The 44,872-nt window shown below is 68.9% G+C and carries 41 protein-coding genes and 2 tRNA genes; 24 read left to right on the forward strand and 19 right to left on the reverse strand.

Annotated features, from left to right (window positions below):
• The 7 genes from bioB to ABN401_RS15460 all read right to left on the reverse strand — a co-directional run.
• On the reverse strand, positions 1–964 hold a 964-nt coding region (gene bioB, locus ABN401_RS15430), incomplete at its 3' end, for a biotin synthase BioB (protein ID WP_432763574.1).
• Positions 965–1,096: 132 nt separating this feature from the next.
• Positions 1,097–2,422 carry an amidohydrolase family protein gene (locus ABN401_RS15435; protein WP_349685758.1) on the reverse strand — a complete coding sequence of 442 codons (1,326 nt, stop codon included), beginning with the start codon at positions 2,420–2,422 and terminating at the stop codon, positions 1,097–1,099.
• Positions 2,423–2,537: 115 nt separating this feature from the next.
• Positions 2,538–3,977 carry a dihydrolipoyl dehydrogenase gene (gene lpdA / locus ABN401_RS15440; RefSeq protein WP_349685759.1) on the reverse strand — a complete coding sequence of 480 codons (1,440 nt, stop codon included), beginning with the start codon at positions 3,975–3,977 and terminating at the stop codon, positions 2,538–2,540.
• Between the two features lie 9 nt (positions 3,978–3,986).
• Positions 3,987–4,493 (reverse strand): hypothetical protein, encoded by a 507-nt coding sequence (locus tag ABN401_RS15445; protein WP_349685760.1) that lies wholly within the window; start codon positions 4,491–4,493, stop codon positions 3,987–3,989.
• An 88-nt stretch (positions 4,494–4,581) separates the two neighbouring features.
• Entirely contained in the window at positions 4,582–6,294 is a 1,713-nt protein-coding gene (locus tag ABN401_RS15450; RefSeq protein ID WP_349685761.1) for a dihydrolipoyl dehydrogenase family protein, read from the reverse strand.
• A complete protein-coding gene (locus tag ABN401_RS15455; RefSeq protein WP_432763573.1) occupies positions 6,294–7,415 on the reverse strand; it encodes an alpha-ketoacid dehydrogenase subunit beta in 1,122 nt (373 codons plus the stop codon). Before ABN401_RS15455 ends, ABN401_RS15450 begins: the two co-directional genes overlap by 1 nt.
• Positions 7,416–7,563: 148 nt before the next feature.
• On the reverse strand, positions 7,564–8,796 hold the full coding sequence (locus tag ABN401_RS15460; RefSeq protein ID WP_349685762.1) for a 3-methyl-2-oxobutanoate dehydrogenase (2-methylpropanoyl-transferring) subunit alpha: 1,233 nt from the start codon (positions 8,794–8,796) through the stop codon (positions 7,564–7,566).
• 147 nt (positions 8,797–8,943) lie between these two features.
• Here ABN401_RS15460 and ABN401_RS15465 point away from each other — a divergent pair, with 147 nt between their 5' ends.
• From ABN401_RS15465 to ABN401_RS15475, 3 genes are read left to right on the forward strand one after another with little or no spacing between them, the layout of a single operon-like run.
• Entirely contained in the window at positions 8,944–9,435 is a 492-nt protein-coding gene (locus ABN401_RS15465) for an Lrp/AsnC family transcriptional regulator (protein ID WP_349685763.1), read from the forward strand.
• A 24-nt stretch (positions 9,436–9,459) separates the two neighbouring features.
• On the forward strand, positions 9,460–10,788 hold the full coding sequence (locus ABN401_RS15470) for a hypothetical protein (protein ID WP_349685764.1): 1,329 nt from the start codon (positions 9,460–9,462) through the stop codon (positions 10,786–10,788).
• Complete coding sequence (locus tag ABN401_RS15475; RefSeq protein ID WP_349685765.1) at positions 10,785–11,720, forward strand: pirin family protein; 936 nt, start codon at positions 10,785–10,787, stop codon at positions 11,718–11,720. Before ABN401_RS15470 ends, ABN401_RS15475 begins: the two co-directional genes overlap by 4 nt.
• Positions 11,721–11,793: 73 nt before the next feature.
• Here ABN401_RS15475 and ABN401_RS15480 read toward each other — a convergent pair.
• Positions 11,794–11,868: transfer RNA gene (locus tag ABN401_RS15480), tRNA-Val, on the reverse strand.
• Between the two features lie 157 nt (positions 11,869–12,025).
• Positions 12,026–12,385: a cell cycle two-component system response regulator CpdR gene (cpdR, locus tag ABN401_RS15485; protein ID WP_349685766.1), complete on the reverse strand. Its 360-nt coding sequence runs from the start codon at positions 12,383–12,385 to the stop codon at positions 12,026–12,028.
• Between the two features lie 123 nt (positions 12,386–12,508).
• On the opposite strand from cpdR, the gene ABN401_RS15490 reads away from it, so the two are divergent.
• Positions 12,509–13,372: an N-formylglutamate amidohydrolase gene (locus ABN401_RS15490; RefSeq protein WP_349685767.1), complete on the forward strand. Its 864-nt coding sequence runs from the start codon at positions 12,509–12,511 to the stop codon at positions 13,370–13,372.
• Positions 13,373–13,658: 286 nt separating this feature from the next.
• Here ABN401_RS15490 and ABN401_RS15495 read toward each other — a convergent pair whose 3' ends face one another.
• Entirely contained in the window at positions 13,659–14,357 is a 699-nt protein-coding gene (locus ABN401_RS15495; RefSeq protein WP_349685768.1) for a DUF599 domain-containing protein, read from the reverse strand.
• A gap of 108 nt (positions 14,358–14,465) precedes the next feature.
• Here ABN401_RS15495 and ppa point away from each other — a divergent pair, with 108 nt between their 5' ends.
• Positions 14,466–15,035 (forward strand): inorganic diphosphatase, encoded by a 570-nt coding sequence (gene ppa, locus ABN401_RS15500; protein ID WP_349685769.1) that lies wholly within the window; start codon positions 14,466–14,468, stop codon positions 15,033–15,035.
• 200 nt (positions 15,036–15,235) lie between these two features.
• On the opposite strand, the gene ABN401_RS15505 is transcribed toward ppa, so the two are convergent.
• Positions 15,236–17,359: a M13 family metallopeptidase gene (locus ABN401_RS15505; protein WP_349685770.1), complete on the reverse strand. Its 2,124-nt coding sequence runs from the start codon at positions 17,357–17,359 to the stop codon at positions 15,236–15,238.
• Positions 17,360–17,551: 192 nt separating this feature from the next.
• Between ABN401_RS15505 and ABN401_RS15510 the strand changes: the two genes are divergently transcribed.
• The 3 genes from ABN401_RS15510 to ABN401_RS15520 are packed head-to-tail and all read left to right on the forward strand — an operon-like array spanning position 17,552 to position 21,202.
• Positions 17,552–18,367, forward strand: a complete 816-nt coding sequence (locus tag ABN401_RS15510) for a response regulator transcription factor (RefSeq protein ID WP_349685771.1) — start codon at positions 17,552–17,554, stop codon at positions 18,365–18,367.
• Positions 18,368–18,370: 3 nt separating this feature from the next.
• Positions 18,371–19,819 (forward strand): sensor histidine kinase, encoded by a 1,449-nt coding sequence (locus ABN401_RS15515; RefSeq protein WP_349685772.1) that lies wholly within the window; start codon positions 18,371–18,373, stop codon positions 19,817–19,819.
• Between the two features lie 30 nt (positions 19,820–19,849).
• Positions 19,850–21,202, forward strand: a complete 1,353-nt coding sequence (locus ABN401_RS15520; protein ID WP_349685773.1) for a S1C family serine protease — start codon at positions 19,850–19,852, stop codon at positions 21,200–21,202.
• Between the two features lie 15 nt (positions 21,203–21,217).
• Here ABN401_RS15520 and ABN401_RS15525 read toward each other — a convergent pair whose 3' ends face one another.
• On the reverse strand, positions 21,218–23,032 hold the full coding sequence (locus ABN401_RS15525; RefSeq protein ID WP_349685774.1) for a heparinase II/III family protein: 1,815 nt from the start codon (positions 23,030–23,032) through the stop codon (positions 21,218–21,220).
• Entirely contained in the window at positions 23,029–23,697 is a 669-nt protein-coding gene (gene rpe / locus ABN401_RS15530) for a ribulose-phosphate 3-epimerase (RefSeq protein WP_349685775.1), read from the reverse strand. The genes ABN401_RS15525 and rpe overlap by 4 nt, the downstream gene beginning before the upstream one ends.
• A 156-nt stretch (positions 23,698–23,853) precedes the next feature.
• On the opposite strand from rpe, the gene hppD reads away from it, so the two are divergent.
• The 8 genes from hppD to ABN401_RS15570 all read left to right on the forward strand — a co-directional run bounded on the left by hppD (position 23,854) and on the right by ABN401_RS15570 (position 29,961).
• On the forward strand, positions 23,854–24,951 hold the full coding sequence (gene hppD, locus ABN401_RS15535; RefSeq protein ID WP_349685776.1) for a 4-hydroxyphenylpyruvate dioxygenase: 1,098 nt from the start codon (positions 23,854–23,856) through the stop codon (positions 24,949–24,951).
• Between the two features lie 19 nt (positions 24,952–24,970).
• Positions 24,971–25,138 carry a hypothetical protein gene (locus ABN401_RS15540; RefSeq protein ID WP_349685777.1) on the forward strand — a complete coding sequence of 56 codons (168 nt, stop codon included), beginning with the start codon at positions 24,971–24,973 and terminating at the stop codon, positions 25,136–25,138.
• 146 nt (positions 25,139–25,284) lie between these two features.
• A complete protein-coding gene (locus ABN401_RS15545; protein WP_349685778.1) occupies positions 25,285–26,337 on the forward strand; it encodes an isoaspartyl peptidase/L-asparaginase family protein in 1,053 nt (350 codons plus the stop codon).
• 285 nt (positions 26,338–26,622) lie between these two features.
• Positions 26,623–26,814 carry a methyltransferase family protein gene (locus tag ABN401_RS15550; RefSeq protein ID WP_349685797.1) on the forward strand — a complete coding sequence of 64 codons (192 nt, stop codon included), beginning with the start codon at positions 26,623–26,625 and terminating at the stop codon, positions 26,812–26,814.
• On the forward strand, positions 26,805–27,071 hold the full coding sequence (locus tag ABN401_RS15555) for a hypothetical protein (RefSeq protein WP_349685779.1): 267 nt from the start codon (positions 26,805–26,807) through the stop codon (positions 27,069–27,071). The genes ABN401_RS15550 and ABN401_RS15555 overlap by 10 nt, the downstream gene beginning before the upstream one ends.
• Positions 27,072–27,168: 97 nt before the next feature.
• Positions 27,169–27,942: a hypothetical protein gene (locus tag ABN401_RS15560; protein ID WP_349685780.1), complete on the forward strand. Its 774-nt coding sequence runs from the start codon at positions 27,169–27,171 to the stop codon at positions 27,940–27,942.
• 52 nt (positions 27,943–27,994) lie between these two features.
• Entirely contained in the window at positions 27,995–29,002 is a 1,008-nt protein-coding gene (locus ABN401_RS15565) for a fumarylacetoacetate hydrolase family protein (protein WP_349685781.1), read from the forward strand.
• Between the two features lie 143 nt (positions 29,003–29,145).
• The gene (locus ABN401_RS15570) at positions 29,146–29,961 is read left to right on the forward strand and encodes a hypothetical protein (protein WP_349685782.1); all 816 of its coding nucleotides are present in this window, start codon (positions 29,146–29,148) and stop codon (positions 29,959–29,961) included.
• A 6-nt stretch (positions 29,962–29,967) separates the two neighbouring features.
• Here the strand turns inward: ABN401_RS15570 and ABN401_RS15575 are convergent, their stop codons facing one another.
• Together ABN401_RS15575 and ABN401_RS15580 are read right to left on the reverse strand one after the other, a co-directional pair.
• Complete coding sequence (locus ABN401_RS15575) at positions 29,968–31,011, reverse strand: LLM class flavin-dependent oxidoreductase (RefSeq protein WP_349685783.1); 1,044 nt, start codon at positions 31,009–31,011, stop codon at positions 29,968–29,970.
• The gene (locus ABN401_RS15580; RefSeq protein WP_349685784.1) at positions 31,008–31,961 is read right to left on the reverse strand and encodes an ATP-grasp domain-containing protein; all 954 of its coding nucleotides are present in this window, start codon (positions 31,959–31,961) and stop codon (positions 31,008–31,010) included. Before ABN401_RS15580 ends, ABN401_RS15575 begins: the two co-directional genes overlap by 4 nt.
• A 120-nt stretch (positions 31,962–32,081) precedes the next feature.
• Here ABN401_RS15580 and ABN401_RS15585 point away from each other — a divergent pair.
• From ABN401_RS15585 to ABN401_RS15595, 3 genes are all read left to right on the forward strand, one after another.
• Positions 32,082–32,166, forward strand: a tRNA-Leu gene (locus tag ABN401_RS15585).
• 74 nt (positions 32,167–32,240) lie between these two features.
• Complete coding sequence (locus ABN401_RS15590) at positions 32,241–32,540, forward strand: hypothetical protein (protein ID WP_349685785.1); 300 nt, start codon at positions 32,241–32,243, stop codon at positions 32,538–32,540.
• Between the two features lie 81 nt (positions 32,541–32,621).
• Positions 32,622–33,878 (forward strand): multidrug effflux MFS transporter, encoded by a 1,257-nt coding sequence (locus ABN401_RS15595; RefSeq protein WP_349685786.1) that lies wholly within the window; start codon positions 32,622–32,624, stop codon positions 33,876–33,878.
• A 40-nt stretch (positions 33,879–33,918) separates the two neighbouring features.
• On the opposite strand, the gene ubiG is transcribed toward ABN401_RS15595, so the two are convergent.
• The 3 genes from ubiG to ABN401_RS15610 are packed head-to-tail and all read right to left on the reverse strand — an operon-like array spanning position 33,919 to position 35,477.
• Positions 33,919–34,665: a bifunctional 2-polyprenyl-6-hydroxyphenol methylase/3-demethylubiquinol 3-O-methyltransferase UbiG gene (gene ubiG, locus ABN401_RS15600; protein ID WP_349685787.1), complete on the reverse strand. Its 747-nt coding sequence runs from the start codon at positions 34,663–34,665 to the stop codon at positions 33,919–33,921.
• The gene (locus tag ABN401_RS15605; protein ID WP_349685788.1) at positions 34,652–35,035 is read right to left on the reverse strand and encodes a type II toxin-antitoxin system VapC family toxin; all 384 of its coding nucleotides are present in this window, start codon (positions 35,033–35,035) and stop codon (positions 34,652–34,654) included. Before ABN401_RS15605 ends, ubiG begins: the two co-directional genes overlap by 14 nt.
• On the reverse strand, positions 35,028–35,477 hold the full coding sequence (locus ABN401_RS15610; protein ID WP_349685789.1) for a hypothetical protein: 450 nt from the start codon (positions 35,475–35,477) through the stop codon (positions 35,028–35,030). The genes ABN401_RS15605 and ABN401_RS15610 overlap by 8 nt, the downstream gene beginning before the upstream one ends.
• A 112-nt stretch (positions 35,478–35,589) precedes the next feature.
• Between ABN401_RS15610 and ABN401_RS15615 the strand changes: the two genes are divergently transcribed.
• The 5 genes from ABN401_RS15615 (at position 35,590) to ABN401_RS15635 (ending at position 42,304) form a co-directional block, all read left to right on the forward strand.
• On the forward strand, positions 35,590–36,861 hold the full coding sequence (locus ABN401_RS15615; RefSeq protein WP_349685790.1) for an aspartate kinase: 1,272 nt from the start codon (positions 35,590–35,592) through the stop codon (positions 36,859–36,861).
• Between the two features lie 46 nt (positions 36,862–36,907).
• Positions 36,908–39,181: a phosphoenolpyruvate--protein phosphotransferase gene (ptsP, locus tag ABN401_RS15620; protein WP_349685791.1), complete on the forward strand. Its 2,274-nt coding sequence runs from the start codon at positions 36,908–36,910 to the stop codon at positions 39,179–39,181.
• A 255-nt stretch (positions 39,182–39,436) separates the two neighbouring features.
• Entirely contained in the window at positions 39,437–40,486 is a 1,050-nt protein-coding gene (locus ABN401_RS15625) for a helix-turn-helix domain-containing protein (RefSeq protein WP_349685792.1), read from the forward strand.
• A 54-nt stretch (positions 40,487–40,540) separates the two neighbouring features.
• Complete coding sequence (ispG, locus tag ABN401_RS15630) at positions 40,541–41,698, forward strand: flavodoxin-dependent (E)-4-hydroxy-3-methylbut-2-enyl-diphosphate synthase (protein WP_349685793.1); 1,158 nt, start codon at positions 40,541–40,543, stop codon at positions 41,696–41,698.
• A gap of 9 nt (positions 41,699–41,707) precedes the next feature.
• Complete coding sequence (locus tag ABN401_RS15635) at positions 41,708–42,304, forward strand: glutathione S-transferase N-terminal domain-containing protein (protein ID WP_349685794.1); 597 nt, start codon at positions 41,708–41,710, stop codon at positions 42,302–42,304.
• A gap of 2 nt (positions 42,305–42,306) precedes the next feature.
• Here ABN401_RS15635 and recQ read toward each other — a convergent pair whose 3' ends face one another.
• The gene (gene recQ / locus ABN401_RS15640) at positions 42,307–44,166 is read right to left on the reverse strand and encodes a DNA helicase RecQ (protein WP_349685795.1); all 1,860 of its coding nucleotides are present in this window, start codon (positions 44,164–44,166) and stop codon (positions 42,307–42,309) included.
• Positions 44,167–44,872 lie beyond the last annotated feature (706 nt).

Raw genomic sequence — 44,872 nt, forward strand, 5'->3', positions numbered from 1 at the left:
GAGGACTAGCCAATGCCATCGGCCGGAGGTCCAGCAGGGCGAACAGGGCCGCGTCGGCGTCCTCGCCCGGATTGGACGTGGTCAGAAGACGACCGCCGACGAAAATGGAGTTGGCCCCCGCCAGGAAGCACAGGGCCTGCATTTCCGCGCTCATGCCCTCGCGACCCGCCGACAACCGGACCATGGCCCGGGGGCAGACCAGCCGCGCGACGGCGACGGTGCGGACGAACTCGATGGGGTCGATCTCCCCTTCCCGCTTCACCCGATCGCCCAGCGGCGTGCCGGACACCGGCACGAGGGCGTTGACCGGCAGGCTGTCGGGATGTTCGGGCAGAGTGGCCAGCGCGTGCAGCAGGCCCGCGCGATCCCGGCGGCTCTCGCCCATGCCGACGATGCCGCCGCAGCAGGTCTTCATGCCGGCCGAGCGCACATGCTCCAGCGTATCGAGCCGGTCCTGATAGGTCCGGGTGGTGACGACGTCGGCGTAATAGTCCGGCCCGGTGTCGAGGTTGTGGTTGTAGTAGTCGAGCCCCGCGTCCTTGAGCTGGCGCGCCTGATCCGCCGTCAGCATGCCCAGCGTCGCGCAGGTCTCGAGCCCCAGGGCCTTCACGCCCGCGATCATCGTGGCCAGTTTCGGCGTGTCCCGGTCCTTCAGCTCCCTCCAGGCCGCGCCCATGCAGAAGCGGCTGGCCCCACCCGCCTTGGCTGCCATGGCCTCGGCGATCACGGCGGTGGCGTCCATCAGCTTTTCGGCCTTCAGCCCGGTGTCGAAGGCGGCCGATTGCGAGCAGTAGCCGCAGTTCTCCGCGCAGCCCCCGGTCTTGATCGACAGGAGCTGCGAGGTCTGGACCTCGGACGGATCGAACCAGCGCCGGTGCACGGTCGCCGCCTCGAACACCAGGTCCATGAAGGGGCGGGCGAACAGGGCCTCGACTTCGGTCAGGGTCCAGTCGTGGCGGGGGATGGAAAGGTCGAGGGTCGAGGGTCGAGGGTCGAGGGACAAGGGCAGGATCCAATCGGGCGGGCGACGGCTCTGCTTAGCGGCCCGTCGCCGTCGATGCCAATCTTCCGACCCTTGAATCTCGACCCTCGACCCTTAATCCGCCCGATAGACCCGCCCGTCGCGCATCACGAAGTCGACATCCTTGAGCACGGTGACATCTGCCAGCGGATCGCCGTCGACGGCGATGATGTCGGCGCGGCGGCCGGGTTCGAGCGACCCGATCTCCTCACCAAGGCCCAACAGGTCGGCGGCGTTGATCGTCGCCGCCTGGATGGCCGTCGCCGGGGTCATGCCGTACTGGACCATCAGCTCGAACTCGTCGGCGTTGCGGCCATGCATCGACACGCCGGCGTCGGTTCCGAAGGCGATGCGGACACCGGCGGGCACGGCGCGTTGCAGCGACTGACCGGTGATCTCGATGCGCCACAGGATCTTGGGCAGGACCTCGGCGGAATAGGCGTTCGGGTCCGCCGCCAGCCGTTCGCGATAGCCGTTCACGGTCGACAGCGTCGGGACGTAATAGGCGCCGGAAGAGCGGAACAGGCTGATGGTCTCGTCATCGAAGATTGTGCCGTGCTCGATGGAATCCGCGCCCAGGCGCAGCGCCAGCGCGATGCCGTCGGCCCCGTGGGCGTGGACGGCGACCTTCTTGCCATAGAGATGCGCCGTCTCGATCAGGGCGCGGGCCTCGTCCTCGAACATCTGGGCGCCCAGGCCCGCGCCGATGCGGCTGTTCACCCCGCCGGTCGTGGCGATCTTGATGACGTCGACGCCCCGGCTGATCTGGAGGCGGACGGCCTCGCGGCACGAGGCGGTGTCGTCGCAGACGTTGGTGTGGTCGGTGTGCTCGCGCAGCGCGTCGTTCAGGCCATTGCGCCCATCCATATGACCTGAGGTCGTCGAGATGCTGACGCCGGCATCGACGATGCGGGGGCCGACGATGGCGTGGCGGGCGGTGGCGTCGCGAAGGGCCAGGGTCACGCCGCCGTCGTCGCCCAGGTTCCGCACCGTGGTGAAGCCGGCCATCAGGGTGGCGCGAGCGTTCTCGGCCGCGCGATAGGCCGTGGTCGGAACACTCTCGGTGAACTGGGCGATCAGGCCCGCCTGCCCCGCCTGGCTGGTGCCGAGATGGACATGGCTGTCGATCAGGCCGGGCAGGACGAAACGATCGGACAGGTCCACCACCTCCGCGCCCGGAAAGGCGTCGGCACCCACGATCCCGTCGCGCACTTCGACCACGCGACCGTCCCGGATGACGACGGTGGAGGGGCCGCGGGGGGCCTGTCCTGGTCGGTCCAGCAGACGTCCAGCCTGAACGAGGGTCACCGACCCGGCGGGCGGCGCGGCCCCGTCCTGGCCGAGCGCGGCACCCGCCGGCAGCAGGAGCGCGAGAACGGCAGCGGCGATGATCGGCTTCATGGACTTCCCCCGGTTTCGAGGGAGTTAGGCATGGGCCGGAGGAACGCTCAAGCTGAGAACCCACGCGCCCTGTCGCTCAAGCAGCGAGCGACCGCGTAGCGAGCGTTAGCGACCCCTAGATATGAATGGCGTGGCCCAGCGCGCGCAGGCTCGCCTCGTGGAACGCCTCGCCCAGCGTCGGGTGGACGTGGATGACGCCCGCGACGTCCTCCAGCACCGCCCCCATCTCCAGCATCTGGGCGAAGCTGTTGGACAGTTCGGCGACGTGCTGGCCCACCGCCTGGACGCCCAGGATGCGGTGGTCGGATTTTGACGCCAGCACCCGGACGAAGCCCCCGTCCTCGCCCGCTTCGATGGCGAGCGCCCGGCCGATGGCGGCGAGCGGGAAGACCGAGGTGATGACGTCGTCGCGGCCCTCGACGTCGAGCGGGCCGAGGCCGGCGGAGACGATCTCCGGTTCGGTGAAGCAGACGGCGGCGATCGTGACGGGATCGAAGAGTCGTTCGTTTGCGCTATCGCTCGCGGCGCGGCCGCTCGCTGCTTGAGCGCGACCGGCGATGATCTCGGCGACCATCTCGCCCTGGGCCGAACCCTTATGGGCCAGCATGGGTTCGCCGGTCAGGTCGCCGACGGCCCAGACATTCTTCATCGAGGTGGCGCAGCGGTCGTCGATCTTCACGAACGGCCCGGCCATGGCGACGCCCATGTTTTCCAGACCCCAGCCGGAGGTGCGCGGACGTCGGCCCACGGTGACCAGCACCTTGCCGGCGTCCAGTTGCAGCGGTTCGCCGTCCTTCGTCGTGATCGACAGCTTGCCATCGCCGAAACCGCCGGCGCGGGCCCCGAGGTGCATATCGACGCCGTGATCGGTCAGCCACTTCATGACCGGGTCGGTCAGGGCCTTGTCGTAGAGCGGCAGGATGCGGTCGGCCATTTCGACGATGGCGACCTGGGCCCCCAGCTTGCGATAGGCGATGCCCAGTTCCAGCCCGATGTAGCCGCCGCCGACCACGACCAGCTTGCCCGGCACGGCGTCCAGCGACAGGGCCTCGGTCGAGGAGATGACGTCGCCGCCGAACGGCAGGAAGGGCAGTTCGACGGGTTCGGAGCCGGTCGCCAGGATGACGTGCTCGGCCGTGATGGTGACGGGGCCATCGTCGGTCTCGACGCGACAGGTCTTGGCGTCGTCGAAGGTCGCCCAGCCCTTGACGACCTTGACCTTGGCCTTCTTCAGCAAGGCCGCGACCCCGGCGTTCAGCTTACGGACGATCCCGTCCTTCCACTCGCGGGTCTGGGCCAGGTCGATGGCGGGAGCGGACGCGGTGATGCCCAGCGTCCCGCCGCCCGCGGCCTTGGCCACGGTCTCGAACTTGGATGCCGCGTGGATGATCGCCTTGGACGGAATGCAGCCGACGTTCAGGCAGGTCCCACCCAGCCCGTCGCCACCGTCGACCAGCACGGTCTCCAGCCCCAGCTGTCCGCAGCGGATGCCGGCGACATAGCCGCCGGTGCCGGCACCGATGATGAGGACTTTGGTTTTGAGGGTCTGGGTCATGCGCCGCCGTTACTGGGAAGGTCGGGGCTGGATCTCTTCGACCAGCTCCATGATGATCTGAAACAGAATTTCGCCCTGCTGGATGCCGTCCACGACGGCGGTCGTGCCCTCGCCCAGCCGGCGTGGATCCTCGGGGATCATGGCGACAGCCAGGTCGCCCATCCGGGGCTCCCACCCGACCGTGCAGAACCCGACCCGATTCCAGAAGACGCGGAAGGGGCCGGTCACGAGGTCCTCGCCCTTGATGATCCAGGCGGGCTCCAGCGTGGCGTAGCCGAAGGCCTCGCACGCAGCTTCGCCGGGATCGCCGGACATCCTGTCCTTGGCCCTGGCGCGGGCATCCTCCAGGCAGCCGGCCGGGTCCGACCGTTCGATCGACACCACCCGCCCGACGAAGGCCGCGCGGGCCATCTGGGTCTCGTAGGAGGCGTTGGGCGGCGGCGGCATGCAGGCCAACGCGGGCGACGCCGCCACCAGCGCGGCGGCGGTCACGGCGGCGGTCAGGACGCGGATCATGGCTTTCTTCCCTCGCGTATCAAAGGTCCATGAACGCCAAATGGCGCCGCTTCGCAAACGACGATCCCTGACGGACCGGGCATCGCCGTCACCCCATCCACAGCGTCGCGGGCTGTTCCAGCAGGCCCTTGATGCGCTGGACGAAGACCGCGGCGTCGTGGCCGTCGACGATACGGTGATCGAAGGACGACGACAGGTTCATCATCTTGCGCACGACCATCTGGCCGTTCCGCACCACCACCCGCTCCTCGATCTTGTTGGGGCCGACGATGGCGACCTCGGGGTGGTTGATGATCGGGGTGTGGACGACGCCGCCCAGCGTGCCCAGCGAGGTGATGGTGATGGTCGAGCCAGTCAGTTCCTCGCGCTTGGCCGAGCCGTCCTTGGCGGCGCCCGAGACGCGGGCGATTTCCAGGGCGGTGTCATACGGATCGCGCGCCTCGGCGTGACGGACGACCGGCACCATCAGGCCGTTCGGCGTCTGGGCGGCGATGCCCAGATGCACGGCCGCGTGCTGGGTCAGGACCCCGGCCTCGTCGTCATAGTGGCTGTTGATCTGCGGCTGGTCGCGCAGGGCCACGACGATGGCGCGGGCGATGAAGGGCAGGACGGTGAGCTTCGGACGATCGCTGCCCTTGTTCTGTGCGTTCAGATGGGCCCGCAGATCCTCCAGCGCCGTGACGTCGATCTCCTCGACATAGGTGATGTGGGGGATGCGCCGGACGCTCTCGGCCATCTTCTCCGCGATCTTGCGGCGCAGGCCGATGATGCGGACCTCGGTCGTGCCTTCGGCCGGGGCATAGGTCGAGCCGGTCGAGGCGGGCACGGCCGGGCGCGATCCGCCGGCCAGGAAGGCGTCCAGGTCGCCGTGCTCGATGCGGCCGGCCGGGCCGGAGCCGGGCACGAACGGGAGCTCGACGCCCAGTTCGCGGGCGCGCTTCCTGACCGCCGGAGAGGCGAGCGGCCGGACGCCGGGGGTCTGGGGGGCGCGGGAGACGGACTTGCCCGCCTCTGGCGGCTGCGCCGCCTGTCTCCGCCCAGGAGGCGGAGAGACGGTGCGCGTCGTCTGTCCCCCCTCTGGGAGGACCGAAGCCTGCGGAGCAGGGTTCGAGGGGGGCGAGGCCGTGACATTGCCCTTGCCCTCGACGTCGAAGCGCACCAGCGGGCCGCCGACGGGGACCTGGGTGCCTGCGTCGCCGTGCAGCGCCGTGACCACACCGGCGACGGGGCTGGTCAGTTCGACGGTGGCCTTGTCGGTCATGACCTCGGCGAGAAGCTGGTCCTCGGTCACGGTGTCGCCGACCGCGACGTGCCAGGCGACGAGCTCGGCCTCGGCGGTGCCCTCGCCCACGTCGGGAAGCTTGAAGACGTAGTTGCCGGGGGCGGCCAAGAGCCCCTCCGTCACTTCGCTATCGCTCCGTGCCACCTCCCCATTCTGCGAATGGGGAGGAGACGCCAACACGGTCTCCTCCCCGTCCGCGCTTGCGGATGGGGAGGTGGATCCGAGCTCTTGCGAGGAGACGGAGGGGTTCTGAGCCACGGACTCCGAATTCCCCGCCCCCTCGACCTCGAACTCCACCAGCGGCCCGCCGACGGGCGACATGACGCCGGGCTCGCCGTGCAGGGCCGTGACCGTCCCCGCGACGGGCGAGGTCAGTTCCACCGTCGCCTTGTCCGTCATGATGTCGGCCAGGATCTGATCCTCCGAGACCGTATCGCCGACGGCGACGTGCCAGGCGACCAGTTCGGCCTCGGCGGTGCCTTCGCCCACGTCAGGCAGTTTGAAGACGAATCGACCCATCAGCGTCCTCCCGCCATGACAGATTTCAGCGCCGTCGCCACCCGTTCCGGACCCGGGAAATACTCCCACTCGAAGGCGTGCGGATAGGGCGTGTCCCAGCCGCAGACGCGGGTCACGGGGGCTTCCAGATGATAGAAGCAGCGCTCCTGGACGAGGGCCGACAGCTCTCCTCCGTACCCGGAGGTTTTCGGGGCTTCATGGACGATGACGCAGCGGCCGGTCTTCTTCACGCTGGCCTCGATGGTCTCGATGTCGAGCGGGACGAGGGTGCGCAGGTCGATCACCTCGGCATCCACACCGGCATGTTCGGCACCCGCCAGCGAGACCCACACCATGGAGCCATAAGCGAGGATGGTGACGTCGGCGCCCTCGCGCATCACGCGCGCCTTTCCGATGGGTTCGACATACTTGCCGGTCGGCACCTGGGCGAGTTCCTGGGCCTTCCAGGGGGACACGGGCTTCTGGTGCCAGCCGTCGAAGGGGCCGTTGTACAGCCGCTTGGGCTCGAAGAAGATGACCGGGTCGTCGTCCTCGATCGCCGCGGTCAACAGGCCCTTGGCGTCATAGGGGTTGGACGGAATCACCACCTTAAGCCCGGCGATATGGGTGAACAGGCTTTCCGGCGACTGGCTGTGGGTCTGACCGCCGAAGATGCCGCCGCCATAGGGGGAACGCACCACGATGGGGGCGGTGAACTGGCCCGCCGAACGGTAGCGCAGCTTGGCGGCCTCCGAAACGATCTGGTCGTAGGCGGGATAGATGTAGTCGGCGAACTGGATCTCGACGACCGGGCGCAGGCCATAGGCGCCCATGCCGATGGCGGCGGCGACGATGCCGCACTCCGAGATCGGAGCGTCGAAGCTGCGGGTCAGGCCGTGCTTCTTCTGCAAGTGATCCGTGACCCGGAAGACGCCGCCGAAATAGCCCGCGTCCTCGCCGAACGAGAGCACGTTCGGGTCTTCGGCCATCTTGACGTCCAGCGCCGAATTCAGCGCCTGGATCATGTTCATGGGGGCGACGGCCGGCGCGTCCGGCGCGTCGGACGCCGGGGCGTTGGACTGGTCGGCCATGTCCGGCTCGATGCCGTCCGTGCGGTCGGTTTCGGTGAAGGTCTCGCTCATTGAAAACCACCGCTCATCCCCGCGAAAGCGGGGACCCAGTTCTGTTGTGAGGCAAGGCGTGTGGGATGGGGGTCAGCGCGATGAACGAGGGCAGCCATCGCCCAAAGCACTGGGTCCCCGCTTTCGCGGGGATGAGCGGAATAGGGGATCATACCCCGACCTCCCGGCGCTGTTCGATCAGGCGCCAGTCCTCGGTGGCATAGACCTCCTCGAACATCGTCTTCACCGACGGGCGCGACTGGCCCAGCGTGCCGATGGCCTCGGCCTCCTTGCCGGCGGCGCGAACCTGTTCGACGGCGTCCTTCTCGGCCTCGGCCTGCTGTTCGTCCGACCATTCGCCGAGCGCGATCAGATGCTGTTTCAGACGCGAGATCGGGTCGCCGAGCGGCCAGTGTTCGTGCTCATCGCCGGGGCGATAGCGGCCGGGATCGTCGGAGGTGGAATGGGGCGCGCCGCGATAGGTGAACAGCTCGATCACCGTCGCGCCCTGGTTGGTCCGCGCCCGTTCCTCGGCCCACTGGGTCGCGGCCCAGACGGCCAGGAAGTCGTTGCCATCGACGCGCAGCGCGGGCAGGCCATAGCCGATGGCCTTGGACGCGAAGGTCGTCTCCAATCCGCCGGCGATGCCCATGAAGGAACTGATGGCCCACTGGTTGTTGACGATGTTCAGGATCACAGGCGCCCGATAGACGGCCGCGAAGGTCAGGGCGTTGTGGAAGTCCCCTTCCGCCGTCGCCCCGTCGCCGATCCAGGTTATGGCGATCTTGTCGTCGCCCTTGTAGGCACTGGCCATGGCCCAGCCGACGGCCTGGGGCATCTGGGTGCCCAGATTGCCGCTGATGGTGAAGAAGCCATAGTCCTTGGCCGAATACATGATCGGCAGCTGGCGGCCTTTGATCGGGTCTTCGGCGTTGGAGTAGATCTGGTTCATCATGGTCGCGAGCGGATAGCCGCGCGCGATCAAGAGGCCCTGCTGGCGATAGGTGGGGAACCCCATGTCCTCGCGGCTCAGGATCATGCCCTGGGCGACCGCGATGGCCTCCTCGCCGGTGCACTTCATGTAGAAGCTGGTCTTGCCCTGGCGGTGGGCGCGGTGCATCCGGTCGTCGAAGGCGCGGGTCAGGATCATGGCCTTCAGACCCCGACGCATCGTCTCGGCATCGAGGCGCGGGTTCCACGGACCGACGGCCTGGCCCTCGTCGTCCAGAACGCGGACGAGGCGGAACGCCAGGTCCAGCATCTGGACGGGGCGCGCATCAACCGGCGGCCGGTCGACGGCGCCGGCGGCGTCGAGCTTGAGGTGGCTGAAATCCGGCGCGTCGCCGGGACGGCCCGAGGGCTCCGGCACCCGCAGCGAGAGCGGCCTGGTGTTCCTGGTCATTCCATCCTGCCGTCCGGTTGATCCGAGCGCGTCGTCGATTTCTGCGGCTGATAGCATGCCGCCCCCGTTAACGCTCGCCCAAATTCGCCTTGCACAAGGCCGATTTAGGGTATTTTATTGCGTCATAACGATAAACGGAGAAACGCTTTGGCTGACGAACTGGACCCGATCGACGCCCGCATCCTGGACATCCTGCAACAGGACGCCGGCCTGTCGGTCGCGGAGGTCGCCGAGCGGGTCGGCCTGTCGGCCTCGCCGTGCTGGCGCCGGATCAAGAGACTGGAGGATAGCGGCCTGATCCGCAAGCGCGTCACCCTGCTGGACGCCGCGCTCCTGGGTCTCGACTTCGAGGTCTATGCCATCGTCAAGCTGAGCTTGCCGTCCAAGGACAATCTGGACGCCTTCGAAGCCGCCGTGGCCAACTGGCCCGAGGTGGTCCAGTGCGCGACCATCACCGGCCGCGAGGACTATGTGCTGCGGATCATCACCTCCGACATGCATGCTTTCGACCAGTTCCTGAGGGAAAAGTTGCTGAGCCTCGGCATCGTCTCGGATTGCGAGAGCCATATCGTGACGCGGGGCGTGAAGAATGTGACGACCCTGCCGCTGGGGATCATCACCCCGCATGTGGGGCACTGAGCCATGGCCGGGGGGCGCGGGGCGATGATCGGGATCGGAGTTCTGGGCGCGGTGTTCGCCCTCGGCCTGGGGGTCGGTGCGGCCCCCGCGCAAACGACGACGGCCGTCGCTGGGGAGACCGACCTCGCGGCCTTCCGACGCCTGCGGACCGAGGGCATGGCGGCGCGGCAGGCCGGAGACCTGGCGCAGGCGGAACGCTCGCTGGCGGCCGCCGAACGACACCTGCCCAACCACCCCGGCGTCATCGTTCTGAGGGCCAGGATCGCCGCCGAGGACGACCGCCCCGACGACGCCATCCGCCAGCTTGAGCTCTACGCGGCCGCGGGACTGACCGCCGACCTTACCCAGGTCACTGCCCTTGCGCCGTTGCTGGCCTCGCCCGCCGGAGCGAGTATCTCCGAAGCCCAGCGTGCCAATGGCGAACCGGTCGGGGCCGCAGCCCTGGGCGAAATCGCGGCCATACCGGGATCCGGCTTGGTCGAGGCCATTGTCAGGGACCCGGCGAACGGCCGCTGGCTGGTGTCCCAGGTCCGGGGCCGGACCATTCTGGCGCTGTCGGACGACGGCACCGTCACGCCGTGGCTGGCCGACGATCCGGAACGCAGCGCCGTCGTCGGACTGGCGATCGACCCTGCGCGAGGCGTGCTGTGGGCGGCGACCATGGCCCTGCCGCCCGCGACCCACGGCCGCCTGGCAGACGCCGCGCCGGTTGAACCCGCCCTCCTCCGCATCGATCTCGATACGGCGGCGGTGGTCCAGCGCTACGCCCTTCCTGACGGAGCGACCGAACGCGGCGCGGGCGACGTGGCTCTGGGCCCCGACGGCACCGTCTATGTCGCAAATCCGGTGGGCGGCGACCTGTTCCGCCTTCGCCCGGCGGCCGAGGCGCTGGAGGTCATGCGGGCTCCCGGCGTCCTCGGCTCGCCCCAGGGCATGGTCGCCGGCGATGACGGCGCGCTGATCGTCGCCGACTATTCCTCGGGCATCTGGCGGGTCGGAGCGGACGGAAGCACGCAGCGCCTCGCGGCCCCTTCCGACGCCGTCCTGATCGGCGTCGACGGTCTGATCGACGGCGGCGACGCCCTCTATGCGATCCAGAACGGCACCGCGCCGCAGCGGGTCCTGCGGCTGACGCTGAGCGCCGGCCGGGACCGGATCGAGGCGACCGAGGTCCTCGCGGCCAATCTGCCGCGGATCGACGAACCGACGACGGGATTGATCCATGAGGGCGATCTGGTGTTCGTATCCCGATCACAGTGGAGCGCCTTCGACGGCGAAGGCGCCCTGCGCGAGCCCGAACCCGCCCCCGCCCTCATCTCTCGCCTGCGACTGCCCCCAAGGAGCGCCCCATGATCGAGATGGTGATCGACGCCCGAAAGAAGGACCTCGGCGGATTCGAGGTCGGGCGCATCCTGCCCTTCCATTCGCGCCGCATGATCGGGCCCTTCATCTTCCTGGATCACATGGGCCCGGCCGAGTTCGCGCCCGGCTCCGAGGCGATCAATGTGCGGCCCCATCCGCACATCGGCCTGTCGACCCTGACCTATCTGTTCGAGGGCGAGATCCTGCACCGCGACAGCCTGGGCTATACCCAGCACATCCGCCCCGGCGAGGTGAACTGGATGACGGCCGGCAAGGGCATCGTCCATTCCGAGCGCACCGATCCCCTGAAACGCGCCCAGGGCGGGCCGATGAACGGCATGCAGGCCTGGATCGCCCTGCCCGACGAGGCCGAAGACTCAGACCCCGGGTTTCAGCACATCGGCGAGGAGGGCCTGCCTCTCTACGAGAACGGCGGGCTGTTCGCGCGGTTGGTGGCGGGCGAGGCCTATGGCGCCAAGGCCGAGGTGCAGACGTCATCGCCGCTGTTCTATGTCCACTGGGAGCTGAAGGACGGCGTCCGCACCGCCCCGCCGCCGGGCCCCCGCGGCGGCGGAATGGCGGAGCGGGCGCTCTATGTCGCCAAGGGCTCGGTCGAGATCGGCGACCGAACCTTCCATGAGGGCCAGCTGATCGTGCTGGAGCCCCAGTCCGAGCCGACCGTGAGGGCTCTGGGACCCGCGACCGTCATGGCTCTGGGCGGCGAACCGGTCGGCGAACGCCACATCTGGTGGAACTTCGTCGCCTCGTCCAAGGCGCGGATCGAACAGGCCAAGGCCGACTGGCAGGCCGGCCGCATGACCCTGCCGACCGAGGACGATCAGGAATTCATTCCCCTGCCCGACGACGCCGCGGTCTCGACCCGGTCCGAACCCGTCCAGCCCACGCCGACGCACCCGGTCTGAGACGAGGCTCAACCACGAGACGACCACAGGCTCCCGAAGAGCGGTTTGGATCCAATCTTGTCATTGAAAAGAATGGTGGACGCGACAGGGATTGAACCTGTGACCCCTACGATGTCAACGTAGTGCTCTCCCGCTGAGCTACGCGTCCGCCGAAACGGCCCTGGGGCGACCCCCGAGGGCGGGAAGGCGCGGTCTATAACCCGGCGAAAGCGGAAGTCGCAAGGGCCAATCCCGCGCTCAGCCAGCAGCAAGCCCAAACCCGCCAAGAAGGCGAGACACCCGCAGCGAGCGCCGACGCGGTCGAACTAGGCAGCCGCGCACATCTTGTCGACCTCGCTGACGAGATCGCGCAGGTGGACCGGCTTGGACAGGACCTTGGCCTGGGGGCTGGCCTGGGCCGCGGACAGGGCCACGGCGGCGAACCCGGTGATGAACATGATGCGCAGGCCCGGCTGACGGGCGGCGGCGACGCGCGCCACCTCGATGCCGTCGGCGCCCGGCATGACGATGTCGGTCAGCAGCAGATCATAGGGGCCGTGCTCGAGCGCATCGATAGCGTCGTCGCCGTTCTCGCAATCGACGACCTGGTGCCCGGCGCGTTCCAGCGCCCGGGTGAGAAAGCCCCTCAGCGAACCGTCGTCTTCCGCCAGCAGGATGCGAGCCATGCCCAAATGTCCCCTCGTCAATAAGGTGACGCTAGTCCGGCAACAGTAAACCGGCGATGAAATTCACCGTGACCCTGGGCGAGACGCGCATGGTCACAGGGGAAAAACAGGTTATGGCGGGCCATGACCGCCGCCCACCCCATCGATCCGGCACCGGTTCCCCCGCCCTTCGTGGTGCGTGGGGCGAGCGCGCAGCCGGCCGTGATGGTCTTCGCCTCGCCCCACTCGGGCGGCTGGGTGCCGTCGGACATGGGCGCCATCCCGGGACTGAGCTGGCAGACCCTTCGCAGCGCCGAGGACGTGGGCGTGGATCGTCTGGTCGGGCACGGTCCTCGGCTCGGGATACCGCTGCTGGCCGCCCAGATCTCGCGCGCCTATGTGGATCTGAACCGCTCGCCGGACGAGCTCGATCCGGTTCTGATCGACGGGGTCGCCGGGGCCATGTCCGCCAAGGTGGCGGCGGGCTATGGTGTCCTTCCCAGACGCGCCGGAGACGGCGAGGCCCTCTACGACCGTCGCCTGTCCATCGAGGAGGTGAGCGGCCGCGTCCAGCGGGTCCACGCCCCTTATCATCGGGCGCTCGGCGACCTGATGGGCCGGGCCCGGGAAGCCCATGGGACGGCCCTGCTGCTGGACTGGCACTCCATGCCCTCGCGCGCCGCGGGGGCTCGTCCCGGCGTTCGGGCCGTCGACATCGTGCTGGGCGACCGGCACGGGGCGGCGGCCAGAGGTGGCGTGACCCGACGGATCCGCGCCCTGTTCGAGGCCGAAGGCCTTCGCGTGGCGCTCAACGCCCCTTACGCCGGGGGCTATGCCACCCAGACATGGGGGCGACCGGATGAAGGATTTCAGGCGGTGCAGGTCGAGATCAACCGCGCGCTATATCTGGACGAGGAAACGCTGGAGCCGTCGTCGGATCACGACCGGTTCGCCGCGCGGATCGAGCGGGTGATCGTGGCTCTGTCGCGCGAAGTCTGGCCCCGCTAGACTCGGAAGCCGATCCGGCGTCGGTCGTTCCCGGGGCCGAAAAAAAGCCGCGCCCGAGGGCGCGGCATGAAGTCTATAGGGAGGAAACGCCCAGGAAGGGCAAGACGCCCGGAGGCGTCGAAGAGCAATCTAGGTTGCGATGCACAATGCGTCAAGCTGGATCGATCCTCTCGCGATCACGCCTCGTTACGACCTGAAACTTCGGCTATGACGAGTTGTAACCGCTTTCAGGACACGATCGTGCCGCGATCCCGCGACGGGGCCATTGTTGCAGCTGCGAAGACCGCTATCGGATCGCCCTATCGGCATCGATCAAGCGGCGCGCGGTGCGGATGGCCCGCGCGGCCGGAGACGCCGATTGTCTCCAGACCAACAGGGTGAAGGCCGACACCACGCCGGCACACAGCCATAACGGCCCGAACAGCCAGGCCGCCCCGGCCAGGGCGAAATAGTAGCCGCGCACCCCCTGGCTGAACGCCCCCAGCGCCGGATTGAGCACATCCGCTGTGGCCTGACCGAAGGCTTCGCGGTCCGCTTCGATCGTGATCTCCGGGGCCGATCCGATCAGGGCCAGGGCATAGTTCATCTGGCGGATGGACCATATGAAGTCGAGAAGCCCCCGCGCGAGACACAACAGCACGAGGCCCAGCTTGGCCTCCAGCAAGGGAACCGGCACTTTTTCCGCGCCGACGGCGGAAAACCCCTGCAACGCCTGGTCGCCGCCGAACAGCACGCTGGCCACGCCGGCGATCAGCAGCAGGTTGGAAGAAGCGAAGAACGAGCCCGAGTTGATCGAATGGCCCAGCAACTGGCTGTCCAGCAGCCGAACCTCGCGCCGGGTCATGGCCGTCATCCAGGCATGACGCACCGTCAGCATGTCGTCGTTCAAGGAGCCGCTGCGGCGCGCCAGCACCTTCAGCAGCGGCTCATAGGCCAGCCAGCAAAGGAAGAAGAGGCCGAGCCCGAGCCAGTCCAGGGGGGTCATATGGGGCCGCGCCTCCGGTTCCGTGTCCGTGCCCGTGCTTGCCGCCGGGCTCCGACAGGCTTATCACGCCCGGCTCTCGTTCGCAGTCGCACAATCCAAGGCCCCGTCATGAACCTCGACGCCATTCCCGTCGGTCCCAACCCGCCCTGGGACCTGAACGTCGTCATCGAGATCCCTCAGGGTGGCCTGCCGGTGAAGTACGAGATGGACAAGGCGTCCGGCGCCCTGTTCGTCGACCGATTCCTGCACACGGCCATGTACTATCCGGGCAACTACGGCTTCGTGCCCCACACCCTGGCGGACGACGGCGACCCTTGCGATGTCATCGTGCTGAACCCGACGCCGGTGGTGCCGGGCTGCGTCATCCGTTCGCGGCCGATCGGCGTGCTGATGATGGAGGACGAGGCGGGCGGCGACGACAAGATCCTGGCCGTGCCGGTCGACGCGCTGCACCCCTACTACACCGACATCGCCAGCTACCGTCAGCTACCGACCATCATGGTCGAGCAGATCGAGCACTTCTTCACTCGCTACAAGGACCTGGAGAAGAACAAGTCGGTGCGGGTCAAGCGCTGGGGCGACGCCGGAGAGGCCGCCGAGCTGATCGCGCGGGGCGTCATCGCCCATAACGAGGCCGAGGCCAAGAAGTCCGGCGGCAAGGCGGCCAACGCCGCCTGAACCCTTTCTTCCCCTCATCCTCGGGCTTGACCCGAGGATCAGAGGTCGAGCGCGTGAGGCGTTCGATATCAGGCGCGGTCGCGGGTCGGGCCAACCGATGGCGCGGCGGCACGTCCGATCCTCGGATCAAGTCCGAGGATGACGGCGTGGGACATGGGGACTGCGTCCTTTCGGTCCGCAGCCCCCTTGGGTGACTGTGCCTACCAGATGCGGACGCGCTCGTCCGGAGCCAGATAGTACCGCTGGCCCGGCTGGACGTCGAAGGCCTCGTACCAGGCGTCGACATTGCGGACCGGTCCGATGACGCGGAACATCGCCGGCGAGTGCGGCCCGGTCACGACCTGGTTCTTCAGGGCGTCGTCGCGCGAGTTGGACTGCCACACCTGGGCCCAGCCCAGGAACAGACGCTGATTGGCCGTGAATCCGTCGATCACCGGGGCGGGCGCGCCGTTCAGCGACAGGTGATAGGCTTCCAGCCCCACCGCCACGCCGGCCGCGTCACCGATGTTCTCGCCCATCGAAAGGGCCCCCTGGACGAAATAGCCGGGCAGGACCTCGTAGGTGTCGTACTGGGCCCCGAGGCGCCGGGTCAGGGCTTCGAAATTGGCCCGGTCCTCGGCCGTCCACCAGCTGCGCAGGACGCCGTCGCCATCGGACTTGGAGCCCTGGTCGTCGAAGCCATGGCCGATCTCGTGGCCGATGACGCCGCCGATGGCGCCGTAGTTCACCGCCGGATCGGCCTGCGGATCGAAGAAGGGCGGCTGCAGGATGGCGGCCGGGAAGACGATCTCGTTGTTGGTCGAGTTGTAGTAGGCGTTCACCGTCTGGGGCGTCATGCCCCACTCGGTCTTGTCGACAGGATCGTTCAGGCGGTTCAGCTGATACTCCCAGCGGAACAGGCCGGCGCGCTCGGCATTGCCGAACAGGTCGTCTCCACGGATCTCCAGGTCGGAGTAATCCCGCCAGCGGTCGGGATAGCCGATCTTGACCGTGAACTTGGCCAGCTTGTCCTGGGCGGCCGCCTTGGTCTCGGCGCTCATCCAGTCATAGGTCTCGATGCGCAGGGCCAGGGCGCGGCGCAGGTTCGCCACCAGCTCTTCCATCTGGGCCTTGGACTCAGCCGGGAACCAGTCGGCGACATATTGGCGTCCGATGGCCTCGCCCAATGCGCCCTGGGCGAAGGCGATGGCGCGGCGGTCGCGCGGACGCTGCTCGGGCTGGCCCTGCAGGTCGCGCGAACGGAACTCCCACTGGGCGTCCGAGAAGCGGGCCGACAGGCGCGGCGCCGCCTGATCGGTGGTGTGAAAGGCCTGCCAGGCCTGCAGCGTCGCCATCGGCGTCTCGGCATAGATGGCCGCGAGCTTCGGCATGGCCGTGTTCTGGCGAACGATCAGACGGGGAACGTCGCCCAGGCGGGCCGCGCCGAAATAGCCGTTCCAGTCGAAGCCGGGCGCATCGGCCGCCAGCTGCTGGATCGTGTATTCGTTATAGGTCCGGTCGCGATTGCGGTTCTCGATCGGGGTCCAGTGGGCCTCGGCGATCGCGGTTTCCAGCGCCACGATCCGCTCCGCGTTACCGGTGGGGTCTTCCCAGCCGATCATCTCCAGCATGCGGGCGACATAGGCCTGATACTGGGTCTTCTTGTCCGCATAGAGGGGCGACAGATAGTAGTCGCGGTTCGGAAGGCCGAGCCCCGACTGGCCGGCGGAGGTGACATAGCGGTCCGGCTGTTTCTGATCCGTGCCGATCCCCGTGGCGAAGAAGGACCCGCCCAGGCCGCCGACCGTCCGCCCCATGTAGGCGGCCATGGCGTCATGGCTGTCGGCCGCGCGGATGGCCGCCAGATAGGGTTGCAGCGGCTGGGCATCCAGCGCCTCGATCCGCGCCACGTCCATGTAGCTGCGATAGGCGTCGGCGATCTTCAGTTCGTCGGAGCCGGCGACAAGATCCGACCTCGCCGCCAGGCCGTCGATCATGGCCTTGATCCGGTTCTCGGACAACTCGCCGAGAAGGGCGAAAGACCCGTAGCTGGTGCGATCCGCCGGAATCACCAGCCGGTCCAGCGCCGCGCCGTTGGCGTAGCGCATGAAGTCGTCGCCGGGCGCGACCGAGGTGTCCATGCCGGCCGGATCGAAGCCCCAGGTGCCGTAGCGGGGGGCGTCAACGCCCTGCCAACCGGAAGCGCCCTCGACGGCCGGGACGTCCTGGAAGATCGACCAGACCGTGCAGGCCTCATCCAGGCAGGCGTGATCGTGATCCTGCGCCAGAACGGCGGAGGGCAGCAGCATGGCGCCGATGGCGGCACCGAGCAGAAGCGACTTCATGAGATTTTCCTGGGGTTTGCGACGAAGGGGCGCGACCTGACCCGCGCTTCGTCCCCGACCCTACGCCGCACGACTGGGAGAGAGTCTTAAAAATAGTTCATGTTCCCGACGCGGGCGTCAGAAAGCATCAGCCGCTCGGGATTGTCGCGGGGGCGGCGGGGCGCCTATCGTGCGTCTGGACGGGGGACGGGCATGACCGAGACGATGGATCAGGCCGGGGTCGCGATCGATGACCCGTTCGCGGCGCTCGCGGAGGTGTTTGCCGGACGACGGGCCCTGCTGCTGGAAGATGATCCGGCCCTAGCCGACCATGTCAGCGACCGCCTGCTGCGCGCCGGCTTCGCCGCCGTCGACCGGTTCGAAGCCGGCGAACAGGCGCTGGAGGCCGCCCTGGCCCGGCCCTACGACATCCTGATCCTGGACCGCCTGACCAAGGGGCTCGACGGACTGGAGACCCTGAAACGGCTGCGCGAATCTTCGGGGGCCGCCTCGGACGCCCCGGCCCTGATGCTGACGGCCCTGACCGGCGAGCGCCAGCGGGTCGAGGGTCTGCTGGGCGGGGCGGACGACTATCTGTCCAAGCCAGTCGGCGACGAGGAGCTCCTGGCCCGGATCGCGGCCCAGCTGCGCCGGGTGGCCCGACGCGCGCGCCCGGCCAACAGCGACCTGCTGAACGGCCCGTTCCGCCTGTCGCCGGGAGCGCGGACATTGAAGCTGAAGACCGCCGAGGGCGAACGGCTGATCGATCTGTCCCCGCTCGAATTCGCCATCGTCTCCGAACTGATGACGGCGCGGGGCCAGCCGGTGACCAAGACCATGTTGTGGGACCGATGCTGGGTCGAATGGACCTTTCTGCCGGACAATTTCGTCAACATCATCGACGCCCGGATTTCGGCCCTGCGCCGTCGGCTCAAGGAACAGTCCCCCGAGCTCGGCGAGGATCTGCATCCCCTGATCGTCTCGGCGCGCAGCCAGAGCCTGGTGTTCCGCGACCTGGACGCGGCCTGAGCCTTGGCGTCCAGCCAACCCGGCATCTGGGCCGCCTTCGGACGTGCCGTGGACCTGTCGGCGACAACCGCCTGGCTGGCCCGGCGGACGTCGTTCCAGCTCGCCTCGACCCTGGCCATACTGGCCGCCGTCGCCCTGACGGGCTCTTTGCTGATCACAGGACGGGCGGCCCAGCTGGACCAGCGACAGCAGGCGGCTCTGGCCGCCCTCGCGGACTTCGGGGCCATCGCCACCAAACTGCCGCCCGACACCGCGATGGACGCCAGTGTTATGACCGAGGCCGATGCGGCCTATCTGTCGGCCCTGCTGACCGCCTTTCAGGACGGGCCGGGTCGCGAGAGCACGACGCTGGAAGAAACCTGTCGCACCGGCCGGGGCGGGGCAGGCGTGCGTCTGATCCGCGCACCCGTGGGCAAGCCCGCAGGTCTGGTGGCGCTGCAGACCGCGAGGGCCCGTCGCCTGACCAGCCTGGGTGAAGACGTCTATCTGGTTCAACTGGCGGTCGGGCAGCTGTGCCCGTCGCGCGCCGTCGAGGTGGTCGTCGTGCGCCGGCCGATCGGGGCCCTGGACGTCATGGTCGGGCGGGTGGTCGATCCCGCCGGTGTCGCCTGGCGCTGGGCCGTGCTGGCGGTGGCGGTCATCGGGGTCCTGATCCTGGTCTCCGGCCTCACGGCGGCCACATTCGCCCGCCGCCGGCTGACAAGCGCCGTCGCCGAGGTGACCCAGGTGCTGGACCGCGCCGCCGTCGGCGATTTCTCGCGCCGCGCCCCCGACGTCTCGGTCGCGCCCGAGCTGACGGAGCTGTCGGGCCAGGTGAACCGGACGCTGGACCGCCTGGACGAACTTCTGACCTGGTTGCGCGATTCCGCCGACCAGCTGGCTCACGACTTCCGCACGCCGCTGGCGCGGGCCACGGCGCGGCTGGATCGCCTGGCCGATACCGACGATCCGGCCGAACGGCTGAGACTGACCCAGGAGGCGCGCCAGGACCTGGCCGACATCACCCGGGCGATGAACGAGGCCATGGCCCTGCGCGACGGCGAAGCCTGGTCGTTCGAGAGTGTCCGGCTGGACATCCTGGCCGAGGCCGCGGTCGAGCTCTATCAGCCGATCGCCGACGAACGGGGCATCGTCATCCGCGCCGAGGCCGAGCCGGTGGCCGTCCTGGGCGTTCGGTCCCTGCTCCAGCGCGCGGTCGCCAATCTGGTGGACAATGCCGTCAAGTTCTCGCCGGACGGCGGGCTGGTCCTGATCCGCGCCCATCCGGGCGAGGACGGACCGGTGCTGAGCGTGGCCGATCAGGGGCCCGGCATGGGCAAGGCGGCGGGGCCCCGCGAGAGCCATGGCATGGGGCTGGCCTTCGTACGCGCCAGCCTTCGCCGGCATGGCGCGGGAATGACGATTGATGACGCCGCGCCCGGGACCATCGTCACGGCGCGGTTCACACGATAGGCTCCGGCCGACACACTGGGAAAAGACCACATGACGCGCGCCCGCTTCCTGACCGCCACCGCCGTCGCCCTCGTCATCGGAGTGACCGGGGGCACGGCCGCGACAGCTCAGTCGACCGCCCGGACCGACGCCGCGCAAACGCCGCCGTCCAGCGACTTCCCCCTTCCCTACGACAGCCGACGGGGGGTGTTCAGCTTCTCGACCGGGCTCGAGGGTTCGCTGCCGGCCGTGGTCCAGGTGACGACCCTGGGCGTCTCCGCCGGTCCGTCGCGCGAGGGGGGCGTGCCGGCCGCGGTCTCCAGCGGCTCGGGCGTGATCATCGACGCGGCCGAAGGCATCATCATCACCAACAACCATGTCGTCGCGGACGGCCAGACCTATCGTGTCGACCTGTCGGACGGCCGCCTGCTGGACGCCGAACTGATCGGATCGGACCAGGCCACGGACCTGGCCGTCCTGCGCATCCAGGCCACGGGCCTGACGCAGGTGGAGATGGTCGATTCCGACACCCTGCGGACGGGCGATCTCGCCTTCGCCGTCGGCTATCCCCTGGGGCTGGACCAGACCCTGACCATGGGGGTGATCTCGGGCCTGAACCGGTCGGGCATGGGCGACGCCGTCGAGGACTACATCCAGACCGACGCGGCGGTGAACTCCGGCAATTCGGGCGGGCCTCTGCTGGACAGCCGGGGGCGGCTGATCGGCATCAACACCTCGATCCTGTCGGGCGACTTCAACGGCGGCAACGACGGCATCGCCTTCGCGGTCCCGACACGCATCCTGATGTTCGTGGTGAACCAGCTGAGGACCTCCGGCGAGGTCACGCGCGGCCGGATCGGAGCGACCCTGGGGTCCCTGACGGCCGAGCGAGCGGTCGAGCTGGGCCTGGGCTTCGTGCGCGGCGCCATCGTCGAGGACGTGACGCCGGGCTCGCCCGCCGACCGGGCGGGCCTGCGTCGCGGCGACATCATAACCCGGGTCCAGAGCCGGGCCGCCGCGAACGCCGGCTCTGTGCAAGCGACCATCGGCATCGCCCCTCCCGGCACGCCGCTGACCATCGTCTATCAGCGCGACGGACAGGAGGCGACGGCCAGCCTGAACGTCGAGGTCCCCTTCGACGAGGGCGTCCAGATCGGGTCCAGCGCCATCCAGGCCTTCGGCGCCAGCTTCGCCCAGGTCGCCGAGGGGGCCCAGGTCCAGGCGGTCGAGGGCGGCTCCGTCGCCGCCGCCGCGGGCCTGAGCGCCGGAGACATCGTCACGGCGATCGGGCGTCGGCCGGTGGGGTCTCTGGCCGATCTCGGGCGCTTGCTGGGCGGCCGGGGTCCGCTGGTGCTGACCGTGACGCGCGAGGATGGCGAGGCCGAGGTCACCCTGACCCCGTGATCTCGCGGGGCAGACTCAGGTCGGGTCGCCCGCCGCTCCCGCCGGGCTGAGCTTCCAGCGGATCTTCGTTTCGGCGTCGGTCCGCGCCGAGCCTCGCACCACGACCTGGAGCGAGCGCCGGGTCAGTCCGTCCTCGACATGGACGGAGGGCTCGATGGCGACGTCGGGCCCGTCGGTGCGGAACCACCAGCCCCGCCCCGAATGGCCGCGCAGCAGGATCGAGCGGCGATCCCGCGCCAACGACGCCTGGGCCCCCGGTTCCAGATGGAACCGCACCGCGTACGGTGCCGCGATGGCCCGCACCTGACCCCGGCTTTCCGGACAGGGATGCAGCCGCTCCTCTGCGCGCAGTTCGTCCAGCCTTTGATCCAGATAGAGCCGGCGCTGGTGCAGCAGGCCGAAGGGCGCGGCCCAGCCGTCGTGCTCGACCTCCAGCCACACGGCGCCCTCGGCGTCGCGACGCTCGACCTTGGTCTTCCACGGCCGACCGAACAGGCGTGGACCCAGCAGGTCCGCCTTCCAGCCGCCCAGCGGTTCGGCGAAGGTCGCCTCTCCCAGGGTCAGGGTCGAATGGCCCGGGGCCAGCCGCAGGCCCTGCCGGTCGGCGGCGCGGGGCGTCCAGCCGCAGCCGGTGATCAACCGGTCCTTGCCGCAGACGATCTCGAGCGCCAGAGGCTGGGCGCAGGCGGCCTCGGACCAGGCGCCGCGCGCCGGGGGCCCGGCGTCCGTCATGACCGTCAGCAGGGGCGAGCGGATTCGCACCATGCCCCCGACCGAGCCGCTGGCGCCGCCCGGCGCATCGGCGTGATCGTCATGGTCACGGGCCGCCGCGACGCGGCTCGGGCTCGAGGGCCCTCCGCCCTGGAACGCCGCCAGCCGTCCGTCCGGCAGGGTCTGCAGCCGAAGCGCCGTGGTCAGCCGCATGATGGCCCCGGCCATGGCCTCGGGCACCGGCTCCGAAAGTTGGGCCAGGGCCTCGTTCAGCGTCAGCAGATCGAGCAGCAGCTCCAGTCCCGCCTCGGCACCGCGCGACGCATGACCGCCGTCGCCGAAGACCGTGACCCGCAGCGCGCCAGGCAGCCGACCCAGGGCCGCGCGTCGCAGCCTCTGTCCCGGCGTTCCCGCCAGGACGGCTCCGGCCACGGCGGCGGCGACCAGCCGTTCGGCCTGCCCCGCCAGTCCGCCGGGCGGTCTGAGCAGCTGACGCGCCTGCCGACCCAGCACATCGGCCAAACGGAAGCGTTCGCCGTCCGTCGCCACCGCCCCCATGCGCCGGGCGGCGCAGGCGATGTTGAAGGTCCGCCGGGCCAGAATCTGCGGGTCCCAGGCGAACGGCGACCACCGCGTGAAGGTCTCGGCCCAGATCAGCGTCAGCCGCAGGGCTTCGCGCGCGCCCCGCTCGTCGTTGAGCATCAGCGACGGCAGCCAGGCGAAGGCGTGAAGGTCGGTGGCGAAGGGCTTGGAGGGGCTGGGCCGGTTCCACGGATCACCGCCGGCCTCGACCTCCATATGGGTGCCCGCCAGGTGGAACTTGCCCGACAGGATCGCCTTGCCGAGCGCCCCCTCCACTGGCCGGAAGTCGCGCGGCGAGGCGGCGAAGGCGACGGCCTTTCCGGCGGCGAGCGTCTGGGCATAGCCGGGCAGCCCATACAGCTCGATCCACATCTGACGGGTCACAAGCCGCCCGGCGATCGCGGGCCACAGCCCCGGACCCGTGGCCACGCCGGCGCTGCGGACCGGTGTCCGCGTCGGCGCGCCCCTCAGGCCCGGAATGCCGTCGGGCCCGACCGAGGGCGTGGATCGTTCGGCGAACGGGCCGATGGGGTTCACGCCCGGGCACCCTTCAGAGCCGCGATATTGGCCGCATAGGCGTCCGGCCCGCCCTTGAACACGGCGGTTCCGGCGACCAGGGCATCGGCCCCGGCGGCGACGCAGGCCCCGGCGTTCAGCGCGGTCACGCCGCCGTCGACCTGCAGGTGCGCCGTCGACCCGGCGGCATCCAGCAGCGCCCGCGTCCGTTCGATCTTGGTCAGGGCGCTGTCGATGAAGGACTGGCCCCCGAACCCCGGATTGACCGACATCAGCAGCACAAGGTCGACCAGATCGATCACCTCCTCCAGCACCGTCAGGGGCGTGCCGGGGTTCAGCACCACGCCGGCCCTGGCCCCCAGCTGACGGATGCGGCCGAGCGTCCGGTGCAGGTGCGGGCCGCTCTCGGGATGGACGGTCAGGATGTCGGCCCCGGCGGCGCGATAGGCCTCCAGCCAGGGATCGACCGGCGCGACCATCAGATGCACGTCGAACGGCAGGGTGGTGTGGGGCCTCAGCGCCTTCACCACATCGGGGCCGATGGTGATGTTGGGCACGAAGTGGCCGTCCATCACATCGACGTGGACCCAGTCGGCGCCGGCCGCCTCGATCGCCGCGACCTCCTGGCCCAGCTTGGCGAAATCGGCGGCGAGGATGGACGGGCAGATCAAGGGGGTGTTCGCCATGCCCCGGGATTAGGACGAGCGGGCCGGACGGGCAAGCATCGCCGCCTCGTGAACACGCCGCGACCCTGCGCGGGTTGGCTTCGCGCGGCGGGGCCACTAGGTTCCGCGCCAACCGGCCGACCCCCTTGCGGCCACCGCTTCTTCAGGAGACCCGCCATGGACGACCTGGCCCCCCGCGCGACCGCGGCCGCCCACGAGAACCCCCTCGGTGTCGACGGCTTCGAATTCGTCGAGTTCACCGGCCCCGATCCCCAGGCCATGATCCGCCAGCTGGAGACCCTGGGTTTCGTCCAGACCCACCGCAATCCCGCCAACGGCGTGGTGCGCATGAAGCAGGGCGACATCAGCTTCCTGGTCCATGCCGAGCCCAAGGGTCACGCCGGCGAGTTCGCCCGCGATCACGGTCCGTCGGCCAACGGCATGGCCTTCCGCGTCGCCGACGCCAAGGCCGCCTATGAGGGTGCCGTCGCGCGCGGGGCCCATTCGGCCGAGATGCATGACGGCGGCGCGCTGGGCGATGGCGCCTATGTGCTGCGCGGCATCGGCGGATCGCTGCTCTATCTGATCGATTCCTACGGCGAGAAGGGCTCGCTCTACGACGGCTGGGACGAGATCGAGGGCTGGGAAGAAGCCGAGCGCAGGAACAACGTGGGCCTGCACATGCTGGATCACCTGACCCACAACGTCCGGCGCGGCCAGATGCGGACCTGGTCCGGCTTCTACGGCGAGGTCTTCGCCTTCGAGGAGCAGAAATATTTCGACATCAAGGGCAAGGCGACCGGCCTGTTCAGCCAGGCCATGATCGCGCCCGACCGCGCCATCCGCATTCCGCTCAACGAGAGCCAGGACGAGAACTCCCAGATCGAGGAGTTCCTGCGGCGCTACAACGGCGAGGGCATCCAGCACATCGCGCTCGCCACCGACGACATCTTCGAGACGGTCGAGACGTTGAAGGAACGCGGCGTGCCCTTCCAGGACACGATCGAGACCTATTTCGAACTGATCGACAAACGCCTGCCCAACCATGGGCACGACGTGGCCCGGATGCGCAAGAACCGTATCCTGATCGACGGCTCGGACGAGGACGGCCTGCTGCTGCAGATTTTCACCCAGGACATGTTCGGCCCGATCTTCTTCGAGATCATTCAGAGGAAGGGCAACCAGGCGTTCGGCGAAGGCAATTTCCAGGCCCTGTTCGATTCCATCGAGCTGGACCAGATCCGTCGCGGCGTCATCAAGGTCGACGCGAATTAAGGTCGCGCCGCCTCACTGGATGCCGTTCCTCGGCCCGCTGGCGGCGGCGATCGTCGGCGGGCTGGTGGGCCAGTTCGGCCTGGGCGGCGGCTTCTGGACCGTGCTGATCGCCGCCCTGGTCGGCGGCTTCGCGCCGATCGTCGGCTATCGTCTGTGGAAGTGGTCGCACCACCGGCGAGGGCCTTAGGCGCTGCGTCCGATTTTGACGTCGCCTTGTGCTAGCGTCCTGAAACGAGCGGCCTGCGCTGCTGGATTTCGCACAGTTCAGACTATTCAGACTCGATTTTCATCCTGACGCTCGGTCCACCGGCGTTTGCAAAAAGGGAGAGTTCCGTGCTCGTCAGACGTCTCGCGATTGCTGCTCTTGCACTTGCACTGGCCGGCCCCGCCGCCGCGCAGGAGCCCGCGCGCTGGGCCTTCGCCATCCACGGCGGAGCCGGCGTGATCGAGCGGGCCAACCTGTCGCCGGAACAGGACGCCGCCTATCGCGCGGCCCTGTCTCGCGCGCTCGAGGCGGGGGCCGCCATTCTGCGTGAAGGCGGAACCTCGCTCGACGCCATCCAGACCGCGATCCAGCTCATGGAAGACGATCCCCTGTTCAACGCGGGTCGCGGGGCCGTCTTCACCGCAGAAGGGCGCAACGAGCTGGACGCCGCCGTCATGAACGGCCGCGACCTGTCCGCCGGGGCGGTCGCGGGCCTGACCACCACCCGCCACCCCATCGCCGCCGCCCGCGCGGTGATGGAGAACTCGCCTCACGTCATGCTGATCGGCGCGGGGGCCGACACCTTCGCGGCGTCACAGGATCTGGAACAGGTCGAGCCGTCCTGGTTCTTCACCGAGCGCCGCTGGCAGGGGCTGGAGAGCCATCTGCGCGAGCGCGACCTGCCGATCCCCGCGCGTCCGGCCGGAGCCCCCGCCCCCGGCATGGCCGCGATCGAACCCGCGCCGCCGCTGAACGAGCGCAAATTCGGCACGGTCGGTGCCGTGGCCCTGGATCAGTCCGGCACGCTCGCGGCCGGAACCTCGACCGGTGGAACCACCGGCAAGCGCTGGGGCCGGGTCGGCGACGTGCCCGTGCTGGGCGCCGGCACCTATGCCTCCAACCGCGACGGTTGCGCCGTCTCCGCCACCGGCGACGGCGAGTTCTACATCCGCGCCACCGTGGCCCGCGACATCTGCAGCCGCATCGCCGCCGGGGCCTCGTCCGAGGACGCCGGTCAGGCCGAGGTCGACGACGCCCTGTCGCTGGGCGGCTATGGCGGCGTCATCGTGGTCGACGCCCAGGGCGTGCCCGGCTTCGCCATGACCACCTCCGGCATGTACCGGGGCGCGGTGACCAGCGCCTCGCCCGCCGTCGTCGCCATCTACGCCGACGAAGAATGATGGCGGGCCGCGGCACCGCCGACATCCCCGGCGTCATCGCGCCGCCGCCCCTGATCTATCTGGGCTTCCTCGCCCTGGGCTGGGGCGGCGGACAGCTGATCGACGAACCCAGCCTGGGGCTGGACCGCCCCGTTCAGGCCGGCATCGCCATCGCGGGGCTGGTGCTGGGCCTCGCGGTCGAAGCCTGGGCGGCCGGCGTTTCACAAGGCCAGGACCGCCGTTCAGCCGTGGAAGCCCTCGACGGCCCTGGTCACCGGCGGCGTCTACGGCTTCACCCGCAATCCGATCTACGTCGGGTTCGCCGTCACCTATCTGGCGCTGGCGGTCGGGCTCGACAGCCCGCTGGCCATCGTCCTGCTGATTCCCTGTCTGCTGGTCGTCGACCGCTTCGTCATCCAGCGCGAGGAGGTCTATCTCGCCGCCCGGTTCGGAGCGGACTACGAGGCCTATCGGCGCCGCGTGCGACGATGGCTGTGAGCCCGTCCGACGAGTTGACCGAAATGGCCCAGGACGAGCTGACCGCCGCCTGCGCCCTGACCTGGCCCGAGCTGACACGCATCACGCCGTGGGGCGACAGCTTCGAGGGTTTCGCCCCGTCGGGCCGGACGGTCGAGGTCGAGCGCCGCTATCTGTGGGCCCACGATCCGGCGGGGGCGGTCGTCGTCGAGGTCGAGGTGCGCGACGCGGCGGCGAAGACGGGCGTCGAGGCCCGCGCCCTGCTGCGCGCCCCCTGAGGCGGCGACCCACAACCTTCACAGACCAGCGTTAACCTTTGTGTTGCGCCGGAGGCGCGTCGAACAGAAACTGCGGTGCTGAACCGGGGAAAGCTGCATGACACCGCCAACGGACTTTCCGATCATGGTCGAACAGGCGGGTCCGCTTAGCGGCGCAGGAGGGGACTTCCTTCTCCAGATCTTGGCCGGCTTGACTGTGGCGGTTTTGAGCTTCCTGCTCGGGCTAAACCGAGGAAAAACCATAAACAACACCTACAACGACCACTCGGTCACAAGCATACACGCGACCATTCTGGTCGCCTCTTCGGCCGCCATGGCCGCCTCGACAAACGAGCTGAAGTCACGAGCCCAAGCTCTGCGGGACCTGATCCACGAGCTTCTAGGTCCCGTGCTGGACGTCGCCAAAGGAATCACGCCGTCGCTCAAGGCCCTGGACGAGGCCTTGAAGGGCGAAAAGAAGGTCGAGGCCAAGGCGACGGTCGCTCCGCCCGGTCCCGCCTGCGGCTGCGGCAAGCCCGAAGCCTGCACTTGCAAGTCCACTGCGACAGGGGCCCCCGTCACGGTCAACCAGGTCTACATTGGCGGAGTGGCCGTCACGCCTCCTGCCGCTTGCGGCTGCACGGGGACACACAAGCCGGAGTGCGGCCACAACGCCGCCGCCCCGAAGCCCGACCCCCAATCGGCCCCGAAGCCCGAAACCCAGGCCATGAGCGGTCCCGAACAGGTCGAGGCCCTGGCCAAGGCGGTGCGCCAGTTTCACGATCACTGGCTGGACAGCCCCGCCCGCATCCGCGAACTGAAGGCCGCGCGTTCCGCCCTGTCACGCCGACCGACCGCGTCCCGGGCGCGATCGCACGGTCAGGGCCATTGAGCGTCCGGACCGGGCGTTCCCAAGGCCGAGGAAACCGCCTAATCCTCAGCGCATGAAACTCGCCTCGCTCAAGCACGGCCGCGACGGTCGCCTCGTCGTCGTCTCCTCGGACCTCGCCTGGTTCACCGACGCCTTCCTGATCGCGCCCACGATGCAGGCGGCCCTGGACGACTGGGAGCGGTGCGAACCGCGCCTGCGGGCCCTGGCCGAAAGCGTGGACCACGAGGCCGTCCCCCGGGGCCGCTTCCACGAACGCGACGCCGCCGCTCCTCTGCCGCGCGCCTATCAGTGGGCGGATGGGTCGGCCTATGTGAACCACGTCGAACTGGTGCGAAGGGCGCGCGGCGCCGAGATGCCCGACAGCTTCTGGACCGACCCCCTGATGTATCAGGGCGGATCGGATCACTTCATGGGGCCCCGCGACGCCATCCCCCTGGCCGACGAGAGCTGGGGCTGCGACCTGGAAGCCGAGATCGTCGTGGTCACCGGCGACGTACCGCAGGGCGTGACCCCGGATGAAGCCCGCGACCACATCCGCCTGATCGGACTGGTGAACGACGTGTCCCTGAGAAACCTGATCCCGGGCGAACTGGCCAAGGGGTTCGGCTTCGTCCAGTCCAAGCCCGCCAGCGCCCTGTCGCCCGTCTTCGTCACGCCCGACGCCCTGGGCGACCGCTGGCAGGACGGCAAGCTGCACGGGGCCCTGTCGGTCCAGCTGAACGGCAAGGACTTCGGCCGCGCCGACGCGGGGATCGACATGACCTTCGACTTCGGCGTTCTGATCGCCCACCTGGCCCGCACGCGCAGCCTGGTCGCCGGTTCGATCATCGGCTCGGGCACCGTGTCCAATCGCGACGCGGACGGCGGCCCCGGCAAGCCGGTCGATCAGGGCGGACTGGGCTATTCCTGCATCGCCGAGGTGCGGACGGTCGAGACCATCCTGACCGGCGCGCCCGCCACAGCGTTCCTCCGCCACGGCGACACGGTGCGAATCGAGATGCTGGACGACAGGCACCACTCGATCTTCGGCGCGATCGAGCAGGAAGTGGTCGGGATTTAGTTCCGGCAACGCTTGCGACGATCAGGGGACTGTGGCTGGGTTTCGGCGTCGCCTGCCGCTGTTGCAGCAGCACGCATGGCCAGTTCAGTAGCGATTTGACCCCGGGGAGCATCATGGCCATTCGCAGTCGCACTCTTGTCGCGGTGGCCCTGGCCGCCTTCGCGAGCGGCGTCCTGGCTCAGGAAACGACCGACGACTGGGACGCGACCGTCGATGCCGAGCGACGACTGACCGCCGCTCAGTTGGAGTTCAGCAACGGGCTGGGGATTGCGGTTCGTTGCGTCGGCGGGCGTTACGACGCCTTGATCGGCGGTCTGCCCCCCGCGGCCGAAGGAGTCGAGACCCGAGTTCTGACGCTTCGGTTCGGCGAAGACAGTCCGTTCGAGCAGCGCTGGAACGTCACCCGGAATCCGAATCTGGCCGTCAGCGAGTTGCCGGCTCCGTTCGCGCGCGCCCTCAGACGGGGTGGATCGCTGCAGGTGATGTTGCCCGGCGCAGGCGAGGGCGGGCGGAACCTTCGTTATGTGCTTGACCTGCCGCCGTCCAGCGCCGCCATCGACCGCACGCTGGAGGCCTGCGATCGGCCTCTGGTCGATCCCCGCGACGCCGAAATTCAGCCTGTCGACGGAAGCCTGCCCGAAGGGATTCAATGGGAAAGGCCGCCTCAGGTCGAGTTTCCTTCTCGAAACCGGTACGAGTCCGGGTTTGCGGTCATTTCGTGCCTCACACGACCCGACGGACGTCTGCGCGAGTGCGTGGTTGAATCCGAACACCCGATTGATGGAGGCTTCGGTCAGGCCACGTTGGCGTCCACAGAGGGTGCGAGGGTGCGCAATGCCGCAGACAGGGCGGGTGCTCTCCCAGTGCGGAGAATCATCTATCGCACGAACTTCAGAGATGGGGCCGTCGGAGCCGACGCCTATATCGCGCCTTCGAGCCGTCTGCGTCGCCAACCCTGACAGGCGTCAGTCGCTCCGCATCACCTGCGCCGAGAACCGCTCCATCTCCTCCTCCTGAGGCGACATCTGGAGCAGCAGAAGATCGAGCCCCGCTGCCTCGAAGGCCTCGATCCGCTCCCGGACGGTCTCGGGCGTGCCGACGAAGCCGGGGCGCAGGCCCCGGTTCGAGACGCTGTATTCGCGGATCTTCAGCTCCCGCTCCAGCTCGGTGCCGCTCAGCCACTGGTCGAAGTTGGCGAAGCCGGCGGGCGGAGTGCCGTCGGCCAGGCCGGGGATCGTCGTGATCCGCTCCAGCTCGCGATCCGCCTCGGCCTGGGTGTCGCGCACAATGGCATAACCGGCCATGCCGTACTGCATCGGCGGCAGGCCGAACGCCTCGCGCCGCGCCTTCATGTCGGCGATCTTTTCGGCGATGAATTCCGGCTCGTCGCCGTGCATGACATAGGCGTCGCAGTGGCGCGCGATCAGGGTCTTGGCCGCCTCCGATTCCCCACCCGCATAGATGACCGGGCGCGGCCGATCCGGGCTCGACGTCGGCTTGGGCTCCACGATGGCGTCCTTCAGCGTGTAGTAGCGGCCTTCGAAATCGACGCGCTTCTCGGTCCACAGCCGCGCCAGAACCTGCAGCCATTCGGTGGTGCGGGCATAGCGGTCGTCGTGCTGGTCGAATTGCAGGCCATAGCTCTCGGCCTCCTTGGCCCACCAGGACGAGACGACGTTCAGCGCCAGGCGTCCGTTCGAGATCCGGTCGATGTTCGCCGCCTTCTTGGCGAACAGGGCCGGCTGGTGAAAGTTCGGCCGCACCGCCACCATCAGCTCGATCGTCTCGGTCACCGCCGCCAAGGCCGCGGCCGTCGACCAGGCGTCGAGCGCCGGCGCCTCGATGCCCTTGATGTCGTTCAGGTTCAGCTCGGCGATCAGGGTCAGATCATAGCCCAGGGCCTCGGACCGCTTCACCAGCCGCGACGCGTTCTCCCACGACGCCTCGCGCTCGTCGGCCACGTTCCTCAGCCAGCCGCCGAAGACCGGGGCCCAATAGCCGTACCTCATGCCGCCGCTCCCAAACCGTGCTTGTTCTTCTCTTCGACGACGATGCCCTTCAGCCAGTCGACCAGATCGTCGTGGGGATCGAAGCCCAGCACCTCGACCGGCTTGGCGACGAAGTTCGACAGGCCGTTGATGTCGTAGAACAGGACCGATCCGTCCCGGTCGTCGATCAGATACTCGATCCCGCCGACCTCGAGTTCCGCGGCGACAGCCAGCCGTTCGACCGCCTCGATGATCTCGGGGGGCGGGGTCGTCTTCGTCATGGTCAGGGTCGGCGCGCCGGGCCGGACCAGGCAGGCGTCGGCCGGGCACAGGTCGAAGGCATCGCCGGGGCTCTCGATGTCGATGGCATAGAGAAAGCGCCCGTTCAGGGTCTCGACGCGGGTGATCTTGCCGTCTCGGCGCGGCGCGTATTCCTGGATCAGAGAGATGCCGTTGACGCCCACGGGGCACCAGCTCTCGCCCGCCGCCTCGGCCAGCTTTTCGGGCGTCTCATAGCGGGTGATGCCCGCCCCGGCTCCGCCGATGTCGGCCTTGACCAGCACCGGATACCGCAGGCCCTCGGCCGCCGCCGGAATGTCCGCCTGTCGGTGCGCGACGCGCGTCGCCGGCCCCTTCAGGCCCAGCCGAGCGATCAGCGACATCTGCCGCGCCTTGGAGGTGTCGATGTTCAGGGCCGAGGCGTTGACGACCCGCGTGCCCAGCCCCCGCCAGTGCTCGAACAGGCTCTGGGCATAGAAGATCGGATGCTCGGGATCGCGCAGGAAGCTGGACATCGCCACCCGGCTGAATACGACGCGCGCCGGGGCGGGCGAGGCGGCCGGGTCGAAGGTGCTGCCGGCCAGCGGGACCTTCACATAGCTGACGCCATGCCGGTCCAGGGCCGCGAACAGCGGCTCGAACCATTCGGGGTGTTCATAGACGACGGCGAGGTCGGGCAGGGTCGCGCTCATGTCTGGCAGATGCGTTACACCGTGGTGAAACGCAAGGGGCGAGCGGTCACAGGGCGTCGCCGGTCCGACGATCAAACGTGCTGGACGACCCCGCCCCGGCTGTGGCATCGCCAGGTCTGCGCCCCTGTGGTGGAATTGGTAGACGCGCCGGACTCAAAATCCGGTTCCGCAAGGAGTGTCGGTTCGAGTCCGACCGGGGGCACCACGCACGGCGTTCGGCGACGACCGGAACGCAAGCGCCATCAAGACATTGGAAAGGGGCAACCCAGGTCCAATGTCATGCTGTCACTCATCTTCTCTGCCGCCCTCGCCTCGTCTCCCGCCATCGGGCTGATCATGCCGCCGACGCTCGCTCCGGAACCGACGCCGGTCGCCTCGGCTCCCTTGCTTCAGGGCGTGGCCGTGACCCTGGAATGCGCCGCCACGCCGCAGGGTCGGGTCGAGGGTTGTTTCGTCCTGGCCGAAACCCATCCCGGCATGGGGTTCGGAGAGGCCGCGATCGCTCTGATGGATGAGGCCGAGGTCGATCCGGTGCCGGAAGCCTTTCAGTTCGCCCGGACGATCCAGTTCACGCCCTGACTCCCCGCGCCGGTCTTCGCAGTTGCAATATGTGACGGCCGAACGGTTGCGCGACGTGCGGACCGGGCTCATTTGGCCTGAATGACCTCCCCCGACGCCGCATCTTCTCCCGCCGTCAGGGGGCCGGGGTTTCCCGAGTTCGTCTGCCTGATCGCCTCGATGATGGCGATCAACGCCCTGTCGATCGACATCATGCTGCCGGCCCTGCCCCAGATCGGCGAGGCCCTGGGGGTCGCGAACGAGAACAGCCGTCAGTGGGTCATCACCGCCTATCTGCTGGGCTTCGGCGCGCTGCAGATCGTCTATGGCCCGCTGGCGGATCGCTATGGGCGCAAGCCGCTGATCCTGGCGGGGCTGGGCATCTTCGTCGTGTTCAGCGCCATCGCCATGCTGGCCCCCAGCTTCGAGACCCTGATCCTGGCCCGCGTCGGTCAGGGCATGGGGACGGCGGCGACCCGCGTGCTGGCCGTCTCCATCGTCAGAGACCGATATTCGGGCCGCCCCATGGCGCGGGTGATGTCGTTGAGCTTCCTCGTCTTCCTGGGCGTCCCGATCATCGCGCCGACGGTGGGCCAGGGCATCCTGGCGCTGGCCCCATGGGAGGCGATCTTCGGTCTGCTGGCCGTCGCCGGGGCCGCCCTGATCGTCTGGATCTTCATCCGCCTGCCCGAGACGCTTCATCCCGAGAACCGCCAGCCGGTCGAGGCCGGACGGATCGCGCGGGCGTTCGGCGAGGCCCTGACCAACCGGCTGTCCATCGGCTACACCCTGGCCATGACGGCGATCACCGGGGCCCTGTTCGCCTTCATCAACTCCTCGCAGCAGATCTTCTACGACGTGTTCGAAGCCCCAGAGCTTTTCGGGGGTGTGTTTGCGGTGATCGCATCAGGGATCGCGGTCGCGGCCATCACCAATGCCAGGCTGGTCGAACGGCTGGGCTCGCGGATGATCGGTCATACTGCTCTATTGGGCTTCATCGGCTTCGCTGCCCTCCACGCAGCGGTCGCGCTGTCGGGCCACGAGACGATCTGGACCTTTGCCGTCCTCCAAGGTTTGACGATGTTCTGCTTCGGCTTTCTGGTGGGCAATTTCGGCGCGATGGCCATGGAGCCGATGGGCCATATCGCCGGGACCGCCTCCTCGGCCCAGGGCTTCATCTCGACCGTCTTCGGGTCGCTGACCGGCCTGTTCATCGGTCAGCAGTTCGATGGCACGGTGGCCCCCATGGCCATCGGCATCACCGTCTGCGGGCTGATCGCCCTGGGGTTCGTCCTGCTGGCCGAGCGAGGACGGCTGTTCGTCGCCCGCGCCTCGCGACCGGCGACCGCGACCCCCTGATCCAGCCGTACTTTCCGGGTTCGTCGGCGCCTGACGGCGATCAGGGACGTTCGGCGACCATCATGAAGTTGACGTCCGCGTCGGTGCTCTCCGACCAGCGATCCGAAAGCGGATCATAGGCCAGGCCGAAGGGTCCGTGGATGGCCAGCGGCTCCTCGGACAGCATGCGGCGGATCTCGTCGGGCTTGATGAACTGGTTCCAATCGTGGGTGCCGGCGGGCACCCAGCGCAGGATGTATTCGGCCGCGACCTTGCCGAGCGCCAGCGACTTCAGCGTCCGGTTCAGGGTGGCCACGATCATCAGTCCGCCCGGCGCGACCAGCCGCGAGCAGGCGCGGATGAAGGCCTCAGGATCGGCGACATGCTCGATGATCTCGAGCACGAGGACGACGTCGAACGGGCCCGCGCCCTCGGCCTCCATCTGTTCGACCGTCGCCGCGCGGTAGGCGATGTCCAATCCCATCTGTTCGGCGTGGGCCCGGGCGGTGCCGATGTTCTCGGACGAGGCGTCGACGGCGGTGACGGCGAACCCCATCCGCCGCATCGGCTCGGCGACCAGACCCCCGCCGCAGCCGATGTCGATCAGGCTCAAGCCGTCGAACGGGCAGAGGACGCGCGGATCGCGGCCGAAGCGGGCGGCGGCCCGGTCGCGGATGAAGGAGAGCCGGGCCGGGTTGAACTTGTGCAGCGGCGCGAAGGGCCCGCGCGCATCCCACCATTCCGCCGCCTGGGCCGAGAAGCGGGCGACATCGGCGGGGTCGATCGAGGGGCCTTCAGCGGATGACATCGACAGCGATCCTCGAAGCGATCTCCGACCAGCCACGGTCGGTCGTCAGGGCGGGCAAACCCTCTCTCTCCGCCAGGGCCAGACACGCCCGGTCACCAAGAGAAAGTCCTTGTTTTCGGGTTGTGTCTCGAAGTTGTCCAGCTCTGCACGCAAGGTCGAGATCGAAGTCGACGACCTGGAATGGCAGGCTGGTGGCGATGGTCGTGGCGAGGCTTGGCGATGCGCCTTTGTCGACGAGCTTTGCCAAGACTTCGCTCAGGTTCACAGAGCAGACCAATGCGTTCTCGACCAAGGGCTCGACGCGATCCGCGCCCCGTTCCTCCTGCAACAGCGCAAGAATGGCCGAGGCGTCGAGAACGGCTTCAGCCACGCCGAGCTTCCTCACGTCGTTCCCGAACGAGTTCGTCCGCCATGCTGGACCCCTGCGTCACCAGATTGGCCACAAGTTCGCGCGCGCGACGCAACGATGCCCGCCCGCTTAGCAAACGAACTTGTTCACCGTCGACGTGGCCGAGAACCACGCCCCCCGGTGGCACACCGAGATGTCGCAGGATATCCGCGGGCACAACGACCGAGCCGTCCCGCAAAACTTCCATCCTGACAAGCGACGCAGAGCCGACCTCAGCCCGGGTGGCAGGAGCCTCGCTACTTGCCGACTCTTTCTGCCGGTCCGCCTCCAGCACATTGCGGACGTGCTGATATCTGCGCTGCACCACACGAGCGATCTCCGCTCGCGGGAACCCCGCCGAGTTCAAGGCGCGGATCTTGTCCGAGATCGTGGGATGGCCGGCGGCAATCTGGTGCGGATCCATTTTGACCTCCTTGGTTTGTTGATAGTTACTTAGTCTTTAATAGGTTGTCAATGGAGGTTGTCTTGCCTTGGGGGACTGGCTAGAAGCACCGCGAACAATGGGGATGCCAGTCATGGCGACGACGGCCACTCGGCTGGTCATGAAGTTCGGCGGTACCTCCATGGGCGATCTGGAGCGCATCCGCCGCGCCGCCCGCATCGTGGCGGCCGAGGTCCGCGCCGGCCATGGCGTGGCCGTCGTCGTCTCGGCCATGGCGGGCAAGACCAATGAGCTGGTGGCGTGGACGGACGGGGCCGGACCGCCCGGCGCGGGCATCCTCCTGACCGACGACGAATACGACGTGGTCGTGGCCTCGGGCGAGCAGGTGACGGCGGGACTGCTGGCCCTGACGCTCCGGAACATGGGCTTTCGCGCCCGGTCGATGATGGGCTGGCAGGTGCCGATCCTGACCGACGACGCCCACGGCAAGGCCCGCATCGAGGCCATCCCCGGCGACGCCCTGGCCACTGCGGTGGACGGCGGCGAGATCGTGGTCGTTCCGGGCTTCCAGGGCGTGACCCGGGACGGACGGATCACCACCCTGGGGCGGGGGGGCTCGGACACGTCGGCGGTGGCGGTCGCGGCGGCCCTGGGCTGCGCGTGCGACATCTACACCGACGTGGACGGGGTCTATACGACCGATCCGCGCATCGAGAGCCGGGCGCGGCGGCTGGAGAAGGTCTCCTACGAGGAGATGCTGGAGATGGCGTCTCTGGGGGCCAAGGTGCTGCAGACCCGCTCGGTCGAACTGGCCATGGGCATGCGCGTGCCCGTGCGCGTCCTGTCCAGCTTCGTCGAGCCCGACGAGCATGGAAATCTTCCGCCGAAGTCCGGCACCCTGATCTGCGACGAGGAGGAAATCGTGGAAAAACGCATCGTGTCCGGCGTCACCATGAGCCGCGACGAGGCCCGCATCACCCTGCTGGGACTGTCGGATCGCACGGACGCTCCCGCCGACGTCTTCACCCGCCTGGCCGAGGCCGGGGTCAACGTCGACATGATCGTCCAGTCCCAGGCCCGCACCGAGGGCGCGGTCAACCTGACCTTCACCACGGGCCGCCGCGACGCCCAGCGCGCCGCCGAGCTGATGCGGAGCGCGCAGGACCAGATCGGTTTCGCCGACATCCGCGTCGACGAGGACGTGGCCAAGGTTTCGGTCGTCGGCGTCGGCATGCGCAGCCACGCCGGCGTCGCCCAGACCATGTTCCGGGCTCTGGCCGACAAGGGCGTCAAGTTCCAGGCGATCTCGACCTCGGAGATCAAGATCAGCGTCCTGATCGACGCCGCCTATGCCGAACTGGCCGTACGGGCGTTGCATTCGGCATACGGGCTGGAAGCGGTATAGGATTGGCCGCACCTCGCCCTATCTTGGACGTGGGCAGGGAGACCGGATGGCCGTAGCGGGCGGAGCGATGACGAGGGGGCCGCGCGTCCTCCTGCGCCAGATCCGCGAGGCCATGGCAGACGGCGGTCCGGCCCAGGGTCGCCTCGACGTGGTCGTGCGCACCATCGCCCAGTCGATGGTGGCCGAGGTCTGCTCCATCTATCTGCGGCGGGCGTCGGGCGAGCTGGAGCTGTTCGCCACCCAGGGCCTGAACCCCGAGGCCGTCCACGCCACCCGGCTGAAGCCCGGCGAGGGTCTGGTCGGCGAGGTGGCGCGGCTGGCTCAGCCGATCAGCCTGTCGGACGCGCCGAGCCATCCCAGCTTCGCCTATCGCCCCGAGACCGGCGAGGATCCGTACCATGCCTTCCTGGGCGCGCCCCTGTTGCGCGGCGGCCGGGCCATCGGGGTGCTGGTGGTCCAGAACCGCGCCGAGCGTCGTTATGACGAAGACGAGGTCGAGGACATCCAGACCATCGCCATGGTCCTGGCCGAGACCGTGGCCAGCGGCGAACTCCTGGCCCAGGAGGAACTGCGCGACGTCGAGGTCGCCCCGCACCGGCCCGAACGCATCAAGGGCCAGAGGTTCGCGGAAGGGCTGGCGTACGGACACGTCGTTCTGCACGAGGCCCCCCTGCCGCCCGAACGACTGTTGGCCGAGAACCAGCAGGTCGAGGAGATCCGGCTGCGCGAGGGGCTGAACACCCTGAAGGCCTCGATCGACGCCCTGCTGGACGGCGGCCAGGGCAAGCTGGCGGGCCAGTCGTTCGAGGTGCTCGAGACCTATCGCATGTTCGCCGACGACCGGGGCTGGAACCGGTCCCTGGAAGAGGCGGTGCGCGGCGGCCTGACGGCCGAGGCGGCGGTCGACCGGGTCCGGAACGAGCACCGCGCCCGCTTCGCCCAGGCGCGCGATCCCTACATCAAGGAACGACTTCACGATTTCGAGGATCTGGCGAACCGGCTGCTGCGGGTTCTGGGCGGCGAGACGCCGGGCCAGCGTCAGTTGCCCGACGACGCCATCCTGGTGGCCCGGAACCTGGGTCCGGCGGACCTGCTGGAATATCCGCGCGACTGCATCCGCGGCCTTCTGATGGAAGAGGGCTCGGCGGCCAGCCATGCCGCCATCGTCGCCCGTGCGCTGCAGATCCCCTGCGTCGGCCGCCTGCAGGGCGTGCGCGACCGGTTGAGCGAAGGGGATCTGGTCATCGTCGACGGCGAGACGGGCGAGGCGCACCTGCGGCCCCGTCCGGATATGCTGGAGTCCGTGCGGTCGCGCATGGCCGTCCGCAGCCAGCGCCAGGCCGAGTTCGCCAAGCTGAAGGACACGCCCGCGGTCACCGTGGACGGCACGCGGATCACCCTGCTGACCAACGCCGGACTGGCGGTCGATCTGGAGAACCTGGACGCCACCGGGGCCGAGGGCATCGGCCTGTTCCGCACCGAGTTCCAGTTCATGGTGTCCGAGGAACTGCCCCGGCTGAACACCCAGACGGCGCTCTACAAACTGGTTCTCGACGCGGCGGGCGACCGGCCGGTGACCTTCCGCACGCTCGACATCGGCGGCGACAAGGTGCTGCCCTACATGGAGACGACGGAGCGCGAGGAGAACCCGGCCCTGGGCCGTCGCGCCATCCGCCTGGGCCTGGACAGGCCCTCGCTGCTGCGGCTCCAGCTGCGCGCCCTGCTGGCGGCGGGCGCGGGGCGCGAGCTGCGCGTCATGTTCCCCATGATCGCCACCGTCGACGAATTCCGGGCGGCGCGAGAACTGGTCGACGTCGAATGCGAATGGGCCCGGCGGCGGGGGCGCCCCCTGCCGGCGCTGCTGCGGGTCGGGGCGATGATCGAATGCCCGTCCCTGCTGTGGCATCTGGACGCGCTGCTGCCCCTGACCGACTTCGTCTCGGTGGGGTCCAACGACCTGTTTCAGTACATGTACGCGGCCGACCGGACGAACCCGCTGGTGTCGGACCGGTACGATCCGCTGTCGCCCCCGGCGCTGCGGGCGCTGCAGTCCATCCAGAAGGCCTGCGCCGAAACCGGGACGCCCGTCTCGGTCTGCGGCGAGCTGGCAGGACGGCCGCTGGAGGCCTTTGCCCTGATCTGTCTGGGCTTTACCCGGCTGTCGGCCCCGGCCGGGGGCGTCGGGCCGGTCAAGCGGATGATCCTGTCGACCGACCTGACGACGGCCCGGCGTGGGATGGACAAGCTGCTGGGCTCCTCTGCGGGATCGGTGCGCAATGAGATCGAGAGCCTGGCCCGGAAACTGAACGTCGGTCTGTGAACCGTTCCACTTCGGGACGGCGATCAAGCTTAACAAGACGTTGAACCAGCGGCTGAAATGGGTTATCCACAAGACGATCTAAGTATCCCCGCGGGGGCGGGCGGGTTTCGTCACAGCGCTATGCTAGGCGGGACCGCGTGGGGTTCGGCGATGGGGACTGTCAGCCCCACGCAGAGTTTGGGGCAAGGCGTCATGGCGCTGGATACGGGGAATGTCCCCGACGAGTTTCGGTCTCATCCGGATTGGAAGGACCCCGTGCCTTCGATCACAGACGCGGCGACTCTGGGCGACGGCCTGAAACGGACCCGCGAGCTGGCGGGGCGGTCTCTGGCCGAGCTGGCCGCCGACACCCGGGTGCATGAACGCTATCTGCGCGCGCTCGAGGAGAACAACCATTCGGCCCTGCCGTCGCGCGTCTTCGCCATCGGCTATGTGCGTGCCTATGCCGCCGCGCTGGGCCTCGACGAGCAGCTGGCGGTCGAACGCTACAAGCGCGAGACGCCCGACGGCGTCGTCCCGCTGCAGCCGCCGGTCGGCATCGCCTTCGAGGAGGTGCGCCGCTATTCGCCCCGGATCGTGGGGGCGATCGTTCTGATCGCAGTCTCGATCATCGGCTGGAACGTGTTCCAGCGCGTCAGCCTGATGCGCGCGCCGCAACCGTCCGACATCGCCGAAGTGCCCGAGAGCTGGAGCCTGGGCGCCGTGATCGGACAGGAACCCGTCAGCGTCGGCGCCCCCCTGCCCGCCCCGCCGGACCAGACCACGCCGGCGCTTTACATCACGCCGGGGCTCGAGGCCCAGCTGACCGGCATCGATCCGGCCGACACCGAGGCCCTGGCCGCCGCGGCTGCCGCGAACGACACGCCGGTGCAGGCCGCCTTCAATCCGCGCGGCGCCATCTATGGGGCCAACGCCACGGCGTCGCAGGTCGTGCTCCAGGCCAAGAAGGCCGCCGCCCTGGTCGTGCGCATGGCCGACGGCCGGGTGCTGTTCGCCCGCCAGCTGGCCGCCGGAGAGGCCTGGCGCGCGCCGCCGGGCGTGGCCGCCACCATCGACGTGTCCGACCCGACGGCCTTCGACGTCTATCTGAACGGCGAACACGGCGGGGCCCTACCGGCCGTGCTGACGCCTCTGGCCCAGTTGAACAGCCGCGCCGCGACCCTGGCCCGCCAGACCGCCGCCCGGGCCGAGGCCGTCGCCGCCCAGGCCGCCGCCGCGCGGGCGTCCGCCGCGGCCCAGGCCAGCGTCGTCCAGACGACCGACGCGGCCCAGACCGCCCTGACCACGGCCGTCGCGCCGCGCTGACCGACTGACCCCCGTCATGGTCATGTCGCCGCCGCTCGCCTATATTGCGGTCCCATGAGCCACGACGCCTCCGCACTCGGTCACATCCGCCCCTGGCGACACATCGAACGGCGAAAGAGCCGCCAGATCATGGTGGGCCCGGTCGCGGTCGGAGGCGGCGCGCCGATCAGCGTCCAGTCGATGACCAACACCCCGACGACCGATGCGGCCGCCACGATCGACCAGATCCGCCAGCTGGAAGAGGCCGGGGCCGACATCGTCCGGGTGTCCTGCCCCGACGAGGAGTCGACGGCGGCGTTCCGGACCATCGCACGGGAGGCCCGGGTGCCGCTCGTGGCCGACATTCACTTTCACTACAAACGCGGCATCGAGGCCGCTCAGGCTGGCGCGGCCTGTCTGCGGATCAACCCCGGCAACATCGGCAGCCCGGACCGGGTGCGAGAGGTCATTCAGGCGGCCAAGGATCACGGCTGCTCGATGCGGATCGGCGTCAACGCCGGCAGCCTGGAAAAGGAGCTGCTGGAGAAATACGGCGAGCCCTGTCCGGAGGCCATGGTCGAGAGCGCGCTGAGCCACGCCCGCATCCTGCAGGACCACGATTTCCACGAGTTCAAGATCTCGGTGAAGGCGTCCGACCCCTTCCTGACGGTCGCCGCCTATCAGCAGCTGGCCGAGGCCATCGACTGCCCGCTGCATCTGGGCGTGACCGAGGCGGGGCCCTTGCGGACCGGCACGATCAAGTCGGCCATCGGCATGGGCTCCATGTTATGGGCCGGGATCGGCGACACCATCCGGGTGTCGCTCGCCGCCGATCCGGTCGAGGAGATCAAGGTCGGGTTCGACATCCTGAAGTCGCTGGGCCTGCGTCACCGGGGGGTGAACATCATCGCCTGCCCGTCGTGCGCCCGTCAGGGGTTCAACGTCATCGAGACCGTTGGCGTTCTGGAGGAACGGCTGGCCCACATCTCGACGCCCATGAGCCTGTCGATCATCGGCTGCGTCGTGAACGGGCCGGGCGAGGCCCTGTACACCGACGTCGGCTTCACCGGCGGCGGGGCGGGATCGGGCATGGTCTATCTGAACGGCAAGATCGCCCACAAACTGGCCAATGCCGAGATGGTCGAGACGATCGTGTCGATGGTCGAGGACAAGGCCGCCGAACTGGACGCCGCCCGCGCCGCCCAGACCGCGGCGCTGCAAGCCGCCGAATAGGCTGACGACATGAAGCTCTACATCGCCCCGCCGTCGCCGTTCGCGCGCAAGTGCAGGATCGTGGTCCGCGAGAAGGGGCTGGCGGACCGGGTCGAGGACGTCGTCGTCAATCCCTATGAGAGCCCCGAGGCGCTGCTGGCGGTCAATCCGATCGCCCAGGTGCCCGCGCTGCTGACCGACGAGGACGAGGCGATTCTGGACAGCCCGGCGATCTGCGAGTGGCTGGACCGGCACGGCTCGGGGCACGTTCTGCTGCCGGTCGATGGGCCTGAGCGGTGGCGGATCAAGCGGGTCGAGGGTCTGGCCTCGGCGGTGCTGGAGATGGGCGTGAAGCTGGTGCTGGAGAAGCGCCGGCCCGAGAGCGAGCGGTCGCCGTCGTGGATGGCGCGCTGGACCGAGAACATGGGGCGCGCGCTCGACGCCCTGGAGGCCGCCGATGTCGCCGCCGAGCCGCTGGACATGGGCGTCATCACCGCTGGATGCGCCGTGACCTGGCTGGATTTCCGCCATCCCGACTATGACTGGAAGACGGGCAGGCCGAGGCTGGTGGCGCTCCAGACCGCGCTGGAGCAGCGGCAGAGCTTCCGCGAGACGGTTCCGGCCTGAGGTCATCCCAGTTCGGCCAGCACCTTGAGCACGCCCGCGCCATAGCGATCGATCTTGGACTGGCCGACGCCAGCGATGTCGGCCAGGGCGGGCAATGATCCGGGCTCTCGCTGGGCGATCTCCAGCAGGGTCTTGTCCTGGAAGATGACATAGGGCGGGACGTGCTGTTCGGCGGCGCGGTCGCGACGCCAGGCGCGGAGCGCCTCGAACCGGGCGCGGACGTCGGCGTCCAGGGCCTCCACAGCCGCGTTCCGGTCATTGCGCGTCCGGGTTCGCGGATTGCCCGAGCGGCTGGAGGCGTCGAAGCCCGGCGGGGTGCGACGGACCTCGACCCGGGTCTCGCCGCGATAGACGGCGCGGATGCGTTCGGGGTCGCCCAGCATGACCAGGGGCTTGCCCTCGTTGGGGTCCTCGACCAGCAGGCCCTCGAACATCAGGTGGTCCAGCACGTCGCGCCAGCCGGTGGGAGCGATGTCCTTGCCGATGCCCCAGGTGGAGAGGCCGGTTTCCCAGGGCTGGGCATCCTTCGTCTTGCCCGTGAGGTGATCGACGATGCGGCCGCGTCCGTACCGGCCGCCCAGCCGCTGGACGGCCGCCAGGGCCTTCTGGGCCGCCACGGTGGCATCGTGCAGGGCGGGCGGGTCCTGGCAGATGTCGCAGACGCCGCAGACGTCGGCGTCGGTCTCTCCGAAGTATCGGCGGACGGCCTGGGCCCGGCAGGTCGCCCCGTCCAGCATGGCGAACAGCTGGCGGGCCTTTCGCGTCTGGACCGCCTTGACCGCCTCGTCCATGGGGCGGCCTTCGAGACGACGCAGCGTCCAGGCGATGTCGGAGGGGCCATACAGGGTGATGCCGTCGGCGGGCTCGCCGTCGCGGCCGGCGCGGCCGATCTCCTGCCAGTAGGCCTCCAGACTGCCCGGCGGGTCGGCGTGGATGACAAAGCGGACGTCGGCCTTGTCGACCCCCATGCCGAAGGCGATGGTGGCGACCATCACCGCCCCGTCCTCGGCCAGGAATCGCTCCAGCCGCCGGTCGCGCTCGGGCCCGGCCATGCCGGCGTGATAGGCGATGGCGTTGGTGCCGGCCGATTTCAGCGCGTCGGCCACGCGCTCGCAGCCGTCGCGGCTGCCGCAATAGACCACGCCGGACTGGCCTTTCCGTGCACGGACGAGCTCGATGACGTGGGCATCGGTCTTGGCGCGAGAGGCGCTTTCCTTCCTGACCGCAGACAGCTGCAGGTTCGGGCGCGCGAAGCTATCGACGAAGACGGCGGCCCCGTCCAGATGCAGGGAGGCGAGGATGTCGTCACGGGTGCGGGCGTCGGCCGTGGCGGTGACGGCGATCCGGGGCACGCCGGGGAACAGCTGACCCAGCCGGCCCAGGGTGCGGTAGTCAGGGCGGAAGTCGTGGCCCCACTGGGAGACGCAGTGGGCCTCGTCGATGGCGATGAGGGCGAGCGGCAGGTCGGCGAGGCGGTCCAGCAGGGCCCCGGACTGCAGGCCCTCGGGCGAGACGTAGAGCAGGTCCAGATCGCCGGAGCGGGCGGCGCGCAGCACGCCGGAGCGTTCGTCCAGCGACAGGCCGGAATCGAGGCGGGCCGCGCGGACGCCCTGCTGTTTCAACGCCTCGACCTGATCGGTCATCAGGGCGATCAAGGGCGAGATGACGAGGCCCAGACCCGGCCGGATCAGGGCGGGGATCTGGTAGCAGACGCTCTTGCCGCCGCCGGTCGGCAGCACGGCCAGGACGTCGCGCCCGGCCAGGACCTCGGCCACGACCGAGGCCTGAAGCCCCCGGAAATCGGCATGGCCCCAGACCCGCTCCAGAGTGTCGCGGGCGGCCGAGATCGGGTCGTGAATCATGCGTCAGGACATACGGGAAACCGGGGGGATTGGCAGGGGGTTTTGGAGGTCGGGCTCGATGTCTCCTCCCTATTCGCCGCTTGGCGAATGGGGAGGTGGTGCGGCGGCCATGCGTCATCGCTCTTCCGCTGCGAACGGGTGGGAAGGGCGGGCGGAGCGTCCCGGCGGTCGCCGGGATGACAATGAAATACCGTTTCGCGAACGCCTCGACGCTCCGCGCGATTGGTCTTAACGGAAGCGGACGGCCCCGCGTCGTTCGGACGCGACTGACCGGGGACCAACGGCTCTGTTAGAGCCTTGCCGCTACTGACGCCTCCGGCGGGAGGGTCGGCGTGCTTGCGAGAGCCGATCCCCTGAACATCATGGGTCTTCTGCCCATGATCTTGTTGGTGAAGCTACCGCCCGGAACGCGGTCCCGGGCTGCTTGAGCCCGTCGCCGTGAACCGTCAGATCGCCTCACGCCACCCCCCGGCCCCTGACGCCGGATGACCGCTCTTCACGGCCTCCAGTCGTCGGGATCGGGAAGGCCCCCGCTCCAACCGCTTCCGCCGCGACAAGCTCGCAAGGCCTTGCGCCCTTCCCAGGCGACGGAACCGAGGGGGAGGGTAGCACGCGCGTCAATGCGGGCGCGTTCGCGAGGCTTCGGGCGGGGCGGGCGTTGTTTTCGCTCGCTGATTCCGGGTGTCGTTGGATGATTGAGAAAAAC

Source organism: Brevundimonas aurifodinae (assembly GCF_040195595.1).
GTDB lineage: Bacteria > Pseudomonadota > Alphaproteobacteria > Caulobacterales > Caulobacteraceae > Brevundimonas > Brevundimonas aurifodinae.

What these genes read in the sequence shown, in the direction of transcription:
- ABN401_RS15435 (WP_349685758.1), bottom strand. Translation starts at nt 2,422, where the DNA reads ATGAAGCCGATCATCGCCGCTGCCGTTCTCGCGCTCCTGCTGCCGGCG.
- lpdA (WP_349685759.1), bottom strand. Translation starts at nt 3,977, where the DNA reads ATGACCCAGACCCTCAAAACCAAAGTCCTCATCATCGGTGCCGGCACC.
- ABN401_RS15445 (WP_349685760.1), bottom strand. Translation starts at nt 4,493, where the DNA reads ATGATCCGCGTCCTGACCGCCGCCGTGACCGCCGCCGCGCTGGTGGCG.
- ABN401_RS15450 (WP_349685761.1), bottom strand. Translation starts at nt 6,294, where the DNA reads ATGGGTCGATTCGTCTTCAAACTGCCTGACGTGGGCGAAGGCACCGCC.
- ABN401_RS15455 (WP_432763573.1), bottom strand. Translation starts at nt 7,415, where the DNA reads ATGAGCGAGACCTTCACCGAAACCGACCGCACGGACGGCATCGAGCCG.
- ABN401_RS15460 (WP_349685762.1), bottom strand. Translation starts at nt 8,796, where the DNA reads ATGACCAGGAACACCAGGCCGCTCTCGCTGCGGGTGCCGGAGCCCTCG.
- ABN401_RS15470 (WP_349685764.1), top strand. Translation starts at nt 9,460, where the DNA reads ATGATCGGGATCGGAGTTCTGGGCGCGGTGTTCGCCCTCGGCCTGGGG.
- ABN401_RS15475 (WP_349685765.1), top strand. Translation starts at nt 10,785, where the DNA reads ATGATCGAGATGGTGATCGACGCCCGAAAGAAGGACCTCGGCGGATTC.
- cpdR (WP_349685766.1), bottom strand. Translation starts at nt 12,385, where the DNA reads ATGGCTCGCATCCTGCTGGCGGAAGACGACGGTTCGCTGAGGGGCTTT.
- ABN401_RS15490 (WP_349685767.1), top strand. Translation starts at nt 12,509, where the DNA reads ATGACCGCCGCCCACCCCATCGATCCGGCACCGGTTCCCCCGCCCTTC.
- ABN401_RS15495 (WP_349685768.1), bottom strand. Translation starts at nt 14,357, where the DNA reads ATGACCCCCCTGGACTGGCTCGGGCTCGGCCTCTTCTTCCTTTGCTGG.
- ppa (WP_349685769.1), top strand. Translation starts at nt 14,466, where the DNA reads ATGAACCTCGACGCCATTCCCGTCGGTCCCAACCCGCCCTGGGACCTG.
- ABN401_RS15505 (WP_349685770.1), bottom strand. Translation starts at nt 17,359, where the DNA reads ATGAAGTCGCTTCTGCTCGGTGCCGCCATCGGCGCCATGCTGCTGCCC.
- ABN401_RS15510 (WP_349685771.1), top strand. Translation starts at nt 17,552, where the DNA reads ATGACCGAGACGATGGATCAGGCCGGGGTCGCGATCGATGACCCGTTC.
- ABN401_RS15520 (WP_349685773.1), top strand. Translation starts at nt 19,850, where the DNA reads ATGACGCGCGCCCGCTTCCTGACCGCCACCGCCGTCGCCCTCGTCATC.
- rpe (WP_349685775.1), bottom strand. Translation starts at nt 23,697, where the DNA reads ATGGCGAACACCCCCTTGATCTGCCCGTCCATCCTCGCCGCCGATTTC.
- hppD (WP_349685776.1), top strand. Translation starts at nt 23,854, where the DNA reads ATGGACGACCTGGCCCCCCGCGCGACCGCGGCCGCCCACGAGAACCCC.
- ABN401_RS15540 (WP_349685777.1), top strand. Translation starts at nt 24,971, where the DNA reads ATGCCGTTCCTCGGCCCGCTGGCGGCGGCGATCGTCGGCGGGCTGGTG.
- ABN401_RS15555 (WP_349685779.1), top strand. Translation starts at nt 26,805, where the DNA reads ATGGCTGTGAGCCCGTCCGACGAGTTGACCGAAATGGCCCAGGACGAG.
- ABN401_RS15560 (WP_349685780.1), top strand. Translation starts at nt 27,169, where the DNA reads ATGACACCGCCAACGGACTTTCCGATCATGGTCGAACAGGCGGGTCCG.
- ABN401_RS15565 (WP_349685781.1), top strand. Translation starts at nt 27,995, where the DNA reads ATGAAACTCGCCTCGCTCAAGCACGGCCGCGACGGTCGCCTCGTCGTC.
- ABN401_RS15575 (WP_349685783.1), bottom strand. Translation starts at nt 31,011, where the DNA reads ATGAGGTACGGCTATTGGGCCCCGGTCTTCGGCGGCTGGCTGAGGAAC.
- ABN401_RS15580 (WP_349685784.1), bottom strand. Translation starts at nt 31,961, where the DNA reads ATGAGCGCGACCCTGCCCGACCTCGCCGTCGTCTATGAACACCCCGAA.
- ABN401_RS15590 (WP_349685785.1), top strand. Translation starts at nt 32,241, where the DNA reads ATGCTGTCACTCATCTTCTCTGCCGCCCTCGCCTCGTCTCCCGCCATC.
- ABN401_RS15595 (WP_349685786.1), top strand. Translation starts at nt 32,622, where the DNA reads ATGACCTCCCCCGACGCCGCATCTTCTCCCGCCGTCAGGGGGCCGGGG.
- ubiG (WP_349685787.1), bottom strand. Translation starts at nt 34,665, where the DNA reads ATGTCATCCGCTGAAGGCCCCTCGATCGACCCCGCCGATGTCGCCCGC.
- ABN401_RS15610 (WP_349685789.1), bottom strand. Translation starts at nt 35,477, where the DNA reads ATGGATCCGCACCAGATTGCCGCCGGCCATCCCACGATCTCGGACAAG.
- ABN401_RS15615 (WP_349685790.1), top strand. Translation starts at nt 35,590, where the DNA reads ATGGCGACGACGGCCACTCGGCTGGTCATGAAGTTCGGCGGTACCTCC.
- ptsP (WP_349685791.1), top strand. Translation starts at nt 36,908, where the DNA reads ATGGCCGTAGCGGGCGGAGCGATGACGAGGGGGCCGCGCGTCCTCCTG.
- ispG (WP_349685793.1), top strand. Translation starts at nt 40,541, where the DNA reads ATGAGCCACGACGCCTCCGCACTCGGTCACATCCGCCCCTGGCGACAC.
- ABN401_RS15635 (WP_349685794.1), top strand. Translation starts at nt 41,708, where the DNA reads ATGAAGCTCTACATCGCCCCGCCGTCGCCGTTCGCGCGCAAGTGCAGG.
- recQ (WP_349685795.1), bottom strand. Translation starts at nt 44,166, where the DNA reads ATGATTCACGACCCGATCTCGGCCGCCCGCGACACTCTGGAGCGGGTC.